We start from the raw sequence: 57671 nt of genomic DNA, 5'->3' as shown, positions 1-57671 counted from the left end.
ATGGCCGAAGTATGTATTCAGCAGCAGCTTGATCTTGCCGGCGTCGCCATTACGGGCGGGCAGGATCTTCGTGTACAGCGCCTTGAACAGCTCGACGTCGCCGGGCTCCTTGTCCAGCACCAGGTACGGCTCGTCGAACTGCACCCACTGCGCGCCAAGCGCGGCGAATTTGGTCAGGATCTCGGCATAGGCCGTGGCGGTGGAGTTGATGAGCCCGTGGTCGAAGTTCAGCTCCTCGGCCTGCGGATTGCGGGCTAGCTTCAAGAAGGTATACGGCCCGATGAACACGGGCTTGGTGAGGATGCCGAGCGCCTTCGCCTCGGCGAATTCCTCGAAGGGTTTGCTGCCCACGAGCCTGATGTCGGTCGACGGCTCGATCTCCGGCACGATGTAATGGTAGTTCGTGGTGAACCACTTCTTCATCGGCAGGGCGGTGACGTCCCCCCGCTCCCCTTGATACCCACGGCCGATGGCGAACAACGTGTCCTCGGCGTTCTCGAAGGCGAGGCGCCGGTAGCGCTGCGGCACTGCATTGAGCAGAATCGCGGTGTCGAGCAGCTGATCATAGTAGCTGAAGTCGTTGCTGGGAATCAGGTCGATGCCCGCCTCAGCCTGGAGCTTCCAGTGCTTGGCACGAAGCCCTTTGGCGGTGGATCGGACGTCGTCAAGCGAGTTCGCGCCCTTCCAATACCCTTCGATGATTTTCTTCAGTTCACGATTCGCCCCGATACGCGGGAATCCCGAGACGGAAGTAAGAGCAGGCATGCGTCCTCCAATGCAACAGTGGTAACTGGCCTAGCCTACCAACAAAAACGACATTGCAGGGCATAGACAGCGATAAGGTGTCGCCATAAACCGGGTTTATAACGGCGCGATTTCAGTAATGGTCGTTGATCATGGCAACAGGCATCAATGGAATCGTCGCATGAGCCATCCCGTGTGCCTTCGCCGGGTGCCGCCGCTGCGGCGCAGCCGAGCCCGCTTGACGGGCCTAGCAGGTCATGGCAGTGTCATGCGGGCAAACGCCGGCCACCTTCACGCGCCAGTCACCCGAAGTTCTTGGGATTGAGGACCGCGAGGAGCTCGGCATCGTGCGTCTGCCACGCGTCGAACGGCTTGTTTGAGCCGAAGACGACCGCTGCTGCAGGCGACAGGCCAAGGTTGAGCAGGCCGAGGAGATCGGAGTCCGAATCTTCGCTCGCCAGCCACTGGCTCGCCATTGACACGGCTGGTTCGTGCCCCAGAATCATGAGAATCTGGGACTTCTCCTTGCTGTGCGCAAGCTCGTCGAACACGGCCTGCATACCGTCTTCGTACAGACTCTGGCGGTAATCGACCTTGGGTTTGTCGCCGAAGACTTTGAGCATGCGATCCAACGTCTGCTCGGCGCGCGTGGCGCTGGAGCAGGCGATGCGGTCGGGAACCAAGTCCATATCGTTCAGCCCTTTGGCGACGGCCTTCGCCTGTTTGCGGCCCTTGTCGGTCAGCTCGCGGCTGTGATCGCCCTCGGCACTGGATCCTTCGGCCTTGGCATGGCGCATCACCAGCAGCACATGATCGTAATGGCGCGTTTTTTTGGCGAGCTTTTTCAGATTGACTCCCATGGCTTTGCTCCTGTCCTCACTGTCCTGTCGTTCCCAAAGCGCCGACTTGCGCATCCAGATCGCGCAGCACCCTGCGCAGTTTTCGATCGGAAATATCACGCAGCTCCAAGTCTTCGAGCTGTGCGGCACGCTCCTTGTTGCTCATCGAGTCAATGTCGGTATGCGTGTCTTTCGTAGCGCGATCGCGTTTGCGCAAAGCCGCGAAACCTTCAGCCATCGCGCGGCTGATCACGAGAAAGCCGGTATGCCCGATCATCTGGTGATCCGGCCGCACCGCAAGCCCTTGCGCCTTCCACGCGCGTTCGAGCGTTTCCTGGATTTCGGGCTCAGTCCACGTACCAGCCTCGCGCAGCGCCTCGACGAGTCGGCTCATCTGCGTAGTAGTGGTGATATAAGCCACGAACACACCGCCCGGGGCGATGACCCGACCAGCCTGTTCGAGTCGATTCCACGGGTCGAGCATGTCGAGCACGATGCGGTCGAAGGAATGGCCCGGCAAGCCGGCGGCGACGGAATCGAAATCTCCGACTTTGAGATCCCACCAGTCAGGCTGTCCTCCATAATACAACGCGGCGTTCGCCTGCGCTATCTTGGCGAATTCGCCACGCATCTCGACCGTGGTCAGCTGGCCCCGCTCCCCCACTGCATCGAGCAGATTCACGCTCATCGCGCCAGAGCCGGCGCCCGATTCGAGCACGTTCATGCCCTTGCGGATGTCGCCGAGCTGGATGACCTGCGCGATGTCCTTGGGATACATGATCTGTGCGCCGCGCGGCATCGAGAGTACATAGTCGGCCAGCCTCGGCCGCATCACCGCGTACTGCCAGCCGCCGATGGCCCGGGCGGATTTCCAAGGTTTGCCAGCATCACGCGACGACTGCTCTGGTTGCGGCGGTTGTTCGGATCGTGCAGCTTCTTCAGAGCGCACAGGCTGTTGGCCTTGCGCGGACCTTTCGGATTGCGCAGCCTCATTCGCCTGCGATTCCATCCGCCGCTTGGTATGAACCGTCGTGACGACGATGCCTTCCGTCCTGCCGATGATGTCATCGTGCAGGATGAGCCCGTGCTCGGTCTGCGTCGTGCCGTCGGCGATCAGCTGCTCAGTGATGCGTTTGCCCTTGCGGTCGGTGAACTGGACTTTTTCCCCGGCCTGCAACAGGCGCGTCGTTCCTTGGCTAATCATGAATCTCCTGGATATCCTCTGTACCGCCAACCGTATCTCCCCCGCCGCCCGTCCGCGAGTACGCATTCCAGCGGCCATCCTCATGCGTGACCTTCAGCGGCAGCCCGAAAATGGCGCTGAGGCGCCCTGCAGCGAAGCCGCGGTCGAGTCCTCCGGCGTACAGAATCGTGCCTGGCTGCGGATCGCCGCCAGCGACGTTGGCCTCGTAGGCATCGGTCTCGTTGCCAGCGCGCCGGCCCATGATCGCCACATGGTCGAATCCGCGCGGTATCTCTTCAAGCCGGTGCGTGACCAGCACCACGGTTCTGGCGCCGTCCTGCTCGCCGATGCGGCTCAACGCCTGCAACGCCAGCTCCCTGCCTCCCAAGTCGAGCCCAGTGGTCGGTTCGTCAAGGATCAGCAGATCAGGATCGGCCATCAGCGCCCGGCAGATGAGCACGCGTGTCAGCTCGCCTTGGGAGAGCTTGAACATCTGCTTGCCTTCAAGATAGGCGATGCCAAACTGGCGCATGAGCGCACGCGCCCGGTCGAATTGCTCCGGCGCGTAGCTCTCGCGCCACCGCCCGGTCGTAGCAGTCAGCGCGGTGACGACTGCATCGAGCGGGTCCTCCTGCGGCGGGAATGCCCGTGAAAGCTCCACCGAACTCAGGCCGATGCGGTTGCGGTAGGAGAACACATCGACCTTGCCTAGCCGATTGCCGAGAATATCGACCGTGCCTGCAGAGGGGAAGCCGCGCGTGCTCATCATCTGCACGAGGCTGGATTTGCCAATGCCGTTGGGGCCGAACAGAATCCACTTCTCCCCGGCGCCCACCTCCAGATTCACATCGGCGAGGATCACGCGGCGGCGCCGGCGGAATTCCACGCCGGACAGCCGCAATGCAATCGCATCATCCATGCGCATATTCTCCTTGGTAAGGCGTGTCATACACCGTTGTCGCCATAATGTTTCCGTTAATCGTCGACAACCATCGTGGCGAAACCGAATCGCCGAATCGCCACGCTATCGAAGCGCGTCGCGGTACACGTCGATCGTGCGCTCGGCGATGGACTCCCAGCTGAACCTGTCGCGCGCGCGCTCGTAGCCAGCGCGACCCATGGCCTTGGCCCGCTCAGGGTCGGCCATGATCTCGTCGATGGCATGGGCCATATCGTGCACGAAAGCATCCGGATCGGTCGGTGTGCCGGTGCCGTCATGCAGCTGTTCGAGCGGCACCAGCAGGCCGGTCACGCCATCGTCGACCACTTCGGGGATGCCGCCCGTGGCACTGGCGACAACCGGAAGTTTGCAGGCCATAGCCTCGAGGTTCACGATGCCCAACGGCTCATAGATGCTCGGGCACACGAAGGCCGTGCACCCATGCTCCAGCGCGTTGAGCTCGGGCTTGGGCAGCATCTTCTCGATCCAGATGATATTGCCGCGCTGATCATTGAGCTGGGCGAAGGCCGACTTCACTTCGTCGGCGATCTGCGGAGTATCGGGCGCGCCGGCGCACAGCACGACCTGGATGTCCTTATCGATAAGGTGCAGCGCCCGCAGCAGATACGGCAGCCCTTTTTGCCGGGTGATGCGGCCGACGAAGAGCAGTGTGGGTTTGCTGCGGTCGATATGATAACGCCCGAAGACCTTCCAGCCTTCGTCGTCATCGTCGGGCGTGGCAAAATCGGCGAGCGTGATGCCGTTGTGCACCACGGCGACCTTGCCGGGATCCACATTCGGGTAAGCGCTCAGAATATCATTGCGCATGCCTGCGGAGACGGCGATGATGCGCTCGGCGTGCTCGTAAGCGTCACGTTCGGCCCAAGAGCTGAGGTTGTAGCCGCCTCCGAGTTGCTCCTTCTTCCAAGGACGGAAGGGTTCGAGGCTGTGCGCGGTGATCACCATCGGCACCTCGTGCAGCTGCTGCGCCAGGCGCCCGGCGAGGCACGCGTACCACGTATGGACATGGGACAAGTCGGCGTCGACGTCGTTGGCCATCTGCAAATCGGTGCCAAACGTCCTGAGCGCTGCGTTGGCCTGCGCCAGTTCGGCCGGGGTATCATAGCCGAACACGCGCAGCGAGCCCTTGGGATTTTGGCCCGGTATCGCGGGAACGTCTTCAGAGGCGCGCGGCCCGTCGAACGCCCGCACGGTCACGTCGATGCGTTCAGCCAGCACCTTCGCCAGCTCGTCGACGTGGACTCCCGCGCCGCCGTAGATGTGCGGAGGGTATTCGCGGGTCAGGATGTCTACTTTCATGCTTGCTCCTTCGTTGCGCTTCGTTGGGCGTATATCACTCAAGTCTACGACCGGCAAACCGTGTGCGCGGATATCTAGAAGTCAGGTATTAAGAACTCAGGGGATGCGATGTCAAATGCCCGGCCTGATCCGCCCGTCCCGCTCTGCTCACACGGCGGTGCCGTTGGCATCCAGATTGGGGTTGTGCCTCGGATCGCCTGTCACGAAGAAGAGGCTCAGGACTGCGACGACGAACACCGCGCTGACCGTGATGATGAGCCACAACGGATGGCTGGGCAGCCACATGATGACAAGGAAAGCCACCACCGACAGGCCGATCAGTGTCCAGCTGAGGATGCGGAAGAACTGGCGCAATGAGTGCGGTGCCTTGATGATTTGCGGATCGCGGTTCTCGATCGTGCTGATTTCGTCGTCGTCCGCTTTGGCCGATGGCGTCCATTCCCCGTCGACATGTTCGACGAGCCTGCGCGATTTCTCCTGCAGGCCGTACTCGTCGATCATATCGGCACGAGCGCGACCGCGTGTCTGATCGTACTGCTGGGGCACGCCCTTGCGGCTTCGTTTGTCTTGGGCTCGGCGTTCGGCGCGATTCGGCATAGCTTCTCCTCCATAAAACAACGATTTTCCGCTTCCCAGTCTACCCCGCTACGGCGGCAGGCGCCGCGCTTCTTTCTAGAAACCCAGTACAGGCGTGAGTCGATGCCCACGCCCACCAGCGCAACGTCTTGCCATAGGTTGTTATGTGTTCGTCAGACGCCTGCCGGGCCTTGACTGCGCGTGCGGGGCTTGCCGGCGGCGCGCCTGCACAACCTGCCGATCCCATATCCGCCGAAAGACGCGAGGGATAGCATAACGAGCTACAACCGCCAATCAGACGGCCGGCGCATTCCCATACCGGGCCATGTAGTAGTGGTTATGACGCCTGCTGCAAGCACGCTGTTGAGCACAAGGAAACGCGGCTGTACGCCGTCGACCGCCACATATTCGATGCCTCGGTGATCGCTTCGCTGAAGCGCGGCTCCTAGCCAATAACGGCTGCGGCGAGCTCGCAGACCGCCATGCCGTTGTCGACGCGCTCGATTCAGGCCAGCTCGCCGGGTATGCGGGCGACGTACGGGATCCGCCGAGGATCATCCGCGGCGGACTGTGCCGCACCGAGGCATGACCGCTCGCATTTGGGGAACGACCTTGTCGGCCCAAGCACGGTATGCCGCCGAAGTGCACGAGATTCTTGAGGACTTCCTCGACGACGGGCCCATCAGCAACGAGTGCATCATTGCGCAGAGTGGGGCGTTGATCCAAAACGCTACGAGGCGACCAAGGAACAGGCCGGCCCTGGCAGCGGCGAAAAGGACTGATCTCGGCCAGAGGCAAACCGGTAAACAAGTCATGTGCAAGGGATGGGCAGTCCATCGCTGCCCCCCCTGCGCGCGCCGAATTCGGCTTCATCCAACGTGCTCTGCACCATGTAGGCCTTATAGCACGGGCATTTGTCATCAATGACGCGCTGCCAACATTTCAGGTTCACGGCCCTGCCTAGTGAGCCAGCGCCTTGAGCGGCAACGTCATCGGGCGGTCGCTCGGCAATATCGGCGAGGGCAGCTCAGTGACGCCGATGAGGTACTTGTCGACGGCTGCCGCGCAGCTGCGGCCTTCGGAGATGGCCCACACGACCAAGCTCTGGCCGCGACCGGCATCGCCGCATACGAAGACGCCGTCCTGCGTGGTGGAGAACTTGGCGTCGCGCGAGACGTTGCCGCGGCCGTCCAGCTCGACGGGCAGCTGATCGAGCAGCGTCGTCGTGTCAGGATGAGCGAAGCCGATGGAGATGAGCACCAGATCGGCCGGAATCACGCGCTCCGTGCCGGCGATGTGCATGCGCCTGCCCTGCTTGTCGAGACCGACGCTCACGATTTTCAGCCCTCTGACGTGGCCATGCCTATCCGCCACGAATCCGGCGGGCACCGAGGTATTGTCGACGTCGACTTTGTCCAAGTCGTCCTCAAGACCGTCGAAGCTCACCGAATCGGTGTTGTACAGGTATTCGCCGCCTTCCTGCATCGAGGTGGTCTTCTGGTAGGTGCGCGCATACGTAGGCCATGGATGGTCGGCTGGACGCGCCAAAGGCTCCTGCGGGTTGATCTGCAGCACGGTCACGTCTTTCGCGCCCTGGCGGATCGAAGACCCCAGGCAGTCCGAACCGGTGTCGCCGCCGCCAATGATGACCACATGCTTGCCTTTGGCGCTGATGTCGGCATGCGGCTGCACGCCGTAGAGCCGGCGGGTCGTGTCGGGAAGGAAATCCATCGCGAAATGAATGCCGTCCAGATCGCGGCCCGGAATGGCGAGATCGCGCGGCGTGCCGGAGCCGATAGCCACCACGACGGCGTCATAGCGCGAACGCAGCTCGTCCCAGCTGATGTCCTTGCCGATTTCCATATTGGTGCGGAATCGGGTGCCTTCGGCCTCCATCTGCTCTACGCGCTTGTCGAGCAAGTGCTTGTCGAGCTTGAAATTGGGGATGCCGTAGCGCATGAGCCCACCGATCGCGTCGTCGCGCTCATAGACGACGACCGTGTGCCCTGCGCGAGTCAGCTGCTGTGCGCACGCCAGGCCAGCGGGCCCGGACCCGACGATGGCGACAGTCATATCGGTGAGGCGCTGCGGGGGCATCGGCCTGACGTAGCCGAGCGCAAAGGCCTGGTCGATGATCGTGACCTCGTCGTTCTTGATGGCTGTGGCCGGCTGATGGATCGCCAGCACGCAGGCGTGCTCGCAAGGCGCCGGGCACACGCGTCCGGTGACTTCCGGGAAGTTGTTTGTCAGGGACAGCCTGTCGTAGGCGTCCTCCCACTTGCCCTGGCTGACCAGGTCGTTGAACTCGGGGATGACGTTGCCCAACGGGCAGCCGGTCATGCAGAATGGGGTGCCGCAATCCATGCAGCGCGAAGCCTGCTCGCGGGTCCACGGCTGCGCGCCATGCTCGGCATGCACGTCGAACCAGTCTTTGATGCGCTCCTCGACCGGCCGTTCGGCCATCTCGCGGCGGGTGCGGACTTTGAGGAATCCTCTGGGGTCGCTCATATCAGTGGGCTCCTTCCATGACCTGCTCGTACACATGCTCCCATGCGCCCGGCGCATTGAAATCGACGTGCTGCGCCTGGGCCCGGCGCATCGCGTCGGTCATCGCCACGTACTGCCGCGGCACCACGTGGGTGAAACGGGCGACGGCATGCTCCCAGTCGGCTAGCAATGCTGCGGCAAACTGCGAAGCGGTCTCTTCGGCATGCCGTTTGACCAGATCGTGCACGAAACCCTGCTGCGCGGCGTCGAGCTTCTGGAAAAGCAGCGAGCCGTTCTGCACGGATTGCGGATTGACCTTGTCCATATCCAAATCAAGCACATAGACCTCGCCGCCGGAGAAGCCGGCGCCGAAGTTGCGTCCGGTTGGCCCGAGGATCGCCACGATACCGCCGGTCATGTATTCGCAGCCATGGTCGCCCACGCCTTCGACCACGAATGTGGCGCCGCCGTTGCGCACGCCGAATCGTTCGCCGGCCCGGCCAGCGATGAACATCTCGCCCGAGGTCGCTCCGAATCCGGCGACATTGCCCGCGATGACGTTCTCATGCGGGTCGAAGCCTGCGCCCATGCCTTCTTCGGGCCGCACGATCAAGCGGCCGCCGGATAGCCCTTTGCCGGCGTAGTCGTTGACTTCGCCGTAGACGCGCAGGGTTTCGCCGCGCGGGATGAACGCGCCGATCGACTGGCCGCCTGAGCCATGCAGGGTCATGTCGATCGTGTCGTCGGGCAGGCCTTCGGCGCCATAGCGTCTCGTGATCTCATAGCCGACCATCGTGCCCACCGTACGGTTCACATTGCGGATCGGCACCTCGATGCGCACCGGTTCGCGGCGCTCGAGCGCAGGACGGGACAGTTCGATCAGTCGGTTGTCGAGGGCCTTCTCAAGCTCGTGGTTCTGTTCGATGGTCTGGTGCAGGATCGTGCCGGGCGTGGGGCCCGGCTGCATGAGCACGTTGGTCAGGTCGATGCCGTCGGCCTTCCAACGGCTCACGGCCTCGTTCTGGTCGAGGCACTCGACATGGCCCACTGCCTCTTCGAGCGTATGGAAGCCAAGCTGGGCGAGCAACTCGCGCACCTCTTGCGCAATGAACATGAAGAAGTTGATGACGTGTTCGGGTTTGCCGCGGAATCGCGCGCGCAGCTCGGGATCCTGCGTGGCGATGCCTTGCGGGCAGGTGTTCAGATGGCATGCCCGCATCATCACGCAGCCTTCGACGATCAAGGCCGCCGTGGCGAAACCGAATTCTTCAGCGCCTAGCAGCGCGGCGACCACGACGTCGCGACCGGTCTTGAGTTCGCCGTCGCATTGCACGACGATGCGGGAACGCAAGCCGTTGAGTATCAAGGTCTGCTGGGTTTCGGACAGGCCGATCTCCCATGGCGTGCCGGCGTGTTTGATGGCGTTGAGCGGAGCCGCGCCCGTGCCGCCGTCGTAGCCCGAGATGAGCACCACGTCCGCATGGCATTTGGCCACGCCGGCCGCGATAGTGCCAACGCCGAATTCGGAGACCAGCTTCACATGGATGCGTGCCTTGGGATTGGCCATCTTGGCATCGTTGATGAGCTGCTTCAAGTCCTCGATCGAATAGATATCGTGATGCGGCGGCGGAGAAATCAGCTCGACCCCGGGGGTCGCATGACGTACTTTGGCGATCCACGGCGGCACCTTGGCACCAGGCAAATGGCCGCCTTCGCCGGGTTTGGCTCCTTGGGCAAGCTTGATCTGCAAGTCGGTGGCGTGCACGAGATAGTCGCTGGTGACGCCGAAGCGGGCCGATGCAATCTGCTTGATACGGCTGGTGCGGTGCGGATCGGCGATGCGGTCGTCGGATTCGCCGCCTTCGCCGGAGTTCGAGCGCGCGCCGATCGAGTTCATCGCGATGGCCAGCGTCTCGTGCGCCTCCTGCGAGATCGAGCCATAGCTCATCGCGCCGGTAGAGAATCGCTTGACGATCTCGCTGGCCGGCTCGACCTGATCGATGTCGATCGGCTTGCGCGCATGCGTGAATGACATGAGCCCGCGCAGGGTCATGAGCCGGTTCGAAGTGTTGTTGATATGCGCCGAATACTGTTTGAACAGGCCGTAGTCGCCCCGCTGCGTGGATTGCTGCAGCAGGAAGATCGCCTCGGGATCGTTGAGGTGATCCTCGCCGGTGCGGCGCCATTTGTAATCGCCGCCTGTGCGCAGCTTGCGGTGCGGCGTGGCGGTCCACTGGTTCGGATAGGCCACGCGGTGACGGATCGCGACCTCTTCGGCGATTTCGTCGAGCCCTTCGCCCCCTACTCGCGAGGTGGTGCCGGTGAAGTACTTGTCGATTACGTCCCGGCTCAGGCCCACGGCCTCGAACAGCTGCGCGCCGCGATAGCTCATGATCGTGGAGACGCCCATTTTGCTCATGATCTTGAGCACGCCGGTCGACAGCGCCTTGGTAAGGTTCTTCATCGCCGTCTCGGCATTGACGGACAAATAGCCGGTGTTGGCCAGGTCCTCCACCGATTCGAAGGCCAGATAGGGGTTCACGCAGGCCGCGCCATAGGCGATGAGCAGCGCCACATGGTGGATTTCGCGCACGTCGCCGGCCTCGACGGCCATGGAGATCTGGGTGCGGGTATGCGTGCGCAGCAGGTGATGCTGCACTGCGCTGGTGAGCAGCAGCGAAGGGATCGGGCCCCACGTATGGTTCGATTCGCGGTCGGAGAGCACGATGAAGTTCTTGCCGTCGGCGATGGCCGCATCGACTTCGCCGAAGATCTCTTCGAGCCGTTCCTCAAGCGCCTTGCCGCCGCCTGCGACCTGATAGAGGCCCTTGACGATGTACGGGCGGTAGTAGTCGCCGAGTATCTTCGCCTTGTCGAGGCGTCTGAGCTGCGCCATCTCGTCGGAATTGACGACCGGCAACGGGATGAGGATCTTCTTGGCGTGCAGCTCGGTGTCGTCGAGCAGGTTCGGCTCGGGGCCGATGGCGGATTCGAGGCAGGTGACGATCTCCTCGCGCTCCCAGTCGAGCGGCGGGTTGGTGACCTGCGCGAATTTCTGCGTGAAATAGTCGAAGAGCATGCGGCTGCGTTCGGAGAGCACGGCCATGGGCGCGTCATTGCCCATGGCGCCCAGCGGCTCCTTGCCGCTGTTCGCCATCGGAATCAGGAGCATCTTCAGATCTTCCTGCGTGTATCCGAAGGCGCGCTGACGACGTTGGACCGACTGTCCCGAATGGCTCACATGCTCGCGCGCGGGCAGCTGGCTCATCTCGACGCTGTTGCCCTCCACCCATTGGCGGTAGGGGTGCAGCGCGGCCAGATTCGCCTTGATCTCCTCGTCCGGCACAATGCGGCCCTGCTCGGTGTCGATCAGGAACATCCTGCCCGGTTCGAGGCGGCCTTTCGAAACGATGTGCTGCGGCTCAATCTCGGGCAGCACGCCGGCTTCCGAGGCAAGCACGACCGTGCCGTCGTCGTTCAGCTGCCAGCGCCCGGGCCTGAAGCCGTTGCGATCCAATTGCGCGCCGACCACGACGCCATCGGTGAAAACGATGTTCGCCGGGCCGTCCCACGGCTCGATCAGCGTGTTGTTGTACTCGTAGAACGCGCGGATGTCCGGGTCGAGCGCATCGTTCTTCTCCCACGCGGGCGGCAGCATCATCGAAATGGCATGCGTGATGCTGCGGCCAGAGAGGTGCAGCAGCTCGAGGCATTCGTCGAACGTGCCCGAATCCGAGGCCCCCGGGGTACAGATGGGCAGCAGCGGCTTGAACTCGCCTAGCAGTTTGGAGCTCAGCCGGCCTTCGCGCGCCGAAAGCCAGTTGCGGTTGCCCTGGATGGTGTTGATCTCGCCGTTATGCGCGATGAGGCGGAACGGCTGCGCCAGCGGCCAGCTCGGAAACGTGTTGGTCGAGAAACGCGAATGCACGATGGCGATGGTGGCTTTCATACGCGTATCAAGCAGATCCGGGAAGAAAGAGGTCAGCTGCAGCGTGGTGAGCATGCCCTTGTAGGTGATCGTGCGCGAGGACAGCGAGGCGAAATAGACGCCGACCTCATGCTCGATGCGCTTGCGCAGGCGGAAGGTCTTGCGGTCGAGATCCAGATCGCCTGTGCCCGCGTCATCATTCGCATCCGCCACGACCAGCATTTTGAACGAGGGCATGGATGCGAGCGCCTGCAGCCCCAGTCCGTCGGGATTCGTGGGAACCACGCGCCAAGCGAGGACTTCGAGGCCTTCATCTTTGGCGATGTTCGCGATGGCCTGCTCTTGACGACCCGAAGCGGCGATATCCCGGTCGAGGAAGGCGATGCCAGCGGCGTAATGGCCCTCGGCAGGCAGTTCCACGTCGATGGTCCCCCGCATGAATTCATCGGGCATCGATACCATGATGCCTGCCCCGTCGCCCGTGTTCTCCTCCGCGCCGACCGCGCCGCGGTGGTTCAAGTTCACCAGCACCTCGATGGCCTCGTCGACGATGCATCGCTCGGCATGGCGGTTGAGCGTGGTGACCATGCCCACACCGCAGGCATCATGCTCCTGCGAGGGGTCGTACATCCCCTGGGCTTTGTGGACCGTTAGATCGAGCGGAGCGCGGAAAGACACGGAAACCACCTTCATCGTTTATGGCAGGCCAAAACCTGCGGTTCTTTGCCGGTGCGGCCAAGAATACAGCCGGGTTCAGTCAAGCGTGTTTCTCACGTCCATATAACGAATCATTCGGCGAGTTTTACGCTGTTTGCGTTCTTGTGCATTCAGCGGCACCCTGCAGAACCGTAGAATAGTGCCTGCGCAGGGAACGCGACGAGATCATGCGCGCATACCGCCCGTGTCAAAACGCGAAAACCGACCTCGCGCCTCATGCATCGATACGGCTCCAATCGATCACAGCCTCGATGTTGTTGCCATCCGGGTCCAAGACGAATGCCGCATAGTATCCGGCATGATAGGGTCTTGGCCCAGGCGCACCGTTGCCACGCCCGCCGGCGGCAAGCCCGGCCGTATAGAATGCCCGGACCGAGGAATGATCGGGCGCGCGGAAGGCGATATGGGTCGGGGCGTACGGCACGTACGACACGTACGGCGGCCGCCCGACCGAGGCAGCTGGCGCGGCGTCTGAGGCATTTTCGGCAGCGGCATCGTTCGCGCAGCCGTCAAGAGGCGAAATGTAGAAGTCGGCATGCGGCGTGCCGTCGTCGACGCCGAACCCGAGCGTCGGCTCGTGATGCGCCTTCACAACGTATCCGAGCGGTGCGAGCGCCTTGGCGTAGAACGCGATGCTGCGCTGCACGTCGCGGACATGCAGCGTCATATGGTCGATCATGATGATATGCCTCCTGCCCTTTCTGTATGCAGCCTCAGCATCGTATACCCTTATATCCCGGTACGTTTCGTTTATGGCGTTGCCGGCGAATACTGTCGCACACGGTGCATTTCCCTGGAGGCACTGCCTCATTTGTGCCTTTCAGCGCGGCCTAGCGGCACAACTGAAGTATAACTCCGGCAATGCCGCATCATGTGCCCTTTGCCGCAGCTTAGCGGCGCAACTGATGCATATCATCCGCGAATGGCACAGAATCCCACTCATCCAAGCCCGTCGATGGCCGGATACAACGAGCGGTAACGGCTGTAGACCTCGTCATACAGTCGCACGGTTTCCATGTGCGGCTCATAGGTAACACTGTCACGGCAGGCGCGCAGCCTTTCGGTGACCTCATCGAGCGACTCGAAACGACCGAGCGCATATTGCACCAGAAATGAAAGCGCAGCAGCCGGCATGACATCGGCATTGCGAAATACCTCGATGGGATGTCCCAAGACATCGGCCATGATCTGGCACCAGACAGGCTCTCGCGCTCCCCCGCCGATCAGCGTGATCTCCGACGGTTCGGCATCGAAGATCTCCAGGCCCTGACGGATGGAGAAGGCGACCCCTTCGAGCGCCGCACGCGCCATATCCGCAGCCGTTGTATCAGATGAAAGACCGACGTAGGCACCGCGGATGGAGGCATTCATCACCGGGAAGCGCTCGCCTGAGAGGTATGGCAGACACAGCACGCCATTGCTGCCAGGCCTGCTGCGCGCCAGCATCGCGCCCATGAGGCTGTAATCGGCTCGGCTGACGGATGCCGACAGACTGTGGCTCGTCGACGGCCTAGGATTTGCGTTCGCGCGGTCATCCCTGCCTTTGCCATGGGCCACGTAGCTGGAGCGTCCGCCGCGCCCTTCGTTGACGGTGGCCTCGCACGCAGTGGCCTCACATGCAGTAGACCCACATGCAGTAGACCCGCAATCAGTCTTCCCACAATCAGTCTTCCCGCAATCAGTGCCTTCGCAAGAAGCATCCTCGCAATCGATGCCCTCGCAGATACGGTTCCCCGCGAACACCGATGTGATCCATCGGTGCACATTGCCAGCATTAAGGAACGGCACACCGCTGATCACTCCACCACCGGCACCTTCGCCATCGCCGCTGGATACGTCGCTGATGACGCCGCCTTCGGCGGCCTTGACGGTGTCATTGCCGCCGGCGCGTTTATTGGCGCCGCTGCCATCGCTCTTACCACCGGCACGGCTGTCGCTATTTCTTCCGCCGCCGACGCTGACCCCATTATGCGCACCGACCGTGGTGCAAGCGAGGTTCGCGACGCCGATCTGATCAGTGATGGGTTCAGGCGAGATGGCGGCGATCCATCCAGAGGTGCCGATGTTGATGTTGTATTCGCCCGGCTTGGTCACGCCGCTGGCGAGCGTGGTGGCGCCCGCATCTCCAATGCCGGCGAACACCGGCGTGCCTAGCGCAAATCCGGTCGTTTCTGCGGCTCGGCCGGCGATTTCGCCCACGCGATCCTCCGGATTGCGCAACGCCGGAAACAGCAGCTCATCCATGCCTGCCGCGTCGATGAGCCTGCTGCTCCATACGTGCCGGCAGATATCCATCGCGCCGACGGTGGAGCTGGCGACGACGTCGGCTGACAGCGCTCCCGTCAACCGGGCGACGAGATAATCCTTGGCATCGAACAGCACATGCCGTGTTTTCGCGAAGTTCTGCGGCTCGTGGCGTTTGAACCACATGAGTTTGGGCAGCGGCAAGGAGCCTTCGAGCTGGTTGCCGGTCAGGTTGTGGAATGTCGTATCACCTACGATTTCAGCCAGTTCACCTGCCTCGCGATCCGCCCGGCCGTCCGAATAGAGCATCGCACGGCGCACCGGGTTCAGTTGCCCGTCAAGCGCGATGACATCCTGCATCTGCCCGCTCATGATGATGCCGAGGATGTCGGCCGGATCAAACTTCGGCACGGACTGCGAGGCCTGCGTCAGCATGGCATGCGCAGCTTGCAGAAAAGCCCGCCACCAGTCGAACGGATCCTGCTCCCGATGACCATCGCCAGTGAATAGTGGCATCGCGCCGCTCGAGCACGAGGCGATGATGATGCCGTCGTCGTCGGTCAGCGCCGCCTTGACCGCCGTAGTTCCCGCATCGAATGTCGCAACATAGCCCATGCAAGCCCATGGTAGTCATACGGCGCGCGCGAGGAGTTCACGCCAAGTTTCCGGCTCGCACTGTGCTTGACGCCGTGAACGGGTATTCCGATTTCGCGTGCGCTGCTGATCCGTCCGGGCTTCTGAGGAAAAGGCACAAGTAACATCCCCGCCAGTCTGAGGCCTGGCCGAGCCAGTCCCGCCTTGCGCCTACTTGAGCCCTCACCAGTGCTCGAAAACCATGTACATGCGTTGCGTGAGGCGTTACTGGAAGTGCTGCGGAGGTCCATCCGGGTTATGTGAGGCGCCGAACCCGTGGCACCCGAATTAGCGCTGGCTAAAATGACGGTTTCGTGCCGCCCGATACTCGGCCCTCAACGAAACAGCATCTCGCACAGCGCTGATCGGCCTTCGCGCAGTCGGGTTAACGCTCACATAATGCAGATACACGCCCGAATCGGAGAGGCCACGCAACAGCACAACGACCGGTAAAACAGCATGAACCGAATCGTGCGCAAATCACAGACCGACCATGTCGAAGAACTGCTCGATGAGATAATCGTTGAGCAGACGGCCACGCAGGGTGGGGACCAGGCGGCTGCCGTGTATCGTGAACAGACCGTCATCAGCCAGCTTGGCGATGCGAGTGCGTCGGATGGCGAAGTCGTTGTGTTTGGCGGTTTCGCCCAGCATAGAGGAAACAGCCGGATCGGCGCCGCATTCGGCATTGAGAATGTTCGTGCCGACACCGTTCGAAGCGTCGCCGTCGATGCTGCCGCTACAAACGCTGGTAGCGTCAACATCGGCATGGGCAGCGCCGGTAGACTTGGCGAATCGGCCGCCATCGGGCTCTCGCATCGCCTGATCGATCCGGTTCAGATCAAGTCCTTCATGCAGGCGCAGACCGAGCATGATGAGCTCTTCGAGATTCTCCTTGGCGGTGATGGTCTCTTGGCCTTGCCATGGCACCGTGTCATTTGAAATCGATTCGCCCCACACACGCGGATGCTTGATATCCCAAGCCCGAACCCCTGCGGACAGCTGCTGCGGCTTGTCCTCCGCCGCAATATGTTCGCCGGGCTGCTCGGTTCCCACCAACCGGCTCGCTGACACACGATTGTAATGGCTGTGCGCACCCGGTCCGATGCCCGCCCAATCGACGTTGCGCCAATAGCCGAGATTATGCCGGCTCTCATAGCTTGGTCGCGACCAGTTCGAAACCTCGTACCACTGCAACCCCGCCTCGGAGAACAGATCCTCGGCGATTTCGTATTTGTTCGCCTCGTCATCGTCATCCGGTTTCGGCAGCCGCCCGGAGCGCACCATGCGGCCCATTTTCGTGGTCGGTTCCAGCGTGAGAGCGTACGCGGAAATATGGTTGACGCCCAACTCGACCGCCGTTTTCACGGAATAGCGCCAATCCCCTAAGCTCTCCCCCGGCGTGCCATAGATCAGATCCACGCTTGAGCGGATTCCCGCCTTGTCGGCGGCCCGAACCCCTGCCTCGACATTCGCGGGAGTATGCGTGCGATCCAGCGTCTTGAGCACGCGCGGCACCGCCGATTGCATGCCGAAGGAAATCCGCGTGAAACCGGCGTCAGCCAATGCGGCGACGTAATCCTCGTCGACGGTGTCGGGATTGGCTTCCGTGGTGATTTCCGCGCCAGGCTCCAGCCCCCAGAGCTGCTCGACGCCGTGCAGCATGCGCGCAAGATCGTCAGCAGGCAGAATCGTGGGGGTGCCGCCGCCGAAGAACACGGTTGACGCCGCGGGCTCGACGATGCCGTGCTCATACTGCCAACGCTTGACCAGCCGCATCTCCGCAATCGCCATCGCGGCATAGTTGCCTCGGCTCGCACCGCCGCCCATATCCGGCGAGGTATAGGTGTTGAAATCGCAGTAGCCGCAGCGCCGTAAACAAAACGGCACATGAATATACACCTCAAACATTAATGACCGTCCCACTCCGACGCTGACCTCGCAGTCTTAGCGGCTGCTCACCTCGCCTACAGACCGCCGATGACCTCGACATCACTCAGGACTCGCTCTTTTGCGCGGCACGGATCTTGTCTTTGGTGTCGCGGTCGGTCGCGCCGTCGTCGGTGGCCAGCGCAGCGATGAACGCCTCCTGCGGCACCTCGACATGGCCAAGCATCTTCATGCGCTTCTTGCCGGCCTTCTGCTTTTCGAGCAGCTTGCGCTTCCTTGTGATGTCGCCGCCGTAACATTTGGCGAGCACGTCCTTCCTGAGCGCACGAATGGTCTCGCGCGCGATAATGCGTGAGCCGATGGCGGCCTGGACGGGAATCTCGAACTGCTGGCGCGGAATGAGCTCACGCAGCTTCTTCGTCATCATCACGCCATACGCATAAGCCTTGTCGCGGTGGACGATCGCGCTGAAGGCGTCGACCTTCTCTCCCTGGATCAGGATATCGACCTTGACCAAGTCGGCGCTCTGCTCGCCGTCCTCATGGTAGTCCAGCGATGCGTAGCCCTTGGTGCGGCTTTTAAGCTGGTCGAAAAAGTCGAAGACGATCTCCGCCAGCGGGATGCGGTAGTGCATTTCGACGCGTTCGGCGCTGATGTACTCCATCGTGCCCATTTCGCCGCGATGCTCCTGGCACAGGTCCATCACCGAGCCGATGAATTCCTTGGGCGTGATGATGTCGGCGGCGACCATCGGCTCGATGATCTTCTTGATCTTGCCTTCGGGGAATTCGCTCGGATTCGTGACGTGATGCAGACTGCCGTCCTCGGCGGTCACGTCGTAGGTGACGTTGGGCGCGGTGGAGATCAGATCCAGACCGAATTCACGGCTGAGGCGCTCCGAGACGATTTCCATATGCAACAGCCCCAGGAATCCGCAGCGGAAACCAAAGCCGAGCGCCACCGAGGTCTCCGGCTCATAGACGAGCGCGGCATCGTTGAGCTTGAGCTTGTCGAGCGCCTCACGCAGATCCGGGAACTGGGCATTGTCGATCGGGAACAGCCCCGAATACACCATGGGCTTGGGGTCGCGGTACCCCGGCAGCGCCTCGCTCGCGGGCTTGATTGCGGAAGTGATCGTGTCGCCGACCTTGGACTGGCTCACATCTTTCGCGCCGGTGATCACGTACCCGACCTCGCCGGCGGTCAGCGCCTTCGTCGGCACCATATCGGGACTGATCACGCCGATTTCGATCGGCTCATGCACCATGCCGATGCCCATCATGTGCAGCCTCTCGCGCGACGCGAGCTTGCCGTCGACCATGCGGATGTACGTCACGATGCCACGGTAGGAATCGTAGGAGGAGTCAAATATCAGCGCGCGTGCCGGGGCTTGCGGATCGCCCGAGGGCGCGGGCACATCCATGACGATCTGGTCGAGCAGGTCGTGCACGCCTTCGCCGGTCTTGCCCGACACGCGCAGCACGGACTGCGGCTCGCAGCCGATGAGCCCGGCGATCTCCTCGGCATGTCGGTCCGGCTCGGCGCTGGGCAGGTCGATTTTGTTGAGTACCGGAATAATGGTGAGGTTATGCTCTATGGCCATATACAGGTTCGAGAGCGTCTGCGCCTCGATGCCCTGCGTGGCGTCGACCAGCAGCACCGCCCCCTCGCACGCGGCCAGCGCACGGGAGACCTCATAGGTGAAATCGACATGCCCGGGAGTGTCGATCATGCCGAGCGTGTATTCGGTGCCGTCGACAGTCCACGGCACGCGCACAGCCTGTGATTTGATCGTGATGCCACGTTCCTGCTCAATGTCCATGCGGTCGAGGAAGCGATCCCGCATCTCGCGCTCGGGCACGATGCCGGAAAGCTGCAGTATACGGTCGGCGACTGTGGATTTGCCGTGGTCAATATGCGCGATAATGCAGAAGTTGCGAATCAGCGACTGATCGGTAAACCCGGGCCTGTTCTTCGGTTCAATCACTTGCAGTGCGTCTCCTTGCTGTTCCCATTCGCCTATCCTGTGCGCAGCTCTTACGCCGTGTCTCCAACGATTGCCAACGCAGCTGCGGCTTCATAGCCAATCCAGTCTACCGGCTCCTGTCGGCATTCTGTGCGTCGCATCGAACGGCAGGGAACCTAGGCATGGCAGATCGGCAGTCTCCGCCGCCTCGGCGCGAAGCCCGGTGAGACGCTCCACTCATCGTCTGGGAATTATCCGACTGTGGTGTTAACATAATCGCTTGTATGTCCTTATAGAAAACGTTGTTTGGAGTAGATAGTGGCAAACATTAAGTCGCAGAAGAAGCGTGTTCTCACCAATGAGAAGGCGCACCAGCGCAACGTGGCTGTGAAGTCCGGTCTCAAGACCTCGATTCGCGCTACGCGTCAGGCCATCGCCGAGGGTGATAAAGAAGCCGCTACGGCCGCCTATCAGGTCGCCGCGCAGAAGCTTGACAAGGCCGCCGGCCGTGGCGTGATTCACAAGAATCAGGCCGCCAACCGCAAGTCCGGTCTCGCCGTCGCGATCAACGCGCTGTGATTGACGGGCCTTATGGCCCATCGTAGTGGGAAAGGCCCACAGGTTTACGCCTGTGGGCCTTTCCCATACCCAGATTTGGGCCTATACAACCCTCATGGGGCAATGAACCGCTTGCAGAAATGTCACGCAACCAATGTGTTTTACGCGCCGAAAAACATGAGAATCGCCAACTCCGAGTAGAAATATGGCGCAAAGCGTCTTATTCGCGCGATGAGGCGGCGAGAATCACGTACTCCTCATCATTCACCCATCATTCGCTCATAGGCCGACCGCCGTGATCAGGATCCCGCTGGCGCTGGCCTGCATTCACGTCCTCCCCTGCCGTGTGCCGCGCACCGGCATCGACGTTCCGCAAGGCGGTCGGATCGTCCGCCTGCGGATGAACGACCGGCCTGCGCAAATAGCGGCTTTGCGACAATGGCAAAGGCGGAGGCAGATGCGCCTCATGGCGCTGCATCGCACCAGGAAGTTGGATGTTGTAGACGACCGAAAGAATACGCATGGCGACGACGACGCCGACGATGACGATATCGCCTGCCATCTCGACATTGATGTCGATCAGCCCGGCGCTGAGCGCTTTGGTGAGCAGGACGGTGAGCACGCAGCCGACAAACGAGGGCACCGCATACCAATGGCGGTCCTTGATGACCGCAGGCACCTCGTTGAGCAGAATATCACGGAACAGGCCGCCGGCCAGCGCGGTGAACATGCCCAGGAACACGGCCGTCATGCCCGAGGTATGGTAGAGTAAGGCCTTTGATGTGCCGTTCACGGCGAACAGGCCCAGCGCCAGCGCGTCAATGACGAGCATCGTCCACTTGAGCTTGCCTACTTCGGGATGGATGACCGCGACGACAAGGCTCGACGCCAGAGCGGTGAGCACCAATCCTCTGTCGGATATGCCAGCAGGAGGAAAGATGCCGAGCAGCACATCGCGCACGATGCCGCCGCCCAATGCGGTGAGCCATGACGTGATCAGGATGGAGAAGAGATCATAGCCTTTGCGCACGGCCATCAAACCGCCTGAAAGCCCGCAGCAGAAAATGGCTAGATACTCGATGCCCATGAACACCGTGTTGCTCTCCAACAACGGTTCCATCGCCACGCTCCTCGCCTGATTCATGACCGAAACTACTCGAGTGACATGCGACGCGCGCCGGCTCGCACATCATCCCGAATGCCGCATGCCCGCCATACCGCATATTGCCGTCTCGAAGAATACCCTAAGCCCCGCATCGACACGAGCGGCGCAAGCGCACGCTGCCGGATGATATAAAAACCCATGCCCGGATATCGCCCCGAGCAATGTGAAAAGCCGTCCAGCCCGGGCAAATTATCCGGGCTGGACGGCTTGCATCGCTAGCGTATCGAGTTATTGTCCCACAGGCGAACCTGCCTGTCTCCGAACTCTGTCGCTATGCTGCAGAAGCGCCTTAGCAGACCTTCCACATCCAGTCGTGTGGATCCTCGATCTCGCCCAGCTGGATGCCGAGCAGCTTGTTGCGCAGCGCAAGCGTGAGCTCGCCCGAGCCACCGTCAGCGACGGTCACATCGAAGCTTGAGGACTTGAAACGCCCGATCGGAGTGATGATAGCGGCAGTGCCGCATGCGAACACCTCGGTGACCTCGCCCGACTTGATGTCATCGAGCAGATCCTGCAGCTTGATCATGGTCTCGACCACGTCGCGCCCCTCATCCTGCGCGAGCTGGATGATGGAATTGCGAGTCACGCCGGGCAAAATGTTGCCCGTCAGCGACGGGGTTTCGAAATGGCCATCCTTGTGCACGACGAACATGTTCATGCCGCCGAGCTCTTCGAGATAGGTTTTGGTAGCCGCATCGACGAAACAGACCTGCTCGCAGCCGTTATCGATGCCGCGATATTCGCCGAGCAGAGATGCCGCGTAGTTGCCGCCGCACTTGGCGAAGCCGGTGCCGCCGGGGCCGGTACGGAACCACGTGTCCTCCACCCAGATATTCACCGGCTTGACGCCACCGGGAAAATACGGGCCAGAGGGCGAAGCGATCACGCAGTAGTCGACTTCTTCAGGCGCACGCACGCCGAGGAAAGGCTCGGATGCGAACATGAAGGGACGCATGTACAGCGTGTATTCGCGCCGAGTCGGCACCCAGGCAGCATCGCGCCTGACCAGCGCGGCGACCGAGCCCAAGAAGTCGTCCACCGGAAGCTCGGGCAGATAGAGCCGCTTGGATGAGTTGCGGAAACGGTTGGCGTTCGCATCCGGGCGGAACAGCCACACCGAGCCGTCATCGTGGTGATATGCCTTGAGTCCCTCAAAACACTCCTGCGCATAGTGCAGCACCGAGGCGCCTGGATCCATTTTCAGCGGCGCATACGGCTCGACCCGGCGATCCGACCACCCTTCGCCCTTCGTCCACGACATGTGGGTCATATTATCGGAGAACACCTGGCCGAAAGCAGGCTTATCCGTCAGTTCCTTGCGCTTGGCATCAGTCGCGGGATTGTCGTTGGGCAGCACCTCGAACGGCTCGGCAAGTGCGGTCAAGGCCGCGGGATCATGATGATTGTTTTCGCTCATTGTTTAACTTCTTCTTCGTTTTCATCATATTCACAGATACAGGTCTGGCACGTCGGCGCTTTTGGCGCAGCGCTGGCACTTATTGTAGCCGCACCGCTCCACAGCGCGGCTGCGGGCGGTTCACATTATGACATTGCCCATGGTTTTCCTGCTGAATCGCAATGAGGGGCCCGCATGCGCATGCGGGCCCCTCATTGCGATTCAGTCTGGTGTACAGCTTGTTTCAACTAGGTATTTCAGCGGGTTCCCTTCCCTGCATCATATCGCCAAGGCTCCCGGCACCGAATCAACGAATCCGATCTCACTCACTCGGCCGGCTCGGCGGCGGCGTCGGCATCGGCAGCGGCCGGCTCGGCGACAGCGGGTTCGGCGGCGGCAGTGGCCTCCGAAGCGTCCTCAGGCACCTCGACGGTGACGACGGATTCCTCGCTATTGGTGCTGGCATCCAATTCAGCGCCTTCGGGCAGCACGATGTCCTTGGCGAACACCTTGGTGCCGTCGGTCATGCCTTCGACGTTCACCACAATGCGCTCAGGAAGGTTGGAGACGTCGGCGCGCACGGTGAGCTCCTGGATGTCGACGAATGCGACGGCCGCGCCCTTCGGCGTGCCTTCGACGAAGACCGGTACAGAGACCTCGATCTTCTCGCCGGCCTTGACCTCGTAGAAATCGATGTGCTCGATGATGCGCTTGACAGGGTTGCGCTGCACGTCCTTGACGACGGCCATCTTGGAGTCGTCGGCGAACTTGATCGTGAACAGCGCGTTCGTGCGGCGCAGCGCCAGCGTGGTTTCGCGCATCGGCAGCTTGACGAAGACGGGCTGCGCGCCGCCCGCGTAAATGGTCGCAGGGATCTGCTGCGCGACGCGCATGCGCCGGGCGACGCCCTTGCCGAATTCGTTGCGGACTTCGCCCTGAAGTGTGATGGTGTCTGCCATGGTGGTCTCCTTGTATATTCGTACCGTTTTCTGCCCGCTCTGCGCGTCGATGCGCCGAGACGCGGCACCTTGAAAGGCGCAGCCCCACCAGCCCAGTCGATTACGGAATCCGCGATTCCCTCGCCAAAGCACGACGCGCAAGCCAATGCGCGCCAAAAGCAACAGGCACCAGTATAGTGCAACAGCGGACATTGCGCTTGCCTATGGCATCCGGGCTTCCGCATCACGCCACCTGTTCTGTCGATACCGTCCACTCGATACCATGGAGCTGTAAGTCAGCGGGCGGAACGCAATGCGTTGGTCATCGTTTGGGAGGCATCATGCCGCAGCAGGGTCAGGGCAACAGGCTACGACTGGGCACGACCGCAGCCGTGAGCGCGGCGACGGCAGCGGCGCTGGGAGCCGGGCTGACTTATCTGGCTGCAGACCACCTGTTCAGGTTCGCGTTGGACACCAAGTCACGTTTCTCAATGTTCACGATGGCCAAGGATCATCACGCCTCCGGGCCTATACATCTGGACGCACAGGAGGAACGCAAGGCAGCGCAATGGTTCGAGGGATCGAAACACGACGTTTCGGTCACGAACCCGGAAGGCCTGCGCCTGCACGCGTGGTCCTTCGATCCCGATTGCGCCCACCCGAAGCCGCATCGCTATGCCATATGCTGCCATGGCTTCGGCGGCGGGCCTGAAGAGATGGCAAAGTACGCGCACCGCTTCGCGCGCATGGGCTTCGCAGTGCTGGTTCCGGCCAGCCGCGGACAAGAACTGAGCGACGGACGCTACATCGGCATGGGATGGCTCGAACGCAAGGACCTTGCGCAATGGATCCGCTGCATCGCCGATATGGACGTCGAGGCGCGCATCCTGCTCGATGGCGTTTCGATGGGCGCTGCCACCGTGATGATGGCATGCGGCGAGGAGAGCTTGCCGCATGGCGTGGTGGCGGCGATCGCCGACTGCGGATATGCAAGCGCGTGGGATCAATTCATGTTCAACGCGAAATCGCTGTATCACCTGCCGCGCTGGGTCGCCGCGCCGATCGTGCAAGTCATGAGCCTGATCGCCCGGCACCGGGCCGGTTATTCCTTCCGCCAGGCGTCGTGCGTCCGGCAGGTGGAGCATGCGAGCATCCCGATGCTCTTCATTCACGGCGGGGCTGACGACTTCGTCTCCCCTGCATCGCTTGGCCGCGTCTTCCACGCCTGCGCAAGCTGTCAGAAGGAACGCCTGCTGATCCCGAACGCCGGTCATGCCTTGGGTGCCAGTGCCGATCCGGCCATGTATTGGTCACGCGTGAACGGATTCGTGAAGCCGCTGTTCGGTTTGTGAACGGAGGTTGCAAGCGCCCTGCTGACTCACGTCTACCTGCATACATGGCAGTTCCTACGCTACCGTAAGGTGACAGGGGTGGACGGGAGCGATTAGTATCGCATAGAGAACGTCACGGCAGCGGCTGCCTTCTGACGATGGATATCGCATGCATGGGCCGCTTTGTGGCAGGACGACGAAGGCTGAAGGCCAAGGAGCACTACGTGTCTGTTATCAACTCGATTCAAGAACAAGCCCTGAAACTCACCCGCAAAGCACTCAGCCTCAGCGCAGGCTTCACCCACCCCACCAGCGACGACACGCCTGAAATCACCGATTATGTCAAGCCCGAGGACATCTCCGCGCAGAACGAGGCCAGGGATCTGCCTCACACCGACGAATGGCGGCCGGGCTACCCGACCACAACGTTCATCGACCCGAGCAACGGTCTGTTGACCGCGGCTACGGCCGGCATCAATCCGATCGACGAAGGCATGTCCGTATACGACTTGTACGCCGAGCGCGCCGCACGACGCGGCGACGATCCACTGTATACGTTTAAATCCGGCGACGCCTGGATCAGCAAAACCGCCAATGAATTCCTCGCCCAGGTGCGCGAAGTGGCCAAAGGCCTCCTCCATTACGGTCTGAAGAAGGGCGATGGCGTTGCCTTCATGTGCCGCACCTCATATGAATGGGATGTGACCGACGCTGCGGTGCTGGCCTGCGGCGGCGTGCTCGCCACGATCTATGACACCGATTCGGCCGAGCAGATCCGCAATATCGTCAACAATTCGGACGCTCGGCTGCTCATCGTCGAAACTACCGAAATGCGCGACAAGGCCGACGGCGCCATCGAGGACTGCCCGACGCTCGAAGACATCATCTGCATCGAAACCGGCGGGCTTGACGAACTGCAGGCCTACGGCGCCGGCATCGATGACGCCACGTTGGACAGGCGCATCGATTCGATCAAGAAAACCGACTTGTGCTCGATCGTGTACACTTCCGGTTCGACGGCCTCGCCCAAAGGCGTGGAGATGACGCACGAGCACTATTGCACGACCGCGCTGGCACTGTGTGCATACATGCCCGAACTGCTCGCCGACCGCGGTAATTCCGTGCTGCTGTTCCTGCCGCAGGCGCATACCTTCGCACGCGCCATCAATTACATCGTCGCAGCGAGCGATATGCGCATCTACATCGCGCGTGGCATCTCTACGCTCATCGCCGACTTGCAAGTCGCCAAGCCATCGATCATGATCGTGGTTCCCCGCGTACTCGAGAAGGTCTACAATGCGGCTTCGCAGAAGGCCGGAACCGGCGTCAAAGGCATGGCATTCGCCTCAGCCGTAGTCGCCGCTCAGCGCTATATGAAAGAGCTGAGCGCCAAAGGCAAGGCCGGCACGGCGCTGAAATTGCGTCGGGCAGCCTTCGATCCTGCGGTCTACCGTCCCCTGCGCGAAGTGCTTGGCGGTCGCTCCAAATGGATCGTCGCCGGCGGCGCGCCCCTCGATCCTCAGCTGCTCGCCTTCTTCCGCGGCGCCGACGTGCCGGCCTACGAAGGCTACGGGTTGACTGAAACCACCGCGCCGTGCGCCTTCAATCCGCTCGGCACGCCCTATCATGAGGGTTCGGTAGGCATCCCATTTCCTGGCTTCTCCGTGCGCATCGCCAGCGACGGCGAGATCCAGGTGCGTGGCGTCGGCGTATTCCCTCGGTACCACAAGAATGACGAGGCAACCGAAACCGCCTTCACCCCAGACGGATGGTATGCCACCGGCGACTTGGGCCATTTAAGCGATGACGGATTCCTGACCATCACCGGGCGCAAGAAGGATCTCATCATCACCGCTGGCGGCAAGAACGTGGCCCCCGGCCCCATCGAAGAGGTGATCCAGCGCTGCTCCTTCGTCTCCCAGGCGCTCGTGCTCGGCGACAAGCGTCCGTTCATCTCCGCTCTGATCACCATGGACGAGGATTCGCTGCGCATGTGGCTGGAGTCCAAGGGCTTGGACCGGAATATGCCTTTGGAGCAAGCGGCCAGCAACGCCGCGGTGCGCGCCGAAGTCCAAAACTACGTGGATCTGGCCAACGAAGGCGTCTCCCGCGCCGAATCCGTGCGCAAATTCATCATCCTGCCCGAGGAATTCACTCAGGACAACGGCCTGCTCACCGCCTCGATGAAAGTCATCCGGCCCAAAGTGGTGCGCCGCTACGCCGCCCTGCTCAACACGCAGATGTACACCAGGCGCAAGTAATAATCAATGTTCCCTCCTGGGATCGGCTTCGCCTGACCGGCTGCAACAGCACAAGCCGTTTATGCATCACGAGTTTCCCCGCAGGCTCCGTAATCATGCGGGAGTTGTGATGCGTGGAGGGCAGTGGGCACGATCCATGGGAACGGGGCGCGGACGCCGTGCATGGGCCGGGTACACGGGCGTATGCGCGACAACGGAAACAGACTCTAGAAACCGAGCTTTTCCAGCTGCTTGGGATCGGACTGCCAGCCTTTGGCAACTTTGACCTGCATGTCGAGGCGTGATTTCTGCCCGACGATACGGTTGACCGGGGTGCGCAAGCACTTGCGCACCCGCACGAGATGCTCGGCCCGGTGACCGATGATAATGGGTTTCTGCGAGTCTCGCTCGACGTAGATCGAAACGATGACGTGCGCCTTGCCATCAGCTGCCACGCCGAGCCGGGCCTCGGGGCTGTCGGGGTATTCGATCGAATCAACGACGACGGCCAGCGAATGCGGCAGCTCGTCGTCCAACTCTTCCAGGAATGCGCCACGCACGAGTTCGGCTATGGTGTCCTCAGGGCTTTCTTCGCTGATCTGATCATCCGGATACATCTGGGGGCCCTCGGCCATATGGTCGATGAGCACCTGCCTGACCTCGTCGAGATTGTCGCGGTCGAGCGCGCTGACCGGTACGAGCGCGGTGGAATCGGCGAACTCGTCGATTTCGATGAGCTTGGAAACCAATTGCTGCGGGCCCAACGTGTCGATTTTGGTGACGATGGCGATCATCGGCACCTTCCACTTGATGCCGCCGTCATCGCGCTCGACCCCGAATTGGCCGCGCAGCCGGCTCAGAATACGCCTGTCGCCCGCGCCGATCTCTTGGTCAGCAGGCAGCAGGAAGGCGATTTCGTCCACGTCGCTCAGCGATTCGTCGACCACATCGTTGAGCCGTTGGCCCAACAGCGTGCGCGGGCGATGGATGCCCGGCGTATCGACCAGCACCAGCTGCGCGTTCGGCGTCGTCAGGATGCCACGGATCGCCTTGCGTGTGGTTTCAGGCCGCGACGAGGCGATGGCGATCTGCGTGCCGAGCAGCGCATTGATCAATGTGGATTTGCCCACGTTCGGCCTGCCAACGACGGCCACGAAACCGGACCGGTAGGCCTCGCCCTGCGCCGTCGCCTCGTCTTCGCCGGCTGTTGCGTTGCTGGCCGTCGTCTCATCATGCTCGCTCATGTTGTTCCCTGCCGTGTCCTTGCTGTGTTGCTTCGTCATTATGATTATCGGTGTTCTGCGTTTCGTGCCGTGACGCCGGGGATGTCGCCGGTTCATTTTGCGCGTCCATTGATTCGCTGACTGGCTCCACGAGCACCGTGGACACCTTCTTGCGCCGTCCTGCGGAATCGACTGCGGTAAGCTGCAGACCGCGTGTGATCGCGCTCATGCCAACGATCGGCACGCGGCCGAGCAGCGTGGTCAGCAGTCCATAGACCGTATCGACATCGTCCTCATCGATATCGACTTCGAAGATCTCTTCCAGATCGGCGATCGGCGTGCGCGCCGGCATGCGCCACGTGCGTTCCCCGATCCGCTCCGGCTCGCTGTGCTGGGTGCGATCATGCTCATCTTCCAATTCGCCCACGATCTGCTCGAGCGCATCTTCGATCGTCACCAATCCGGCGATGCCTCCGTATTCGTCGACCACCATCGCCACATGCTGACGGGTGCGCTGCATCTCGTGGAACAGGTCGTCGACAGGCTTGGATTCGGGCACAAGCATCGGCTGGCGGCATATCGTTGCGACGCTGCGCGTGCCCGCGGCCGGATTGAACGCCGTGGCCCGCACCGCGTCCTTGAGATACACGATGCCCACCAGATCGTCCACATCCTCACCGATGACCGGAACGCGCGAGAAGCCGGAGCGGGTGCACAGTTTGAGCAGATCCTCAAGCGAAGACTTGTGGTCGATGCAGATCATATCGGTGCGCGGCACCATGATCTCGCGCGTAAGTGTATCCGACAGGGTGAGCACATTGCGCAGCATTTCGGAGACTTCCGGGTCGAAGTCATTGGATTCCACAAGCCGGTCAATAGCCGCGCGACCCTGCTCATGCTGGATCTTCTCCAGTTCCTCGTCATCTGAGAGTTCGGATTCGCGACCCCGGCGCTTGGAGCTTTGTCGGCCGCCCACCCGTGCGAAGGGCGTGACCGCCACGGCGAAAGACACCAATTTAGCGCGTCCCAGCATGATATCGACCGGCTTGGAGACCCCTGCGGCCCTCGGCCGTACAAGAATTGAAACGACGGCGACCGTCAGCGCGAACACAGCGCCGATGAGCAGCTGCTCCCAGAGCACGGCGCCGAACTGCGAGGCGATGCTGCTGACGAGCACGCCATCGAATACGTTGCAGGCGATGCGGAAGAACGCACATGATCCGGCCGTGGCGAAGCGGTCGGCGATCAGGCGCTGAACCGTATGGATTCTCGCGATCTTCCTCAGACGCGTGAAACGGCTGGTTTCAGTATCGGTCTGCACCTCGAAGATCAGATTGTTCAGGCTCGCGCGCGTTACCCGGCCTACTGCAGCCTCGGCAGCAGCCATGGAGAGCGAAAGCCACACCAACAGCATCGCGACCGCAGCAAGCAGCACGACCAGCAGCAGCGAATTCGGATCAAGAACGGCCATGATCAACTGTCTTCCTGCTTGCCGACCTCAGGGTGGGCTTGTACGGCATCATAGCTGGCCAAAGCATCGGCCGACCCTTCCGGAAGGGTCGCCTGGCCGATCGACTCGCCTCGCGCCGCCATGAACGTGAGCAATAATTGGCGCTGCAACGCGAACATCTGCCGTTCCTGGTCCGGGGTGACGTGGTCGTAGCCAAGCAGGTGCAACGTGCCGTGGATGGTCAGCAGCAGCATCTCCTGCATCGTGCCGTGGCCTGCCGCCGCGGCCTGCTGGGCCGCGACCCACGGGCAGATGACGATATCGCCCAGAACCCCCTCCATGACGGTTTTGCCATCACCGGGGCGCAGCTCATCCATAGGGAAGCTCATGACGTCGGTCGGCCCTTCGAGACTCATCCACCGCTCGTGCAGACGCGCGATCGGGTCAGGATCGACGAAGAGGATCGTGAGGTCGGACTGCGTGCTCACGCGCATCTGGTCCATGACCCACAACCCCAGTTCGGAGAAGACCTTGGCATCGAACTGCCAGATGGTCTCGTTGTTGACTTCGACGCTCATCGCGTTCCCTTCGTGCTGTCTTTGGCGCCATTGTGCGCAGCAGCATTGTTTCCGGCGCCGTTGCCCTCGGCATCGTTGCGTTGTGCGAAACCGTCATTCGTGCCAGCTGCCTTATTCGTGTCGTCCGCGTTCTTCGCAATGCCCCGCCGCGCGAGGCTGTATCCGCCGCCTTTGCCCGCATGGCGGTCGTAGGCCTCGACGATGCGCCCCACCAGGGCATGGCGCACCACATCGCTCGAATCGAGATGCACGAAGGCGATATCGTCGATGCCGCCAAGCACCGGCTCGATCGTGGCCAACCCGGAACGTGGGACGGCCAGATCGATCTGCGTGACATCGCCGGTGATCACCATCGTCGTGTTGAAGCCAAGCCGCGTCAGGAACATCTTCATCTGCTGTTCGGTCGTGTTCTGCGCCTCGTCGAGAATCACGAAGGCGTCGTTGAGCGTACGGCCGCGCATATAGGCCAACGGCGCGACCTCGATCGTGCCGTCGTCCATGTAGCGCTTGAGCTGCGCGGCACCGAGCATGTCGGACAGCGCGTCATACAGCGGCCGCAGATATGGATCGACCTTCTCGTTCAGAGTGCCGGGCAGGAACCCCAAGCTCTCCCCCGCCTCGACCGCAGGCCTCGTCAGCACGATGCGGCGCACGCGTCTGTCTTGGAATGCCCGCACGGCCTTGGCCACGGCGAGATAGGTCTTGCCGGTGCCGGCCGGGCCGATTCCAAAGGTGATGACATGCGATTCGATGGCATTGACGTAGCGGATCTGCCCAGGGGTCTTGGCGCGGATGGGCACATTGGACGCGTAGGTGATCACGCCCGGGATCCGCGGCCTGCCAGCTGCGCTCCCGCCCTCATGATGCGAGAGCCGCGCCATCCGGGCCTGTTGCGCGGCGGTGGCGGCAGACAGCGTGCGGGAAGCTGCGCTGTCGGAGGCGAACACGGTTTCGCGGGCGCGCACATGGTTGCGCAGCACGTCGCGTTCGAGCATGCGGCGCACGGCGTCGGCGTCCAATGGCGCGGTGTATGCCGCCTGGATGATCGTCTCGACGACGTTCTGCGCCTTGTCGGCATCGCCCTGCGCATGCTTGGAGCGCGACAGGATGGCGACGCGGTTGCCGCGCACGACGAACGTCAGCTCGGGAAAGGCGTTTTCGACCTCACGGATGACCTCGTCGACCGGTCCGAATACAGCGACCGGATCGAGATCGCCGGGAATCGTGATGGTTCGTGTCGTAGTAGCCAATGAACTCCTACTCGCTCAGTACTTCGCCGGTGAGCACATGGGCGTGCACATGGAACACTGATTGCCCGGCGTCCCGGCCGGTGTTGAATACCAAACGGAATTCCCCGTGAAATGTCTTGTCGGCGATGCCTTGCGCCACCTCGACCATATGCGTCAGTTGCGCAGGGTCGTTCTTGGCCAGCTCGGCGATATTGCCGTAATGCTTGCGCGGGATGATCAGCACATGGACTTTGGCTTTGGGATTGATGTCTTTGAACGCGTACGTGGTCTCGTCTTCATACACGGCTTCGCTGGGGATCCGCCCTGCTGCTATCGCACAGAACAGGCAATCGTCAGATGCGCTCATCATGCTCCTTCTCGGACGTTCGAATATCGTATGCGCCCGGCTCCATGATATTGCCTCGCGCGGATAAGTACCCTGGGATGCGATGTCGGGTTGATTGCGGAGCAACAAGGCGAAACAGCATATCGCAGCCCTGCTTGAAACCAGCTATTCGAAAACGACTACGCGAAACGTCCCAGCGCCCTGGACAGCAGAGCCAGCGCCACCGGGCCTGCGCTCGAAGCCCGCATGATCGTCGATCCCAGGACGCATACCTGGGCTCCGGCGCCCGCGAACTGCGTGATCTCACGCTCGCTGATGCCGCCCTCGGGCCCGACAACCACGGAAATCGTGCGTTCTCGGCCGTCTGCGAGGCAACGTTGGGCCAGCGCCGAAACACGCTCCTCGATATCGCCCCATGTCGTGGTGGCGTCCTGATGCAGCACGATGACCAGATCGCCATGCACGCTGGCGCGCCTGCACATGGCCAGCACCTGCTTGCTGGACGAGCACGGGCCGAGCTCAGGCACCCAGGCGCGTCGCGATTGCTCCGTGGCGGCGCCGAGCGTCTGCCGCCACTTCCTGTCGCTGCGCCCTTCCTTCCACTTGGCGATGGAACGTTCGGCCTGCCAGGGGATCACCCCGTCGACGCCGATCTGGGTGGCCATATCGATAGCCTGCTCGTCACGGCCGGTCTTCGCCAATGCCTGGATCAAGGCGAGCCGTGTCGTGGGCCGCGGCTCCCGCCCCACCTCGTTGACCCGGGCGATGCCCTGCGCCGGATCGACCAGCGTCGCACGCACCCGCAGCCCGCTGCCGTCGCTGAGCTGCAGGGCGTCGCCGCCGCGCAGACGCATGACTTGGACGGCGTGTCGTCTGACAGTATCAGGCAGTGTGAGATTCCAGCCGGCATGCAGCTCGTCGCTGGTCAAAGGGGTGTTCTCGCGTATGGTATCAAGCACGAACAGAGGGTCGGTCATGCGTTCTAGGCTACAACAGGGAATTATCGCGCCTTGCCCGATTGACATATTTCTTTCTCGATGGTTTTACCGTTTTAACGGCAATCTGTCCCGACTGCAAAACTTGAAATACTCGCAAACACAACCCTCAGGACCCTGAGCAGGTCCTCACCTCGCCTGCGGAGAGCCCACGGACTCTTCGTGTAACGGCTCGACACACCCGTGGCCGTGCGAACAAAAAGTGATATAGTTCTACACGTTGCCTATAGCAATCTGTCCGGGTGGCGGAATGGTAGACGCGCTAGCTTGAGGTGCTAGTGCCTAATTTATACAGGCGTACGGGTTCAACTCCCGTTCCGGACACCGCTTCGAAAAATACGTTAAAACCCTTGGGAAACCAAGGGTTTTTGCATATCGCGCGGCCTCCGCTGCCATCGGCTGCACCACGGCTCCCGGCGGGAGAACAACGACGAAAAGCAGCAGAAAGGCTCCACATGCGTTTCATAGCCCTTGATTCGGTCGATGACGAACGTGTCGCGGCCTATACGAATCTCACCGAGCTGCAGCTGCGCAACCGTCTCGAACCGGAAAAGGGACTGTTCATCGCCGAATCCCCCAAAGTCATAGACCGGGCGTTGGCCGCTGGCCGCGAGCCGATGTCTCTGCTTGTCGAAGAGCCATGGATCGAAGGCATGGCTTCGACTTTCGCCGTGGTCGATCAGTGCTGGGGCGCGAATATCCCCGTGTACGTCGCTTCGCCGGCGCAGTTGAAACGGTTGACCGGGTACCGTCTGCACCGTGGTGCGCTTTCGGCGATGCGTCGCTGGCCGCTTCCCAGCGTCGCCGAAGTCTGTGAAGGCGCGCATCGAATCGCCGTCATGGAGAATATCGTCGACCATACCAATGTCGGCGCGCTGATGCGCTCCGCGGCCGCGCTCGATGTGGACGCGGTGCTCGTGACGCCTTCCTGCGGGGACCCGCTCTACCGCCGCGCCGCACGGGTATCCATGGGCACCGTCTTCCAGATTCCGTGGACTCGCATCGGCGGAGACAACAGCCATTACTGGCCCGTGCAAGGCATGGCCGAGCTGCGCGATCTCGGCTTCACCACGGTCGCCATGGCGCTTGACGACGATTCGATCAGTCTGGCCGAGCTGACCCGGAGACTGGCCTCAACTTCATGGGAACCGAATCATATCGACAAGCTCGCGCTGATCTTCGGCACCGAAGGCGACGGGCTGTCGCACCGAACGATCTCCAGTGCCGATCTGACCGTCAGTATCCCCATGAGCCACGATGTGGACAGCCTCAATGTGGCCGCCTCCAGCGCCGTCGCCTTCTATGCGACCCGTCGCCGCGCAGATGCGGTAGACAAAATGTGAGATTCGCTGCATTAGCCCGTTTTCTGTGAGACTCGCCCGGCGGATTGTCTTGCGTGTCGGGACTTATGTGCGATTATGGACACATCACAGGTTTGCGAGGAAGCAAATCTGCATACGCCCAACGGTGTCGCGAGACGCTCTAGGAGAGGAGTCCAGATGGCGAAGAGTCCTAAGATTCTGTCCATAGTGTTGGCGGGTGGCGAGGGGACCCGCCTCATGCCTTTGACGCGGGACCGGGCGAAGCCGGCCGTTCCGTTCGGCGGCGTGTTCCGCCTGATCGATTTCCCGCTGAGCAATCTGGTCAATTCGGGATATTCGAAAACCATTGTGCTCACCCAGTACAAGTCGCATTCACTGGACCGCCATATCTCGCGCGTCTGGCGCTTCTCGCCGCTGATGGACGAATATGTTTCGCCAGTCCCCGCGCAGCAGCGCCTCGGCAAGCACTGGTATCTGGGTTCCGCAGACGCCATCTACCAGACTGTGAACATCATCGAGGATGAGCGACCGGATATCGTCGTCATTGTCGGCGCCGACCACGTCTACCGCATGGATTACGAGCAGATGGTGCGCCAGCACATCGAATCCGGCGCGGAGTTCACGGTGGCCGGCATCCGCCAGCAGATCAGCCAGTCGGACCAGTTCGGCGTGATCGAAGTGGATCCCGAGCATCCCAAGACGATCAAAAGCTTCCAGGAGAAGCCGAAGACCACGTCGGGACTGCCGGACGCCCCCGACCAGATCCTCGCCTCGATGGGCAATTATGTGGCGAACACCGATGCGCTGTTCGCGGCTTTGTCCCTGGATGAGAAGGCCGACAACACCAAGCACGACATGGGCGGGGACATCGCGCCCTACTTCGCCTCGCGCAACGAGGCCGGCGTCTACGACTTCAATTCGAATGAAGTGCCGGGCGCCACGCCCACCGATCACGCCTATTGGCGCGATGTGGGCACGATCAAGCAGTTCTATGATGCGCATATGGATTTGATCGCATACACGCCCGAGTTCAATCTGTACAACCAGGACTGGCCGATCTACACGATGTCAGGCAATTTGCCGCCGGCCAAATTCGTGCACGCCGGCCGCGATCGGCTCGGTCATGCCACCGATTCGATCGTCTCGAACGGCGTCATCGTATCGGGCGGCGAAGTGCACCATTCCGTGCTCTCCCCCGCCGTGCGCATTCATTCGTGGGCCCAGGTCGTAGATTCGATCCTCTTCGACGGCGTGGTCATCAATCGCCGCGCCCGCGTTTACAAGGCGATCCTCGACAAAAACGTCGTACTCACCGAGAACTCCACAGTCGGCATCGACACGGAGCATGATCTTGCGCGCGGGTTCACGGTAACCGCCGACGGCATAACAGTAGTGCCCAAAGGCACCATTGTCGACGACTGAGACCCCTTGTGCTTGAGGCTGATCAGTATTTCGGCATGTTCTCCAAGTTGAAGCCTATGGCCGCGAGCTGGTCGCGGCCTTCCGGCGTTATCTTGTCAAGCGTCCACAGTGGATCCCATGTCCAGTCGATGCGGAATTCCTCGACCAGCCCGGCCAAAGTGCTCGCGCATTCGTCCTCGATCAGATCGGTGAGCGGGCAGGCCGGGGTCGTCAGCGTCATAGTGATGATGGCGCGGCCCAGCTCATCGACCTCGATGCCGTAGACCAGTCCAAGATCAATCACGTCAATGCCCAGTTCCGGGTCGATGACCTGATGCATAGCCTCTTTAATGTCGGACGCCGTCGCCCTGCCGATGTCGTCCACGGCTTTGAGCGCGATTCCGTCGGCGGGCCCCTCAGCATCATCGTTGCAACCGCATTGGCCACTGCCGCCGCAGCAATCGCCCGCGCGATCGCCTTCAGCCGGTTGTTTGTTCGATGCCGCGCCGGCTTCGGTCAGCGTCGCGGCCAGCTGGGGGTTGGCGTAGACCTGCCGCGCGGTTTTCTCATCGCCGACAGCGCGGTTGATCGAATCGAATATCGTCGATTGCGGCTCGGGGACGAGATTGCCCTGTTCACTCATATCGTGTCCTTTGTTCGCTATGCTCAATTGTTTTCGCCATCTTCGGTTCTTTCACCACCGTAAAGTCGCCGCCGTCACATTGCCACTGTGGGTTCGCTTACCCGCAACCGCCTCTTATGCCCGCGCAGCCAGCGCCTTGGCCAGCGAGTCTTTGAGCCCTTCCCAGCCCAGCAGCGCGCATTTGATGCGCATGGGGTATTTCGATGCGCCTTGGAACACCACTGCGTCGCCCAAGGCCTCGTCGTCCTCGTCGTTGTCAAGACCAGCCCCGCGCGATTGCATGAGGCGGTGGAAAATGGCGAACAGCCGCATAGCCTCGTCCACCGTTTTACCGTTGACCAAGTCGGTCATCACCGACAGGCTCGCCTGCGAGATGGAGCAGCCCTGGCCGTCCCACACCAGCCGTTCGATGCGTCGCGGATCATCCTTGCCGATTTCGACATGGACGGTGACCTCGTCGCCGCAGGTCGGGTTGAACTGGTGAGATTCGCCAGGCGTGCAATATGCATGGTTCGCGCGCAGCGTGGTGTCGCCTTGGTTCGCAGCTGTCGCCTCGCCTGGCTCTCGGGAGAGGTCTTGCGCGAAATGCTCCCTGCCATGCGGGTTTCGAGCCGCATCGAGGATGACCTCTTGGTACATCTGCTCAAGCTCGTTGTCACTCATGCCGAAATCGCTCATATCGTTGCCCTCGTACCGTCGTTCATATCACAACCGGCTATTTCACATGCGTCATTCGCATGCATCATAGGATGGCATGAGGCCTGCCGCCTTATGCGCCGTTCTGCGCCGTCGCCGGTCCTGTCAGCGCCTGCCACAATCACAACCCTTCACAGCCCGAAGAATGTGCGCACATGACCAGCAGCTGCAAGCAGCGCCCTCGTGTCTTCGAGGCTGGTGTAAACGCCGGTGGACGCGCGATTGGACGCATACAACCCGAAATGCCGGTGCACGGGCTGCGCGCAATGATGGCCCACGCGGATGGCTATGCCCTGCGCATCGATGAATTGCCCGACGTCATGCGGGTGCACGCCGGCGACATCGAACGCCACCGTGCCGATACGATCATGGTTGTCACGCGGCCCGAGGATGCGTATGCCGTCGATATCGCCGAGCTTGAGCAGCTCCCCGGCTATCGCATGCTCATGCGCCGCGATGTTCTCCATGCCGATCGCACGCATCCAGTCCGCGGCGACACCGGCCGCGACGACCTGCGCGACCGGCTGTGTGCCAGCTTCGAATCGTGCGGGCGGCTCCATGTATTGCGCTGGCTGATCCAGCCAAGCCAATTCGACCATCGAACCTCCGAAGGACGCCGGCGGCAAAGCCTCCAGCAGTTCGCGACGGCCATAGAGGAAGCCGACGCCGGTGGGTCCGTACATCTTATGGGCGCTCCATGCGGCGAAGTCCACATCAAGCGCATGGAAATCAACCGGCAGATGCGGTACGGACTGGCAGGCGTCCAGCACGAACACGGCACCGACCTCGTGCGCCCGCGCGACGATCGGCGCCAGATCGGTCACCGCGCCAGTCACATTCGATATATGCGTAATGGCGACGACTTTCGTGCGCGGCGTGATCACTTCGTCCGCCCTATCAGCTTGGATACGGCCGTCCTCGCTCAGGTCGAACCAGCGCAACATCGCCCCGGTGCGCGCAGCCAGCTCCTGGAACGGCAGCAGCACCGAATGGTGCTCGGCTTTGGAGACCACGATCTCGTCGCCGGGCTTGAGCGCGAAGCGTCGCGCCGCCGCTCCCCCACGTCCCAAGGACGCATTGCCGAAGGCGGTGGCGAGCAGATTGAGACTGGCCGTGGCGCCCGCAGTGACTACGATCTCCTCATGACCTTCCCCGAAGTCGGCGCCGACCAGTTTGGCGACCTTGGCGCGCGCGGTTTCGAATGCCTCGGTGCTGCGGGCGGCAAGCTCATGCGCCCCGCGGTGCACGCCGGCGTTGATGGTGCGGTAGAACTCGTCCTCCGCGTCGATCACCACCCGTGGCTTTTGCGACGTGGCCGCCGAATCCAAATACACGAGCGGATGCCCGTGGATGCTCTGATCCAGAATCGGAAACTCGTCGCGAATAGCCTCAAAATCAGCCATCATCTTCTCCTCGCCACCACCACACGCTGAAACGTCTGTTGCCAGCCTATGCAACCCGCCCCCACATGTAAAGACCTTCACTCGAACAGCGAAGAACAACTTACCTAATGGCGGCGCAAACTACTTCCGCGCTCAAAAAACACAACTGCCGAAAAGATTTCTGTCACCAGCGGATTGTGCAGATCTGTGTTGTTCAGGCGTAGGCTTGTCCTAACGGCCCTGGGTATCCAGAACAACATAGATATCCGCCCAATCCCCGACAACACAGGAACCCTAGGCCAAAGCGGACTCGGAATCTGAGCCTTCCGGCAGATACTGATCGTACCCGGATTCCTCAAGCTCGTCGGCCAGCTCGGGCCCTCCGGTCTTGACGAAGCGGCCGTTGGCGAACACGTGCACGATATCGGGCTTGATATAGCGCAGGATGCGCGTGTAATGCGTCACCATGAGGATGCCCAGTCCCGTGTTGTCTTTGGCGCGATTGACGCCTTCGGACACGATGCGCAGGGCGTCGACGTCAAGGCCGGAGTCAGTTTCGTCCAGCACCGCGAACTTGGGCTTCAGGAGCTCGAGCTGGAGGACTTCGGCACGTTTCTTCTCGCCGCCGGAGAAGCCCTCGTTCACCGAACGCGAGGCGAACTTCGGGTCCATGCGCAGCCGTTTCATGGCCCCGTTCAGCTCTTTGCTCCAAGCGCGGATCGCCGGCGCCTTGCCGTCGATCTCCGTCTTTGCGGTGCGCAGGAAGTTGGTCATCGACACGCCCGGCACCTCGACCGGGTACTGCATGGCCAGGAACAGCCCGGCGTGCGCCCGTTCGTCGGCAGTCATTTTGAGCAGATCCTGCCCATCGAGTAGCGCCTGGCCCGAATCGACGATGTACTTGGGGTGGCCTGCCAGCGTGTAAGCCAGCGTCGACTTTCCCGAGCCGTTGGGACCCATGATCGCGTGGGTCTCGCCGGAGTTGACGGTCAGGCTTGCGCCTTTGAGAATCTGTTTGCGGCCTTCCTTGGTTTCCACGGAAGCGTAGAGATCCTTGATTTCGAGTGTTGCCATTGTTATTTCTCCTCCAGTACGTCCTGCATAGCGCCGCTCTCTCCTCGAGACAGCCGACGGTCGATCACGGTCATGAGATGTTCGGATATCGCGGGCACGCCGATTTCTTCGACGAGTTCGCCGAAGAAGCCGCGCACGACCAGCTTGCGGGCGTCGGATTCGGGAATGCCGCGCGATTGCAAATAGAACAGTTCCTCATCGTCGAAGCGGCCGACCGAGCTGGCATGGCCTGCACCGATGATGTTGCCGTTTTCGATCTCCAGATTCGGCTCGGAATCAGCGACGGCGCCGGGCGTCAGAACCAGGTTGCGGTTGAGCTCGTATGAGTCGGTGCCGGGTGCGGTCGGCAGGATCAGCGCGTTGCCGACCCACGTCGAATGCGCGGCCTTGCCGTCGAGCGCACCCTTGTAAACTACGCGCGACTTGCATTCGGGGTGGTTGTGGACCACCATCGTGCGGTGCTCGATGTGCTCGCCGGGGTCGACGAAGTAAATGCCGAGCATGTTGAGGTCGCCTTCCTCGCCGCCAAAGTCCTGATCCATGCGGATGCGCACGACGTCGCCGCCCAGTGTCACGACCGAATGACGCAAGGACGCGCCTTCACCGACGTGGATGCGATGGTTGCCGATATGCTTCGAGCCCTTCTCCCATTCCTGGATGAAGGTCGCGGAGATATGCGAGTCCTTGCCGGTGGTCAGCTCGATGCCTTCGGCGAGGCGCGCCTCGCCGCCGTGTTCGACCACGATGTCGCCGTGGGATTTGTCGTCCGCGACGATCACGAGATGGAAGGCATCCAGTGCGAAATCCCGGGCCTGAATCTTGACCAGCACCGGCTTATCGAGCTCGCCGGACAGGTGCACTATGACGGCTTTCGTGCCCGAATTCCATTCCACCACTGAAGCGCGGTCGCTGGGCTTGCTCACTGTTCCTGAAGGGCTTTCTCCCAAGGCCACGGTGCTTACGCTCACATGCGATTCGTCGAGCGCGGAGCCGTCGATATTCGATACAGCGACCGTGGTATGCCCGCTGGGCTTGAAGACGCTGAAGAACTCGTCCATGCGGTCGATCGGCGTGAAGCGCCAGTCTTCCTGCTTGCGCGTCGGCATGGGGAACAAGTCGAGGTCGAATGAGCGAGGCTCCTTGTCGGCGCTCGACGGCATGGTGGCCGGCATGGCATATGGATTGCCATGATCCGCAACTGGCATGGTTACTTCCTTGACTGGCATCAGCCCACCGATCCTTCCATCTGCAGTTCCACAAGTCTGTTCAACTCCAGCGCGTATTCCATTGGCAGCTCGCGGCTGATCGGCTCTACAAAGCCACGCACGATCATGCCCATGGCTTCCTTCTCCTCGAGCCCGCGGCTCATCAGGTAGAAGAGCTGGTCTTCGGAGACCTTGGAAACCGTGGCCTCATGGGCCATCGAGACATCGTCCTCGCGCACATCCACATGTGGGTAGGTGTCGGAGCGCGAGATCTCGTCGACCAGCAGCGCATCGCACACAACGGAGGAGCTCGAGCCCTTCGCGCCCTTGATGATCTTGACGAGTCCGCGGTAAGCGGCGCGTCCGCCGGAGCGGGAGATCGATTTGGAGACGATGGTCGAGCTGGTGTGGGGCGCCAGATGGATCATTTTGGCGCCGGTGTCCTGATACTGCCCTTCGCCCGCGAAGCCCAACGACATGGTCTCCGCCTTGGCATACGGCTCCGCGAGAATGCAGGAGGGATATTTCATCGTGGCCTTGGAACCGATGTTGCCGTCGATCCACTCCATCGTGCCGCCCTCGCGCACGTAGGCGCGCTGGGTGACGAGGTTATAGACGTTGGTCGACCAATTCTGCACGGTCGTGTAGCGCACGCGGGCGCCCTTCTCCACGACAATTTCGACATTGGCCGCATGCAGCGAGTCGGTCGCGTAGATCGGCGCAGTGCAGCCTTCGACGTAATGCACGTAGGCGCCTTCGTCGGCGATGATCAGCGTGCGCTCGAACTGGCCCATATTCGGCGTATTGATGCGGAAATAGGCTTGCAGCGGGATGTCGACATGGACGCCCTTGGGCACGTATACGAACGAGCCGCCGGACCAGGCTGCCGTGTTCAGCGCGGCGAACTTGTTGTCGTCGGCCGGGATGACGGTGGCAAAGTATTTCCTGACCAATTCGGGATAATCGCGCACCGCGGTATCGGTGTCGACGAAGATGACGCCCTGTTCCTTGAGGTCCTCGCGAATCGAGTTGTAGATGACTTCGGACTCATACTGCGCGGCGACGCCGGAGACCAGGCGCTTCTTTTCCGCCTCGGGGATGCCGAGCCTGTCATAAGTGTTGCGGATGTCGTCTGGCAGGTCTTCCCAGGTCTTGGCCTGTTTGTCGAGCGGCTTGACGTAATACTTGAAGTTCTCGGCATGGAATTCCGAAAGATCCACGCCCCAGTCAGGCATGGGCTTGTCGAGGAACGCCTGATAGCCTTTCAGGCGGTAGTCGAGCATCCATTCCGGCTCTCCCTTGTCGGCGGATATGGAACGGACCACGTCCTCGTCGATGCCTTTTTTCGCGGCTTCGCCGGCGGCATCCGAATCATGCCAGCCATAGCCGTATTCGCCGAACTGATCGAGGATCTGCTCGTCTTTCTTGATTTTCTCCTCGTTGACACGTTCTCGATCAGCCACATATTGGCTCATCTCCATGTCAGACGCGGCGTTGGGTGTTTGTTTGTCAACCACCGTACGCGGCCTCCATTCCTTGGGAAAGTACCAGTGGCAAACCTAACAGAATTCAGGCCAAATTACTAGAGGGTAATTCGTGTATCGCCCAGGGAATGACGTGAGATTGCGCACACTTGTCGGTCACGCTGAGATCATGACCGACAACGCTGATTCACTTCGGCAATGCGTCTTGTCGGTATCCGGAATGTAGCGCCAATGAGGGGGTATTGGCACGAAACAGACGCTCAGGCATGCACAGTTCGCTGCAAAACCGCATACCGTAAGTGTGGCGGCACATGCGCAAAACCCCGCCGAAACGGTGTTCGGCGGGGTTTCCTGGCAACGTGCGTCAGACGCCGACTAGGCTCGCGCGCCTTCGCGTCTCAGCGTGCAGCCTGATGGTCTAGCGCGGCCTTGACCAGTCCGGCGAAGAGGGGATGCGGCTTGGTGGGGCGTGATTTGAACTCGGGATGCGCCTGAGTGCCGACGTAGAAGGGATGCACGTCCTGCGGCAGCTCGATGAATTCGGCGAGTTCGCCGTCCGGGCTCTGGCCGCTGATGCGCAGGCCGGCCTTGCGCAGACGGTCCTTGTACGCCACGTTCACTTCGTAGCGGTGGCGGTGACGTTCGGTCACATGCGTGGTGCCGTATAGCTGCGCGACCAGCGAATCTTTCTCAAGTTCAGCCGGGTAGGAGCCCAAGCGCATGGTGTGGCCCATATCGCCGTTGCCGGCAACAATGTCCTTCTGCTCCTCCATGGTGGCGATCACCGGATTCTCGCATTCGCCTTCGAACTCCGAGGAATTCGCATCCTCAAGCCCCAGGACGTGCCGCGAGTATTCGATGACCATCGTTTGCAGGCCGAGGCACAGGCCGAGTGCGGGCAGCTTGTTCTCGCGCGCGAATTTGAGCGCGCCGATCTTGCCTTCGATGCCGCGGATGCCGAAGCCGCCGGGGACCACGATGCCATCGACTCCGGCGAGCTCCTTGCGCGCGTCTTCGACCGTCTCGCACAGATCGGCGACGACCCACTTGACGTTGGCCTTCGCATAGTTGGCGAAACCGCCGGCCTTGATGGCCTCGGTGACGGAAAGATAGGCATCGGGCAGATCGATGTATTTGCCGACGATGGCGATCGTCACCTCGTGCTTGGGGTGGTGCACGCGGTCAAGCAGATTCTTCCATTCCGCCCAGTCGACGTCATGGAACGGCAGCCCCAGTTCGCGCACCACATAGGCATCGAGCCCCTCGTTGAAGAGGATCTTGGGCACGTCATAGATGCTCGGCGCATCCACGCAGTTGACCACGCCCTGCGGATCGACGTCGCACATGAGCGAGATCTTGTCCTTGATCGCCTGGTTGAGCGGACGATCCGAACGCAGCACGAGCGCGTCGGGGACGATGCCCAGCTGGCGCAGCGCCATGACGGAATGCTGGGTCGGCTTGGTTTTCAGCTCATGCGCGGCGGCGATGTACGGCACCAGCGAGACGTGGACGAACATGCAGTTCTCGCTGCCCAGATCGCGACGCACCTCACGTGCCGCCTCCATGAAGGGCTGTGATTCGATGTCGCCGACCGTGCCGCCGATTTCGGTGATGATCACGTCGACATCGTCGGAAGCCTGCGCGCGCATTCGGCTCTTGATCTCGTTGGTGATATGCGGGATGACCTGCACGCACTGGCCGAGGTACTCCCCCGCGCGCTCCTTGTTGATCACCGACTGATAGATCTGCCCGGTGGTCACATTGGCCTTCTGCGACAGGAAAACGTCGAGGAAGCGCTCATAGTGGCCGATGTCGAGATCGGTTTCCGCGCCATCCTCCGTGACATAGACCTCGCCATGCTGGAAGGGGTTCATTGTGCCCGGGTCGACATTGATGTAGGGATCGAGCTTCTGCTGCAGAACGCGAATGCCGCGACTGCGCAGCAGCCTGCCCAACGACGAGGCGGTCAGGCCTTTGCCAAGTGAGGAAACAACGCCTCCGGTGACGAAAATATGCTTGGTGACGTGCTCTTGCGAATTGCCATGTTGTCTGCTAACCATGGAACTTCAATCTATCATCCGCGCATGACTCGGCGTGTTTCACCGTTTCGTCAAGCATGCAGGCAAAAAGGGAACCGGCACACCCCAACGCAACAGGTGCCAAAGCATGCGCAGCAGGCATCTATGAGAGCGCAGGACGGATCAGCGGCATCCCTGTCTCTGATCCGTTGGCTATCGTGATCGCCGCATTGGCTCGAGGCCCTTAATCGGCGGGCACGATCGAGACGATCTTGGGGGCCTTGACGATCACCTTGCGTGGCTTCTTGCCGCCCAGCCGCGATTCGACCGCAGCCAAGGCCTTGGATTCGAGCTCCGCCGGGTCGATATCCGGACTGACCGCGAGCTTGGCACGCACCTTACCTTTGATCTGCACGACTGCGGTGACCGTGTCCTGCCCAACGTAGCGCTCGTCGGCCTTGGGCCACGGCTCGTGCGCCAACGACTCGGTGTGGCCCAGCCGGCTCCACAGCTCCTCGCAGATATGCGGCGCGATGGGCGAGAGCATGAGAACCAGCGGCTCTACGACGGCGCGCGGCACGGCCGCCAACGACGTGAGTTGGTTGTTGAGCACGATGAGCTTGGCGATGGCGGTGTTCGGGCGCATCGCCTCCATCTCCTGGCTCACATCAGCGATCGTGTTGTTGAGCAGCTTGAGCGTGGCCACATCGGGCCGCCCGTCCACAACCGTCAGCTCGCCGGTGGTCTCGTCCACGACGTTGCGCCACAGGCGCTGCAGAAAGCGCATGCTGCCGATGACGTTGCGCACGTTCCAAGGCCGCGATTCATCGAGCGGACCCATGCTCATCTCGTACAGCCGGAATGTATCTGCGCCGTAGTTCTCGCACATGTAGTCCGGCGTCGTGATGTTTTTGAGGCTCTTGCCCATCTTGCCGAATTCGCGGTTGACGTGCTGCCCATGCCAAGTGAAACCCGGCTCGCCGTGCTCGTCAAAGCCCGCTTCTTCGACCTCGTCCGCCGGCACGTATTGCCCACGGTCATCGGTGTAGGCATAAGCTTGGATCATGCCCTGGTTGAAGAGCTTGTGGAACGGCTCGGGCGAAGTCACATAGCCCAAGTCATAGAGCACTTTGTGCCAGAAGCGCGAGTAGAGCAGGTGCAACACCGCATGCTCAACGCCGCCGACATAGAGGTCCACGCCACCGATATGACCGGAATACGTGTTGTGGTCCGGCCCTATCCAGTAGCCGTATTCGTCGCTGTCAACCATGTGTTCGGCATCGTTCGGATCGAGATAACGCATGTAATACCAGCAGGAACCCGCCCAGTTCGGCATGGTATTCGTGTCACGGTAATAGGTCTTCGTCCCATCGCCCAAGTCGAGAGCGACCTTGACCCAATCCTCGTTGCGGCTCAGCGGCGCCTCGGGATTGGACTGCGCATCCTCCGGATCGAAGGTCTTCGGACTGTAATCCGGCACCTCGGGCAGATTAATCGGCAATTGGTCGTCCGGCACCAGATGCGCCGCGCCGTCCTCGTCGTAGACGATGGGGAAAGGCTCGCCCCAGTAGCGCTGGCGCGAGAAGAGCCAGTCGCGCAGGCGATAGCTTGTCTCGGCCTCGCCCACCCCGGCCTTTTCCAACCAATCATTGACTTTGGCGATGGCGTCGTCGACGCGCAGACCGTCAAGGCTCAATGCATCGCCTTGCGCATGCGTTGCGTCGACAGCCGAATTGATGACGATGCCGTCATGGGAGACGAAAGGCGCCTTGCCTTCGTAATTCGCCAGCTCGTCGCCGGAATCGTCCAGCGGGCGCACGGTGTAGATGACCGGCAGACCGAAGGCAGTGGCGAAGTCGTAATCGCGCTGGTCGCCGCCCGGCACGGCCATGATCGCCCCGGTGCCGTAGTCCATCAGCACATAATCGGCGGTGAACAGCGGCAGCTTGGCCCCGGTGATCGGATTGATGGCGTACAGGCCGGTGAACAGCCCGGTTTTCTCGCCGGCCTCGTCCACGCGGTCTTTGGCAGTCCTGCCCTGCGCCGCAGTCCGATAGGCGTCCACGGCCTCGACAGGCGATGCGTAGCCGCCCTTCCACGATTCGGGGATGCCCGCCGGCCAAGCGTTCGGCACATGGTGCAGCAGATCATGTTCGGGCGAAACCACGGCGAAGGTGGTGCCGAACAGCGTGTCAGGACGGGTCGTGTAGATCTCCATGTCTTGTGGGCCGTCTGGAGCGTCGACCTCGAAATGCACGGAAGCGCCGTGCGATTCGCCGATCCAGTTTCGCTGCATGAGCTTGACTTTCTCCGGCCAGTCGATAACGTCGAGGTCCTCGATAAGCCGGTGGCCGTACGCCGTGATGCGCATCGACCACTGCCGCAGCTCGCGCTGGAAAACGGGGAAATTGCCGCGCTCGGAACGCCCTTCGGCGGTGACTTCCTCGTTGGCCAGCACCGTGCCGAGTCCCGGGCACCAGTTGACCGGCGACTTGGAGATGTAAGCAAGCCGGAAATTGTTGAGTGCATCGGCCTGATCGGCCTTGCTCAACGAATCCCATGAGGCGCCCGGATGCCCCGGAATCGACCGCCTGCCTGATGCGAATTGCTCGATGAGCGTCGAAATCGGTCGCGCCGACCCTTTGCCTCCGTCGGGGCGCACGAACTCCGGGTCGTACCACGCGTCGAAGATGCGCGAGAAGATCCATTGCGTCCAGCGCATATAGCCCGGATCAATGGTCGCGAAAGTGCGGCGGTTGTCGAAGCTCAGGCCCATGCGGTGCAGCTGCCTGCGCATGTTGGCGATATTCGCCTCGGTGGTGACGCGCGGGTGCTGGCCGGTCTGCACTGCGTACTGCTCGGCGGGAAGTCCGAAGGCGTCATACCCCATTGCGTGCAGGACGTTCTCGCCTTTCATGCGGTGGTAGCGGCTGACCACATCCGTGGCGAGATATCCCAGCGGATGGCCGACATGGATGCCTTTGCCGGAAGGGTAGGGGAACATATCCATCGCGAAATACGGCTGCCGACCCTCGGCGTGCCGCCCTCGGCTGTCAGTGAGGTCGCCGGAGACATTGGCGGCCCAGAACGTGCCACGTTCGTCCCAGACTTTCTGCCATTTGTCCTCGATACCCTGGGCGAGCCGCGCATTGTAGCGATACGCCGGCTCGCCGGATTCCTCGGATGCTGCTTCGTTCTTCGTAGTGAGACTCATAGACAAGGATTATCGTGACGCAACTGGACACGGGGCCGGCAGCCATTTCACCGCCTGTTGCCAGGCAGCACACCTTTCGCATATCCTGTGCCGCCGCGCAGGGCGTCAAGCGCTTTGACGAGGCTGCCGTCCCTGCGCATCATGGCGAGAGCGTCGTTGATTTTCCCGATGAGCTCGTTCTCGCCGGAACTGACCTGCACAGCGTGCGCCGCCTGGCCCAAAGGATCGCCTACCAGCGCGAGATAGTCCTTGCCCATAGCGGATGCCAGGCCGGAAAGCACGGCGTCGTCGGCGCTCACCGCATCCGCTTCGCCGATCAGCAATGCGGTCACGCACTGCGGGTAGCTGTTGCGCTCGTGAACGATGACTCCGGGGATCTTCGTTTTGAGATTCTGTGTGGCGCCGCTGCCCTGCGCCGAGCAAACGACTTTACCGTTCAGATCGGCGAATCCGGTGATGCTCGTGCGGTCATCCTGGCGGATGAGCAGATCCTGCCGGGTGAGCAGATATGGTTTGGACGATTGCACGCCCTTGCGTTTGGCGCTGTCCATGGGCAGGCTCGTGACAAGCATCTGCGCCTTGCCGCTGCGCAGCGTTGAATCAGCGTTCGACGGCCAGATCTGCGTGAAGTTCACCTGCTTGCGCGCATAGCCCAGCACTTGGGCCACATAACGCGCCACGGTGATGTCGAACCCGGAATCCTGACCGTCATGCCGCAGGCCGACGCCCGGCTCGTCGAATGCCACCCCAATGGTGATGGTCGGCCCGTCGGGGGCGCCGGCCATGGCCGCGTTCTGCCCGCAGGCGGCCATCGACAAGCCCAAGGCCATCGACAAAACCAGCGCCAGCGCAGCGCGCAGCGACTGTGTGAGCCGCTGCAAATCGTTGTGCGCCATATCCGTCGCCGCCTTATTTTTGGAAAAGACGCGAGCGTGTCAGGAACCAGGTAACGACGGCCGCAAGCGCCAGGGAGATGCTCACGACGATCAGGAAGCCCCATCTGTTGTTCGACAAGGGCATGCCGGACATGCCGCTCTGGAAGTTCATGCCGTACATCGAGAAGATGAGCGTAGGAATCGACAGCGTGATCGAGATGATCGTGAAGATTCGCATGACGTTGTTCAGGTTGTTCGAGACGATGGATGCGAAGGCATCCGTCATGTTCGCAAGAACGCTGCTGTAGATGTTGGCCATTTCAATGGCCTGTTTGTTTTCGGTGATGACATCATCGAGCAGATCTTCGTCTTCGGGGTACTGCTTGAAGCGGGCGAGCGAATTGAGCTTCTCCATTACGATCTCGTTGGATTTCAGGCTTGTGGTGAAATAGACCAAGGTCTTGCTCAGTTCAAGCAGTGAGAGGATCTCGCGATTCTGCATGGAGTGGCGCAGCCGCAGTTCGAGGCGGTCGCTTTCGCGGTCGATGATGCGCAGATAGCGCAGGTACATCGTCGCATTGCGGTAGAGGATCTGCAGGATGAACCGCGATTTCATATAGGTGTTGAAGCCGCGGATGCGCCCCTCCATGAAGGGATGGAGCACAGGCGTGTCCTGCATGCAGACCGTGAGGATCAGGTTCTGCGTGATGATGATCGACAATGGGATCGTTTCGTACCAGTCCCGCCCGCCGCGTTCCTCGACCGTGGGGATGTCGACGATGATCATCGTGTAATCGTCTTCGACGTCGATGCGCGAGCGCTCCTCGTCATCGAGCGGCGCACGCAGATCGGCCAAGTCTATGCCCGTCTGCTGCGCGACCGTCGCCAGTTCGACGTCGGTCGGCTGGGAAAGACACAGCCAGGCGCCGTTCTCGATCTTCTCGATGCGTTCTACATACCCGTTGATGGTGTTGAACATCCTCAACATGTCTTTCACCCGCCTTCCGTTGGATCATGCCGCATCCTGCCGCGGCAACGTTGCATATGTGCAGCCGGCATCCGCCGGCGCTGCACCCGTACCATGTTCGGCTGCGCACGGCACCCCGCACGAACCGTATCAAGGATAGACCCTCGCCCGGAACATGGCCGTCGTCGGGCCAGCGGCGGTTCACAGCACCTGCCACAGTTTCATATGCGGGCCGCGCAGCTCGGCCGGGCCGTTCTCCCAATCCATGCGCGAGGCGATGGCCGGTCCGTGGTTGAACTCTTCGAGCTTCCACGAAACCGGGGCCGCCTGCCCGCCGCGGTGACCGGGGATGCTGTATTGCGGCATCATGCGCGACCAGAAGGCGTTGCGCACGGAATCGAGGCTTCGGGATGTCTCCGGGTCTTCGCCGAGCAGAGTGTGGATGGTCGCGATGATCCATGATCCATGGCCGACTATCACCAGCGTGCCCGGCGTCTGCCGACCGCCCTCGCGGGAGATGAGGCCGTTGACCGCGTCTGCGCCGCGCCTGCCAAGCGTTTCCAACGATTCGACGCCATAACGCTGTCCGCCGGAATAATTCGTTTTCCATTCCTCATAAGCCTTGGCGTCCATCTGCATGATCTCCGCGCGGGTCAGTCCCTCCCAGCGTCCGAAGCTACGTTCGCGCAGCCGTGTATCGCACGTCACCGGCAGCCCGAGGATGTCGGCGAAAGCATGGGCGGTCTGCTGGGCGCGGAACAGGTCGGAAGCCACCACGCGCATGGTGCGCCCGGCCGCCGGAGCCTCGCGGTATTCCTCGATCTCGCTGTGTTTGACTGCCTCCGGCCCCGGCTGCGCCAAACGCTCCGGGTTGCGGGCCAGCTGGGAGACTTTGGCCCAGTAGTAGGCGCTGGCCAATTCCAACGCGCTCTGATCGACCTGCCACTGCCCGATGATATCGAGCGGGACGTCGATCTGCCCCTGCATCCGCCTCGCCAGATTGTACGATGTGCGCCCATGGCGCAAAAACACCACTTCATCGATCATTGTCTATTCCCGCCATTCCTGTCTCCCTGTCTTCCCCGTCGGCGATCTGTCGGAAATTCGTCGGCGATCGTCCGTCTTGCGCCGCCCAAACGCATGTTCATGCGAACCAGTGGCGTTTCCGTTTCCGTTTCCGTTTCCGGCCATTATCGTATCGAAAGCACCGGCCAGCATCGCCTGGCACTGGCGATGGGGCAATGCTCGACACGGCCTTGTATGGCATTTCCGGACCGTTGAAGCGCCCGGTTTTCCGCTTGTCTATCGAGAATGATTATCATGTAAGAAGAAAGGGTGCTCATTGGCTCGTTACACTGCATGGAACGTTCCCGTCATCACGCTAACCGGCTATCTCGGCGCGGGAAAGACGACGCTGCTCAATCATCTGCTGCGCCGGGAAGGAGCGCGCATCGGCGTCGTCATCAACGATTTCGGCGCCATCAATGTCGATGCGGCCCTGGTCTCCGGACAGGTCGACAAGACGGCGTCGATCTTTGGCGGCTGCCTGTGCTGCATGCCCGACGGCGGTGGCCTGGACGACGCGCTGACCACGCTCGCGCGGCCCAAGCTCCGGCTCGACGCGATCATCATCGAAGCCAGCGGCCTCGCCGACCCGATCGCGCTGTCGCGGATCATCCATTTCAGCAAGGCACCGCATATCCGCCCCGGCGGCATCGTCGAGGTGATCGACGCTCTCGAGCATTTCCATACCGTCGACATGCAACGCGATCCGCCGGCTCGCTACGCGGCCACGAATCTCATCGTCATTGCTAAAACCGATATGCTCGACGCGCCGTCGCGCACGGAAATCATCGAGCGCATCGAGGCGCGCGTGCGCATGCGCAACCCCGATGCGCAATTCGCGCTCGCCGATCACGGCATAATCGACCCCGGTCTCATCTTCGATGTGGCCTCGAACGAGGACCCGCAGGACGAGCTGCCCATCGCGCAGCTGCTGCGCGGCAGCCAACCGCACGCGCATCATCACGCACATTCCGCTTCAGTCGAGCTGCCCGGGCCCGTCTCACCTTCGGCCTTGGTTGAGCTGCTGGAGAACCCGCCGACCGACGCCTATCGAATGAAGGGACGCATCACCGTGCGCGAGCCGCGCAGGGCCAAAACGCATGAACTCGCAGGGTATATCGTCAACCTCGTCGGGCGCTCTATCCATATCGCGCCCATGGCGAGCCCGGCGATTCCGGGCGAATTCGTCGCCATCGGCATGCGGCTGGACTCCGCGCAGGCCCAGCGCCGGCTTGATGCGTTGCCAGAAGACCCAGGCGACGGTCTTGATGCGATGGGTTTGCGGCATCTGCATCGTTATCTGCGGCTCAGCCGGTAGCCGGCCGATGACAACACAATGCAGGCGCGGGCGTCTGTACCTTCGTCACGCAAAACCGCTCATTGGTGTGGCGAACCAACGAGCAGGTCTCGTTCTTCGGCATGTTCATGGGAAACGCCTCATTCGCGTAACGAAATGACGAGGAAGGGCGCGAGGAAAGGAACGTCGAACCGAATGTATCAAAGTGCCTCGCGTCAATGTTCCCACGGCCATTCTTCTGCTAGGCTTGGCATACCAATAGCACAATGGCAGGGGCCAGGGGCACATATGGGGCAGTTATATATCAAGCAGCAGGTGTTCTCACTGGCCGAACACTTCACCGTCACCGACGCCGTCGGCAATGTGCGCTATCAGGTCGACGGCAGTTTCCTGCGCATTCCCAAGTCGTTCTCCATCACCGACCCATACGGCAATGAAGTAGCCAGCCTGGAGAAGACCATGCTCAGCCTGCTCCCCCATTTCAGCGTCTTCGTGGGCGGCGCGCAAGTCGCCACCATCGACAAGGAGTTCTCGTTCTTTCGGCCGCGGTACCGGATCGACGCGGTTGGGCTGGATGTTGAAGGCGACTGGTGGGACATGAATTTCAGCGTGGCCCGCGGCGGCGTGCAAGTCGCGCAAATCAGCAAACGCTGGCTCTCCTGGGGCGATTCCTACGAAATCAACGTATTCGGCGACGGGCCGGAAACGCTGATCGTCGCGCTGGTGATCGCGATCGACAAGGTGAAGCGCGATGCGGGCCGCCGCGATATCACAATGGGCTAGAGCGATCAAAGAAATTCGATGCCGAAATCCGTCGTTTGCACGTCGAAAGATGACCCCCATCCGGTGCCCGTCGACTCAGCGACTGCCATGCGTCCGCTCCGAAGCATCAGGCATTACCTCACTGTTGTCATGATACTCAATGACTGGTATGAGGCAACCTTGCGGCTGCGTTCAGCTCGCCACAAGCGAAATCCTCATATTGGAAGGTAAGAATGGCTGAGAACGCTTCTTGAAATACGTCGCTGCCTGATCGACTAGGCAGGAAAGGACAGTCATGGCCTCGTCTCAATCGGCTCAGAACAATGCTCCGAACAACGCTGGGCAACGCATTCAGCATTTCAGACGATTTCTGCTGCATACCCGTGCGGGCAAGACGCTGATATTCGGCGTGGCGGTCCTCGTGCTCGCTGCTCTGGTGCCGATCGTCTGGGGTCCGGTGAACTCGGCTCTGGCCGAGAACAGAATTGAGAAGATCAACGACAAGGTGGCCGAGATCTACACTGCCGACTATCAGAAACAGGCCGACGACGCGCTGGCCAAGGATCGCGGCAAGTCCGAGCATACCGAAGACAGCATCTACACCAAGGAGAATCCGTACGGAACGAGCACCACCGGCCTGTACGTCTACTTCACCACCGACAGGCCCGCCAAAATCAGCTACCGAGTAAGCGCTCGGCATACCGATTACCCGGATTTCGCAGCTACGCCGAACGGCGGCGACACCTACCAGACCACCCATGAATTCCAAGCGATCGGGCTGATCCCCGGCGAACAGAACAACGTCATCATCACCGTGACCTACCAGAACGGCGAAAGCTACACCAGAACGATTACCAAGCGCAGCGCCAAGGCCTGAGGGAACGAGGAGATCCGGCTCACCGCCACCAAGCGCAACACCGGGCAGGACTTGGGCAATGGTCTCTACGCGATTCTCGGCAACGATAGCGACGAACAGGACTACCTTTTCTACTACGACACGCACGGAGTGCTGCGCGGCGAGATCCCGATCCTCTTCTACCGCGCCCACCGGCTGCTGTTCAAGAATGACCTGATGTATTTCAGTGTCTCCACCAAATGCATCGTCGGCATGAACAGCCTGGGCAGGATCGAGAAATTCCTTTCCACCGGCGACAATTACATACTGCACCATGACTATGCCTTGGACGCCAATGGCGATCTTGTCGTGCTTGCCACCGACGAGAGACAGAAGACCGTGCAGGACAAGATCATCAAAATCGACACCGATTCGGGCAAGGTGAGCGAGCTGGTCGACATGGGCAAGCTGTACCAGTCGTATATGGACTCCACGGCCTTCGCCTCGATGGGCGGCGCGAGCACGTCGTCGTCCGGCTCGAGCGATTCGGGAGCCTCAGGAGATTCGGCAAACTCGGATGCCAGCCAGGAGGCCAGCGCAGATACCGGGGGCCGGCAAGAAGGACTGGCTGCATCTCAACACGATCCAGCTGCTGCCCGACGGCAGCGCCATCGTCAGCTCGCGCGAAACCTCGACCGCGATCAAGCTCGACTCGCTTGAAACCGACCCGAGCATCGACTACATGATCGGCCAGCAGAGTTTCTGGAAGAACACCGCGTTCGCTCAGTATCTGCTCGCCCAAGACGGCGACGCCCCGGCGACTGGCGGCCAGCACACAATCACGTACGAGCGGGATCCGAGTCTGCCGGACGGACAGTACTACCTCTATATGTTCGACAACAATTACGGCATGAGCAACACGCGGCCGGACTACGACTGGGGTGCGAACAACGCCGACATCTAAACCAGTTTCGCGAAAGGCACGCACTCGAACTACTACAAATACCTGGTCGACGAAAACGCCGGCACGTACAAGCTCGTGCAATCCTTCAAGGTGCCGTTCTCGCCGATCGTCAGCAGCGCCCAGGAGCTGGACGACGGGACGATTTTGATCGATTCCGGCGTTCCCGGAATCTTCGGCGTCTACGACGCGCAGGGCGATCTGATCAGCCAATGGAAGATGTCAGTGATGAAGAACATCATCTACCGCGTCTACCAGTACGATTTCAAAGGCTTCTACTTCGCGTAGGCGAGTGCAGGGTGCGCCGAACCCTTGCCGGGCAATATGGTCAAATCATCGCCGAGGCCAGCGGCACGATTATTGAAAACGGCGAGCCGATTGCCGCGGACATCGTAACGGAAACATCTATCGGCCCGTTGTTCGCGTATGTCGTCACCATGCCGAGCCGCCAACGGCAAGGCTGCGCAACCCGCCTCATCGCATGGTTCCGCACCACGCTCGCGAGGCAAGGATGGAATCATATCGACCCGATGATGACCGTCGGCAATCCGGCGGATCACTGTACCGGCAGCTAGGATTTTGCGAATACACTTTCGCCGAAACACTCGTGAAACGGTAGCGGCCGGGCGCACAATGCGGCCGCGGCAGTGCGCTGCCTCTACTCGTTCGGCGCACAATGAAATTTACGACAAAGGGCGCAGTTCCAGCTATGGGAAAAACATGCCGCCAGACCTGAGCGACGCGAGATAAAAAAGATCGGTTGGCTCGCCACCCCTCGCGGCGAAAAAGTGCTCGATTCTCCATAACAAGCGAGCTTGGCAAACATCATTATGCCAAGCGCCACGAGCACCCAGCTGCAGAGGCATATCACACTCCTCAGGCATATTCGCCATATTGCAAGGGATCAGACGCCCACTCGACACGCCGCGTTTGCCGGAACGAGGGACGTGTTATAACCTATCAAAGGTTCAAAACGAACCATATAGGTGAAGTTCGGGGCTATGGCGCAGCTGGTAGCGCATCTCCATGGCATGGAGAGGGTCGGGGGTTCGAATCCCCCTAGCTCCACTTTCTACCCCGAACCGTTGGCATTTCAACGGTTCGGGGTTTTTCTTTGTCTTTGAATCGGTGGAGAAATCGGTGGAGAATGATAGGGTGTTGCCATGTATGGCGACGGCACAATCTTTTACAGCGACACACGGCACACGTATATAGCGCGATATCCCGCAGGACGCTTCGGCAGAATCATCGAGGGGCAGGGACTCACCGAAGACAAGGCAAAACGAAATCGAGACAAGGCACTGAAGCGGTATCTCGAAAATCCAGAAGGCAAGAGCCACAACACCGTGAAGACCATGCTGGGTAAATACTACGAATGGCTGGAGGGTGGAGACCGGCGGCAGAACACCCTCACACGCAAGAAAGACCGTCTCAACCGCTATCTCGAACCATATATGACCACACGCATCAGCGAACTGGACGCCACGGCATGCGAGGCAATCAAACGAGCCACCAGAAAGGCAAGCAAGGGCGATCACGGTCGGCTACCCAATCAGGTGTATAGCGAACTGCATCAGTTCCTCGATTTTTGCCTCAAAAAGCGATACATCAAATATAACCCGCTCGATATGGTGGAGAAACCTAAATACATCAGCAAGGCACGGGATGCGAACGAACAACATATCACCAAGCGCATCGCTATGGGTATATGGCTACTCGACTACGCAGGAAAACACATATCCACGCTCAGCACGGAATACGGGATGGTACTCGCTGCATCACTGGGACTGAGAGCGGGAGAAATACGCGGTCTTGAATGGAAAGCGTTCGAGCACCTTCTTGACAGGGATTTCGAGAACACCACACTCACCGTGAGCAAGATGTATGACAGGGACGCAGCCACCGGTAAATGGCATCTGGTGGAATGGACGAAAAGCAACTCAAAGCGGTGGCGCGAAATCAGTGTACCGGCTGAATGGGCAGAAAACTTCTTCAACCTCTACATATGGCAGCAAGACCATGTTTTCAACAGGTTCCATCTGCCATACGACTATGACGGCATATGCTTCATGACTGACCACGGCACACCATTCAGAGAGCAGACACAACTGGAACGTTGGAAGACCCTTAAAACCAAATATTCCAAGACGCACGAAAAGACCGCCACAATAGATTCAGGAATGCGACTGCATGACATGCGCCACGTCGTGGCAAGCCTACTGGTAATGAACGGTGCAACCATCGAGGAAATACGCCCGATACTCGGACACACCGACGCAAGAACAACCGAATATTATGCGCACCTTGCCAGCGGATTCGAGAAGAAAACTATGGCGAAACTCCCCGCACTATTCGAGCACGGCGAAAACATGAAAGGCTTCCTCAACGCGGAATGGGAAAAAGAATAATCTTCTTTTAAGTGGAACAGTGAAGTTCCACGGCAACACTCACGGTTCCCGCACCCGTGTACATGCGAAATCATGCCAAAAATCATCCCAAAATCGCCTTTTGTTAGATAGGTGATATGGATGAGGTTCCTCACCCATATCACATAAGGAGAAAGAAGGATGACAGATAACATCGATATCAGGCTGGAAATCTCGCGCGAGGCAAGACAGCACTTGAGGGTCATGAGCGCAGAGACAGGTGCCACCATGAGCGGCATTTTTGAAGACCTCATAGAGGAAGAGTGGAGAAATACCGGACACACCGCAGAATATTCTGCACGCTATGCAGGCACCCACGCATACACAACCCATGCCGAGGAACGCAAAAATCTCATCGTAGAGATGCATCACGGCGGGATGAGCGTAGAGCAAATCACTGAATCACTACCGCGCCATCTGAAAGCCGCGCATGAGGTGGTGGAAAGCATCATCAATGATGATAATGCCGACCTCGTAGAGCAGATGCGCACGGGGGCAGAATCATGAGAGTAAAAATCACCATCTTGATATCAACCCTCGTCATAGTGCTCGCCACGCTCGGTGCATACACGGTACACACCCTCACCGCAGCAGCAGCCACAGGCACTACACGCGCATACGCGGTGCTCATACATGACATGACCGCAGAGCAGGAGATGACCGCCGCATACTCGTGGGAGCCAAAAACTACAGGTGGTTGGCAGATCTACGATCGCAGCATGGTGTGGACAAGCACCCCCGCCAAGACAGGCAATGAACTTTCACTGAGTGTGTCAGCCGTGCTTGCAGGAGGAGCCATCAGCTTACACGCGGTCAAAGTCTCGGGACTCTCGCACTCGGTCATCAGCACGGGAAATGTTTCGGGGACTTACAACGGTGGTGTTATCACCATCACTCTCAACAACTCTTCCACACTCACCATCACACCGAGTGCCAACACGGTGCACCTCACCGTGAAGGAGGCATGACATGATGCACGAAAAAATCACTCAGGCCAAACTCAATGATATGGACTGGGTTTTGTTCCTGATTTCCCCTCGATAAGGAATGATGGAATTATGAGTACGAGATATACCAAGGAGTTCAAAGAACGGGCGGTCAGGCTGTTGGCTGACAGCCGGGAGAATT

Annotated in this window: 45 protein-coding genes, 2 tRNA genes and 1 pseudogene (1 of these 48 running past the window's edge); 16 read left to right on the top strand and 32 right to left on the bottom strand. The window is 60.9% G+C overall.

Going from position 1 to position 57671, the window contains the following annotated elements; genetic code table 11:
- The 12 genes from metE to lepA form a co-directional block, all read right to left on the bottom strand.
- Nucleotides 1-765 carry the 5' portion of a 5-methyltetrahydropteroyltriglutamate--homocysteine S-methyltransferase gene (gene metE, locus LKG04_RS01085; RefSeq protein ID WP_291758744.1) on the bottom strand. Its footprint begins 1551 nt before the window's first position, so only the first 765 of its 2316 coding nucleotides appear in the window; it begins with the start codon at nt 763-765; the stop codon falls past the left edge of the window.
- Between the two features lie 281 nt (nt 766-1046).
- Complete coding sequence (locus LKG04_RS01080; RefSeq protein ID WP_291758742.1) at nt 1047-1604, bottom strand: SixA phosphatase family protein; 558 nt, start codon at nt 1602-1604, stop codon at nt 1047-1049.
- Nucleotides 1605-1620: 16 nt separating this feature from the next.
- Nucleotides 1621-2787 carry a tRNA (adenine-N1)-methyltransferase gene (locus tag LKG04_RS01075; RefSeq protein ID WP_291758740.1) on the bottom strand — a complete coding sequence of 389 codons (1167 nt, stop codon included), beginning with the start codon at nt 2785-2787 and terminating at the stop codon, nt 1621-1623.
- Entirely contained in the window at nt 2780-3715 is a 936-nt protein-coding gene (locus LKG04_RS01070) for an ABC transporter ATP-binding protein (protein WP_434734886.1), read from the bottom strand. The genes LKG04_RS01075 and LKG04_RS01070 overlap by 8 nt, the downstream gene beginning before the upstream one ends.
- 75 nt (nt 3716-3790) lie before the next feature.
- The gene (gene glgA / locus LKG04_RS01065; RefSeq protein ID WP_291758736.1) at nt 3791-5026 is read right to left on the bottom strand and encodes a glycogen synthase; all 1236 of its coding nucleotides are present in this window, start codon (nt 5024-5026) and stop codon (nt 3791-3793) included.
- A 147-nt stretch (nt 5027-5173) separates the two neighbouring features.
- Nucleotides 5174-5623 carry a tripartite tricarboxylate transporter TctB family protein gene (locus tag LKG04_RS01060; protein ID WP_291758733.1) on the bottom strand — a complete coding sequence of 150 codons (450 nt, stop codon included), beginning with the start codon at nt 5621-5623 and terminating at the stop codon, nt 5174-5176.
- A 939-nt stretch (nt 5624-6562) separates the two neighbouring features.
- Nucleotides 6563-8110: a glutamate synthase subunit beta gene (locus tag LKG04_RS01055; RefSeq protein WP_291758731.1), complete on the bottom strand. Its 1548-nt coding sequence runs from the start codon at nt 8108-8110 to the stop codon at nt 6563-6565.
- A 1-nt stretch (nt 8111) separates the two neighbouring features.
- Nucleotides 8112-12695, bottom strand: a complete 4584-nt coding sequence (gene gltB, locus LKG04_RS01050; protein ID WP_291758728.1) for a glutamate synthase large subunit — start codon at nt 12693-12695, stop codon at nt 8112-8114.
- 253 nt (nt 12696-12948) lie between these two features.
- Nucleotides 12949-13413 carry a VOC family protein gene (locus LKG04_RS01045; protein ID WP_291758727.1) on the bottom strand — a complete coding sequence of 155 codons (465 nt, stop codon included), beginning with the start codon at nt 13411-13413 and terminating at the stop codon, nt 12949-12951.
- 260 nt (nt 13414-13673) lie between these two features.
- The gene (locus LKG04_RS08835; RefSeq protein ID WP_291758725.1) at nt 13674-15593 is read right to left on the bottom strand and encodes a xylulokinase; all 1920 of its coding nucleotides are present in this window, start codon (nt 15591-15593) and stop codon (nt 13674-13676) included.
- A gap of 498 nt (nt 15594-16091) precedes the next feature.
- Nucleotides 16092-17522: a radical SAM family heme chaperone HemW gene (hemW, locus tag LKG04_RS01035; protein ID WP_291759312.1), complete on the bottom strand. Its 1431-nt coding sequence runs from the start codon at nt 17520-17522 to the stop codon at nt 16092-16094.
- Nucleotides 17523-17607: 85 nt separating this feature from the next.
- Nucleotides 17608-19488 carry a translation elongation factor 4 gene (lepA, locus tag LKG04_RS01030; protein ID WP_291763158.1) on the bottom strand — a complete coding sequence of 627 codons (1881 nt, stop codon included), beginning with the start codon at nt 19486-19488 and terminating at the stop codon, nt 17608-17610.
- A 297-nt stretch (nt 19489-19785) separates the two neighbouring features.
- On the opposite strand from lepA, the gene rpsT reads away from it, so the two are divergent.
- Entirely contained in the window at nt 19786-20046 is a 261-nt protein-coding gene (rpsT, locus tag LKG04_RS01025) for a 30S ribosomal protein S20 (protein ID WP_291761933.1), read from the top strand.
- Nucleotides 20047-20296: 250 nt separating this feature from the next.
- On the opposite strand, the gene LKG04_RS01020 is transcribed toward rpsT, so the two are convergent.
- The 3 genes from LKG04_RS01020 to LKG04_RS01010 all read right to left on the bottom strand — a co-directional run bounded on the left by LKG04_RS01020 (nt 20297) and on the right by LKG04_RS01010 (nt 23545).
- On the bottom strand, nt 20297-21145 hold the full coding sequence (locus LKG04_RS01020; protein ID WP_291761946.1) for a trimeric intracellular cation channel family protein: 849 nt from the start codon (nt 21143-21145) through the stop codon (nt 20297-20299).
- Nucleotides 21146-21479: 334 nt separating this feature from the next.
- Nucleotides 21480-22607, bottom strand: coding sequence for a branched-chain amino acid aminotransferase (locus tag LKG04_RS01015; protein ID WP_291761931.1), 1128 nt, complete (start codon nt 22605-22607; stop codon nt 21480-21482).
- A 305-nt stretch (nt 22608-22912) separates the two neighbouring features.
- Entirely contained in the window at nt 22913-23545 is a 633-nt protein-coding gene (locus LKG04_RS01010; RefSeq protein WP_291761929.1) for a 50S ribosomal protein L25/general stress protein Ctc, read from the bottom strand.
- A 320-nt stretch (nt 23546-23865) separates the two neighbouring features.
- Here LKG04_RS01010 and LKG04_RS01005 point away from each other — a divergent pair, with 320 nt between their 5' ends.
- Nucleotides 23866-24876: an alpha/beta hydrolase gene (locus LKG04_RS01005; RefSeq protein ID WP_291761927.1), complete on the top strand. Its 1011-nt coding sequence runs from the start codon at nt 23866-23868 to the stop codon at nt 24874-24876.
- Between the two features lie 203 nt (nt 24877-25079).
- Nucleotides 25080-27116, top strand: a complete 2037-nt coding sequence (locus tag LKG04_RS01000) for an AMP-dependent synthetase/ligase (protein ID WP_291761925.1) — start codon at nt 25080-25082, stop codon at nt 27114-27116.
- 206 nt (nt 27117-27322) lie between these two features.
- On the opposite strand, the gene era is transcribed toward LKG04_RS01000, so the two are convergent.
- The 6 genes from era to LKG04_RS00970 form a co-directional block, all read right to left on the bottom strand.
- Nucleotides 27323-28378, bottom strand: coding sequence for a GTPase Era (gene era, locus LKG04_RS00995; RefSeq protein WP_291761923.1), 1056 nt, complete (start codon nt 28376-28378; stop codon nt 27323-27325).
- Nucleotides 28326-29789: a hemolysin family protein gene (locus LKG04_RS00990; RefSeq protein WP_291761921.1), complete on the bottom strand. Its 1464-nt coding sequence runs from the start codon at nt 29787-29789 to the stop codon at nt 28326-28328. The genes era and LKG04_RS00990 overlap by 53 nt, the downstream gene beginning before the upstream one ends.
- A 2-nt stretch (nt 29790-29791) precedes the next feature.
- Nucleotides 29792-30346, bottom strand: coding sequence for an rRNA maturation RNase YbeY (gene ybeY / locus LKG04_RS00985; protein ID WP_291761919.1), 555 nt, complete (start codon nt 30344-30346; stop codon nt 29792-29794).
- The gene (locus LKG04_RS00980) at nt 30343-31596 is read right to left on the bottom strand and encodes a PhoH family protein (protein WP_291761917.1); all 1254 of its coding nucleotides are present in this window, start codon (nt 31594-31596) and stop codon (nt 30343-30345) included. The genes ybeY and LKG04_RS00980 overlap by 4 nt, the downstream gene beginning before the upstream one ends.
- 7 nt (nt 31597-31603) lie before the next feature.
- Nucleotides 31604-31942 carry a histidine triad nucleotide-binding protein gene (locus LKG04_RS00975; protein WP_291761944.1) on the bottom strand — a complete coding sequence of 113 codons (339 nt, stop codon included), beginning with the start codon at nt 31940-31942 and terminating at the stop codon, nt 31604-31606.
- A gap of 158 nt (nt 31943-32100) precedes the next feature.
- Nucleotides 32101-32898 (bottom strand): 16S rRNA (uracil(1498)-N(3))-methyltransferase, encoded by a 798-nt coding sequence (locus LKG04_RS00970; protein WP_291761915.1) that lies wholly within the window; start codon nt 32896-32898, stop codon nt 32101-32103.
- A 254-nt stretch (nt 32899-33152) separates the two neighbouring features.
- Between LKG04_RS00970 and LKG04_RS00965 the strand changes: the two genes are divergently transcribed.
- From LKG04_RS00965 to glgC, 3 genes are all read left to right on the top strand, one after another.
- Nucleotides 33153-33240, top strand: a tRNA-Leu gene (locus LKG04_RS00965).
- Nucleotides 33241-33371: 131 nt separating this feature from the next.
- Nucleotides 33372-34259 (top strand): TrmH family RNA methyltransferase, encoded by an 888-nt coding sequence (locus LKG04_RS00960; protein WP_291761913.1) that lies wholly within the window; start codon nt 33372-33374, stop codon nt 34257-34259.
- 156 nt (nt 34260-34415) lie between these two features.
- Nucleotides 34416-35660, top strand: a complete 1245-nt coding sequence (gene glgC, locus LKG04_RS00955) for a glucose-1-phosphate adenylyltransferase (protein WP_291761911.1) — start codon at nt 34416-34418, stop codon at nt 35658-35660.
- Nucleotides 35661-35682: 22 nt separating this feature from the next.
- Here the strand turns inward: glgC and LKG04_RS00950 are convergent, their stop codons facing one another.
- The 11 genes from LKG04_RS00950 to LKG04_RS00900 form a co-directional block, all read right to left on the bottom strand.
- Nucleotides 35683-36282: a metal-sulfur cluster assembly factor gene (locus tag LKG04_RS00950; RefSeq protein WP_291761909.1), complete on the bottom strand. Its 600-nt coding sequence runs from the start codon at nt 36280-36282 to the stop codon at nt 35683-35685.
- A gap of 114 nt (nt 36283-36396) precedes the next feature.
- The gene (gene sufU / locus LKG04_RS00945; RefSeq protein ID WP_291761907.1) at nt 36397-36960 is read right to left on the bottom strand and encodes a Fe-S cluster assembly sulfur transfer protein SufU; all 564 of its coding nucleotides are present in this window, start codon (nt 36958-36960) and stop codon (nt 36397-36399) included.
- A gap of 149 nt (nt 36961-37109) precedes the next feature.
- Nucleotides 37110-38381: a SufS family cysteine desulfurase gene (locus tag LKG04_RS00940; RefSeq protein WP_291761905.1), complete on the bottom strand. Its 1272-nt coding sequence runs from the start codon at nt 38379-38381 to the stop codon at nt 37110-37112.
- Between the two features lie 273 nt (nt 38382-38654).
- A complete protein-coding gene (gene sufC / locus LKG04_RS00935; protein ID WP_291761903.1) occupies nt 38655-39434 on the bottom strand; it encodes a Fe-S cluster assembly ATPase SufC in 780 nt (259 codons plus the stop codon).
- Between the two features lie 2 nt (nt 39435-39436).
- Nucleotides 39437-40660 carry a Fe-S cluster assembly protein SufD gene (gene sufD / locus LKG04_RS00930; RefSeq protein ID WP_291761902.1) on the bottom strand — a complete coding sequence of 408 codons (1224 nt, stop codon included), beginning with the start codon at nt 40658-40660 and terminating at the stop codon, nt 39437-39439.
- Complete coding sequence (gene sufB, locus LKG04_RS00925) at nt 40660-42120, bottom strand: Fe-S cluster assembly protein SufB (RefSeq protein ID WP_291761942.1); 1461 nt, start codon at nt 42118-42120, stop codon at nt 40660-40662. The genes sufD and sufB overlap by 1 nt, the downstream gene beginning before the upstream one ends.
- A gap of 401 nt (nt 42121-42521) precedes the next feature.
- Nucleotides 42522-44183, bottom strand: a complete 1662-nt coding sequence (locus LKG04_RS00920) for a CTP synthase (RefSeq protein WP_291761900.1) — start codon at nt 44181-44183, stop codon at nt 42522-42524.
- A gap of 202 nt (nt 44184-44385) precedes the next feature.
- On the bottom strand, nt 44386-47355 hold the full coding sequence (leuS, locus tag LKG04_RS00915; RefSeq protein ID WP_291761898.1) for a leucine--tRNA ligase: 2970 nt from the start codon (nt 47353-47355) through the stop codon (nt 44386-44388).
- Between the two features lie 47 nt (nt 47356-47402).
- Nucleotides 47403-48251 carry a transporter substrate-binding domain-containing protein gene (locus tag LKG04_RS00910; protein WP_291761895.1) on the bottom strand — a complete coding sequence of 283 codons (849 nt, stop codon included), beginning with the start codon at nt 48249-48251 and terminating at the stop codon, nt 47403-47405.
- A 13-nt stretch (nt 48252-48264) separates the two neighbouring features.
- Nucleotides 48265-49218: a magnesium transporter CorA family protein gene (locus LKG04_RS00905; protein WP_291761893.1), complete on the bottom strand. Its 954-nt coding sequence runs from the start codon at nt 49216-49218 to the stop codon at nt 48265-48267.
- 180 nt (nt 49219-49398) lie between these two features.
- Nucleotides 49399-50244: a histidine phosphatase family protein gene (locus LKG04_RS00900; RefSeq protein ID WP_291761891.1), complete on the bottom strand. Its 846-nt coding sequence runs from the start codon at nt 50242-50244 to the stop codon at nt 49399-49401.
- A gap of 295 nt (nt 50245-50539) precedes the next feature.
- On the opposite strand from LKG04_RS00900, the gene LKG04_RS00895 reads away from it, so the two are divergent.
- The 10 genes and pseudogenes from LKG04_RS00895 to LKG04_RS00845 all read left to right on the top strand — a co-directional run bounded on the left by LKG04_RS00895 (nt 50540) and on the right by LKG04_RS00845 (nt 57511).
- Entirely contained in the window at nt 50540-51580 is a 1041-nt protein-coding gene (locus tag LKG04_RS00895; protein WP_291761889.1) for a CobW family GTP-binding protein, read from the top strand.
- Nucleotides 51581-51847: 267 nt separating this feature from the next.
- A complete protein-coding gene (locus LKG04_RS00890; RefSeq protein ID WP_291761887.1) occupies nt 51848-52342 on the top strand; it encodes an LURP-one-related/scramblase family protein in 495 nt (164 codons plus the stop codon).
- Between the two features lie 274 nt (nt 52343-52616).
- Nucleotides 52617-53198, top strand: a complete 582-nt coding sequence (locus LKG04_RS00885) for an aryl-sulfate sulfotransferase N-terminal domain-containing protein (protein ID WP_291761885.1) — start codon at nt 52617-52619, stop codon at nt 53196-53198.
- A 51-nt stretch (nt 53199-53249) separates the two neighbouring features.
- The gene (locus LKG04_RS00880; RefSeq protein WP_291761883.1) at nt 53250-53876 is read left to right on the top strand and encodes an aryl-sulfate sulfotransferase; all 627 of its coding nucleotides are present in this window, start codon (nt 53250-53252) and stop codon (nt 53874-53876) included.
- Nucleotides 53758-54405, top strand: a pseudogene (locus tag LKG04_RS08750) (aryl-sulfate sulfotransferase). Before LKG04_RS00880 ends, LKG04_RS08750 begins: the two are co-directional and overlap by 119 nt.
- Before the next feature lie 11 nt (nt 54406-54416).
- The gene (locus tag LKG04_RS00865; RefSeq protein ID WP_291761881.1) at nt 54417-54692 is read left to right on the top strand and encodes a GNAT family N-acetyltransferase; all 276 of its coding nucleotides are present in this window, start codon (nt 54417-54419) and stop codon (nt 54690-54692) included.
- Between the two features lie 420 nt (nt 54693-55112).
- A tRNA-Ala gene (locus LKG04_RS00860) sits at nt 55113-55185 on the top strand.
- 95 nt (nt 55186-55280) lie between these two features.
- Complete coding sequence (locus LKG04_RS00855; protein WP_291761880.1) at nt 55281-56525, top strand: tyrosine-type recombinase/integrase; 1245 nt, start codon at nt 55281-55283, stop codon at nt 56523-56525.
- A gap of 159 nt (nt 56526-56684) precedes the next feature.
- Complete coding sequence (locus LKG04_RS00850) at nt 56685-57050, top strand: hypothetical protein (protein ID WP_291761878.1); 366 nt, start codon at nt 56685-56687, stop codon at nt 57048-57050.
- Complete coding sequence (locus LKG04_RS00845; RefSeq protein ID WP_291763155.1) at nt 57047-57511, top strand: hypothetical protein; 465 nt, start codon at nt 57047-57049, stop codon at nt 57509-57511. Before LKG04_RS00850 ends, LKG04_RS00845 begins: the two co-directional genes overlap by 4 nt.
- The last annotated feature ends 160 nt before the right edge of the window (nt 57512-57671 follow it).

It is taken from the genome of Bifidobacterium sp. (assembly GCF_022640935.1).
GTDB lineage: Bacteria > Actinomycetota > Actinomycetes > Actinomycetales > Bifidobacteriaceae > Bifidobacterium.
Note: the sequence above shows the minus strand (reverse complement) of the source record. Positions and strands in the feature narration are given on the sequence as shown.

Bases quoted from the DNA above. Each gene is read 5' to 3' on its own strand.
- LKG04_RS01080 (WP_291758742.1), bottom strand. From the start codon at position 1,604: ATGGGAGTCAATCTGAAAAAGCTCGCCAAAAAAACGCGCCATTACGAT.
- LKG04_RS01075 (WP_291758740.1), bottom strand. From the start codon at position 2,787: ATGATTAGCCAAGGAACGACGCGCCTGTTGCAGGCCGGGGAAAAAGTC.
- LKG04_RS01070 (WP_434734886.1), bottom strand. From the start codon at position 3,715: ATGACACGCCTTACCAAGGAGAATATGCGCATGGATGATGCGATTGCA.
- glgA (WP_291758736.1), bottom strand. From the start codon at position 5,026: ATGAAAGTAGACATCCTGACCCGCGAATACCCTCCGCACATCTACGGC.
- LKG04_RS01060 (WP_291758733.1), bottom strand. From the start codon at position 5,623: ATGCCGAATCGCGCCGAACGCCGAGCCCAAGACAAACGAAGCCGCAAG.
- LKG04_RS01055 (WP_291758731.1), bottom strand. From the start codon at position 8,110: ATGAGCGACCCCAGAGGATTCCTCAAAGTCCGCACCCGCCGCGAGATG.
- LKG04_RS01045 (WP_291758727.1), bottom strand. From the start codon at position 13,413: ATGATCGACCATATGACGCTGCATGTCCGCGACGTGCAGCGCAGCATC.
- LKG04_RS08835 (WP_291758725.1), bottom strand. From the start codon at position 15,593: ATGGGCTATGTTGCGACATTCGATGCGGGAACTACGGCGGTCAAGGCG.
- hemW (WP_291759312.1), bottom strand. From the start codon at position 17,522: ATGTTTGAGGTGTATATTCATGTGCCGTTTTGTTTACGGCGCTGCGGC.
- LKG04_RS01020 (WP_291761946.1), bottom strand. From the start codon at position 21,145: ATGGAACCGTTGTTGGAGAGCAACACGGTGTTCATGGGCATCGAGTAT.
- LKG04_RS01015 (WP_291761931.1), bottom strand. From the start codon at position 22,607: ATGAGCGAAAACAATCATCATGATCCCGCGGCCTTGACCGCACTTGCC.
- LKG04_RS01010 (WP_291761929.1), bottom strand. From the start codon at position 23,545: ATGGCAGACACCATCACACTTCAGGGCGAAGTCCGCAACGAATTCGGC.
- LKG04_RS01005 (WP_291761927.1), top strand. From the start codon at position 23,866: ATGCCGCAGCAGGGTCAGGGCAACAGGCTACGACTGGGCACGACCGCA.
- era (WP_291761923.1), bottom strand. From the start codon at position 28,378: ATGACGAAGCAACACAGCAAGGACACGGCAGGGAACAACATGAGCGAG.
- LKG04_RS00990 (WP_291761921.1), bottom strand. From the start codon at position 29,789: ATGGCCGTTCTTGATCCGAATTCGCTGCTGCTGGTCGTGCTGCTTGCT.
- ybeY (WP_291761919.1), bottom strand. From the start codon at position 30,346: ATGAGCGTCGAAGTCAACAACGAGACCATCTGGCAGTTCGATGCCAAG.
- LKG04_RS00975 (WP_291761944.1), bottom strand. From the start codon at position 31,942: ATGAGCGCATCTGACGATTGCCTGTTCTGTGCGATAGCAGCAGGGCGG.
- LKG04_RS00970 (WP_291761915.1), bottom strand. From the start codon at position 32,898: ATGACCGACCCTCTGTTCGTGCTTGATACCATACGCGAGAACACCCCT.
- LKG04_RS00960 (WP_291761913.1), top strand. From the start codon at position 33,372: ATGCGTTTCATAGCCCTTGATTCGGTCGATGACGAACGTGTCGCGGCC.
- glgC (WP_291761911.1), top strand. From the start codon at position 34,416: ATGGCGAAGAGTCCTAAGATTCTGTCCATAGTGTTGGCGGGTGGCGAG.
- LKG04_RS00950 (WP_291761909.1), bottom strand. From the start codon at position 36,282: ATGAGTGAACAGGGCAATCTCGTCCCCGAGCCGCAATCGACGATATTC.
- sufU (WP_291761907.1), bottom strand. From the start codon at position 36,960: ATGAGCGATTTCGGCATGAGTGACAACGAGCTTGAGCAGATGTACCAA.
- LKG04_RS00940 (WP_291761905.1), bottom strand. From the start codon at position 38,381: ATGGCTGATTTTGAGGCTATTCGCGACGAGTTTCCGATTCTGGATCAG.
- sufC (WP_291761903.1), bottom strand. From the start codon at position 39,434: ATGGCAACACTCGAAATCAAGGATCTCTACGCTTCCGTGGAAACCAAG.
- sufD (WP_291761902.1), bottom strand. From the start codon at position 40,660: ATGCCAGTCAAGGAAGTAACCATGCCAGTTGCGGATCATGGCAATCCA.
- sufB (WP_291761942.1), bottom strand. From the start codon at position 42,120: ATGGAGATGAGCCAATATGTGGCTGATCGAGAACGTGTCAACGAGGAG.
- LKG04_RS00920 (WP_291761900.1), bottom strand. From the start codon at position 44,183: ATGGTTAGCAGACAACATGGCAATTCGCAAGAGCACGTCACCAAGCAT.
- leuS (WP_291761898.1), bottom strand. From the start codon at position 47,355: ATGAGTCTCACTACGAAGAACGAAGCAGCATCCGAGGAATCCGGCGAG.
- LKG04_RS00910 (WP_291761895.1), bottom strand. From the start codon at position 48,251: ATGGCGCACAACGATTTGCAGCGGCTCACACAGTCGCTGCGCGCTGCG.
- LKG04_RS00905 (WP_291761893.1), bottom strand. From the start codon at position 49,218: ATGTTGAGGATGTTCAACACCATCAACGGGTATGTAGAACGCATCGAG.
- LKG04_RS00900 (WP_291761891.1), bottom strand. From the start codon at position 50,244: ATGATCGATGAAGTGGTGTTTTTGCGCCATGGGCGCACATCGTACAAT.
- LKG04_RS00890 (WP_291761887.1), top strand. From the start codon at position 51,848: ATGGGGCAGTTATATATCAAGCAGCAGGTGTTCTCACTGGCCGAACAC.
- LKG04_RS00885 (WP_291761885.1), top strand. From the start codon at position 52,617: ATGGCCTCGTCTCAATCGGCTCAGAACAATGCTCCGAACAACGCTGGG.
- LKG04_RS00855 (WP_291761880.1), top strand. From the start codon at position 55,281: ATGTATGGCGACGGCACAATCTTTTACAGCGACACACGGCACACGTAT.
- LKG04_RS00850 (WP_291761878.1), top strand. From the start codon at position 56,685: ATGACAGATAACATCGATATCAGGCTGGAAATCTCGCGCGAGGCAAGA.
- LKG04_RS00845 (WP_291763155.1), top strand. From the start codon at position 57,047: ATGAGAGTAAAAATCACCATCTTGATATCAACCCTCGTCATAGTGCTC.